Here is a 57,671-nt window from a genome sequence, read left to right on the forward strand (position 1 = left end):
GCATGTCCTCGGCAATCGTCTTGTTCGGCTTGCCCTGCCCCAATTGTTCGAAAATGTTCAGCTCACGGTCGGAGAGCTGATCGATCATCTGCTTTTCGGTGATTTGCACAGAATTCAATGTGCTGGTGCTTTCAGGCAGTGCGGAAAAATAGGTGTAGCCGGACATCACGGCCTGGATGGCCTTGTGCAGCTGTTGCAATTGATTGGTCTTGGTGACATAAGCCATCGCCCCGGCCCGCAGGCAACGCTCCTGATAAAACAACGGATCGTGGGTACTGAACACCAATACCCTGCAATCAAGATCGTTGGCCCTGATCCGCGTCATCACCTCCAGCCCGTCGAGTGCCGGCAAACGCAGGTCCAGCACGACCAGTTGCGGCTGATGCTCGCGGATCAGCGCCACCACCTCGTTGCCATTGGACGCTTCGTGAATCTCCTTGAAACCTTCGGCTTGCAGCACGATCCGGATGGCGGCCCGTACGACCGGATGATCGTCGACGATCAGCGCTGACTTCATGTCCACTCCCGATGACAAACCTGGCGAAAAGACCAACGGCGTCAGTGGATCCGGACGCAGTGGCTGCGCAAGGACTGTTACACGAATCAGCGAGTGAATCACCTGTCAGGTCTGACAGTTGCCGCCAGCGACATTCTATGCATAAGCCCGACGCCGAGCGCCCGACTCCAGCTGCCAGACCGGCGCATCCCGCGACCTGTCGGGGGCATCGACCAGCGCCATCAACTGTTTGATCGCCGAGGCGCCGGGCGACGCCGCATGACTGATCTGTACGTTGTCCTGGGCAAAACCCAGGGCCGTCTGCAACGGCGCCGATGCCTCGTTGTAGATCAACGCATGACGAACTTGCGGGTTGTTCAGGAAAAACCCCGGCAGGTCCAGCGCTCCGGTCGCCAGGTCGGCGTTGATCACTACGGCGTCGAAGGGTTCGCAGCCGTAATCGACCAGGGTCAGCAACTCCGCGAGGGTCTGCACCGGCGCAACCCGGTAGTAACCGAGGTTATTGAAAAGTCGCTCGGTGTTCATCCGGTAAAAATGCTGCGGGTCGGCGATGAGGATGCGCAGGGCTTTGTTGATCATGGTCAATCTCCCGGTGAAGTCGGTTTCTGGGTCGGGCAAGGCTACGTAGGCCTTCCGCCTGGATCTGTAGGAACTTTCCTAAAAACCCGGTCATTCATCCTTGGCCTGATGCTCGTTGCGCTGCTGCAGCCAGCCCAGCAAGTCGACCCCGGACATCGGGCGCGCATACCAGTAGCCCTGCCCCTGCGTACAACCCAGCGCCAACAGTTCCCGGCGCTGCGCATCGGTCTCGATCCCTTCGATCACGACGCTCATGCCGAGGGTTTCGCCCAGTGCCAGGGTGCTGCTGATCGCCGCCCGGCAACGGGGCTCATGCTCAAGGTTGCGAATGAAATCAGCGTCCAGCTTGATTTCGTTGAACGGCAACTGACACAGGCGCTGCAACGAGGAAAAACCTGCGCCGAAGTCATCAATCGACAGGCGACATCCCATCATGCGCAGGCGTACTAGGGTTTCGAGGCTGGTGGCCGGCGCTTCGAGCAGGCCGCTTTCGGTCAGCTCGAAGGTCAGGCTTGCACCCGAACTGGCGTGGCGCGCCAGCAGGCTGAGCAGGGTGGACGTCAGCTCACCACTGGCCAACTGCGTCGCTTGCAGATTGAACGCGATGTTCAAGGCAAAACCTTGCTCGCGGGCACTGCTCTGCACCAGCAGCGCTTGCTCCAACTGAGTAAACAACAGCGCGTCGAGCAACCCACAACGCTCCAGCACCGGCATGAACAGCGCCGGCGAAATAATTCCACGGGTCGGGTGCAGCCAGCGGCACAGCACCTCGACACCACAGACCTCACCCGTGTGCAAATTGAATTTGGGCTGATACCAGGCATGCAATTGCTGCTCGGCCAGCGCCTGGCGCACCGCCGCTTCACTGGCCAGCGTGACGGCTGTGGCAGCTGGCAATGGCGTGACAGGACGGTTGATCGCCTTGTCGAGCAAATCCGCCAGCACTTGCGCATGCAAGGGTTTGCCGACATCGCCGAGCAAATCCATGCCCAGCAGCGCCACCATTTGATGCACCGCCCGACGCAAGTCTGCCGACAGCGAACTACTGATGATCACTGACTTGACCTGCCCTGACGGGCCCACACGCTGCAGAAACTCCAACCCGTCCATGCCGTCCATTTGCAGATCACACAGGGCCACGTCGACCGTACCAACAGACTCCAGCAGCGCCAGCGCCTCGGCGCCGTCACTGGCTTCAAGCACCTCGCGGCAACCGAGCGCACGCAGCATGTTGACCGCCACCGAGCGTTGGAAAGCATGGTCTTCCAGTACCAGCACACGCAGTGGCCGTTCGCAAAAACGCTCAAACATCGAATTGCTCCAGCAGAGGACCCAGGGTTTGTCGATCCGGCGTACGGATCAGGCTCAGTTGCCGCCGTTGACTGGCGTAGATCATCGCTGCCCGGGCCTGGCCGCGTTGTCCGTCGTAGATCACACCGTGGCGAATCTGCGCGTTGCTCTGGAAAAATCGCAGCGCATCAATTCCGGTGGCGGCCAGCACGTTCGCGTTGATCAGCATCAGGTCAAAACGCTCGAAAGGCTCGTGGGAGTATTGGGTCACGCTCAGCAGTTCGCGGAACGAACGTACCGGCGTGAGCGCCCGACAGCCCAGTTCATTGAGCGTTCTGCTGATTCGCGAATGCAGTGAGCACTGCTCTTCGACAATAAGGATGCGCCAGCACTTGTAGGACATTGATTTCGACAGGGTTAGGAAAAGGAATTGTTGCTGGTAGTACCAGTGCCGACACGCTAATCAAAAAAAACTGTGCGGCATGTAGGACAAGTCTGAAAAAAACACCGGAATGTTCTGGCCGTCGCAAGAGAAAAAGCCACGGCGGAATAACCCGACGTGGCTTCTGTTTGCTTACCAGAGGTAGCGATAACCCAGGCTCACACCGAAGGGTTGCTCGATGCCATTGCCTTTGGCGTATTCGGCATCCAGCGAGATCTTGCTCTTTTCACTGACCTGCAACACGCCGCCAAACCCGAGTTCGACCCGGTTACCCGGCAGCTCGGCGTCGAACTTGTGGCCATTGACGTTGACCTTGCTGCTGCCGGCATGCTCGGTGATGTACGACGCTTTGACATACGGTTGGGCCTTCATGCCGTTGCTCAGCTCCAGGCTGCGACCGAACAGTGAACCCACACGGCTCTGCAAGGAGTCGAGGTCATCGGACTTGACACGCAATCCGTTACTGGCGGTGTAACTGGCGCCCTGGGTACGCGTCGCGGTGATTTCCAGTTGTGGCTCCACGAACCAGCCATCTTTCAAATTGATGCGCTTGCCGACCTCGATATCCGCACCGATGCCGTTGGTGCTGTAGGAACCTTTGACCGACTCGCCCAGATTGCTCGGGGTCTTGATCTCGTTATCGAAACGGCTGTACTTCAACACGCTGTCGACGTACACACCGTTGTCGTTGAGGTACGTGGCGTAGACGCCGAACATACGGCTGTCGATTTCACCGGAAGCGCCCTCGCCGAAATCCAGGTCCGATCGGGCGGTACCGACCATCGCACCGACATAGACTTTGCCGCTGTCCACCGCGAAGGCTTTGTCGGCACCGATTTCCAGCCCCGTGACGTCTTGGGTGTAGGCGCGACTGGAGTGTTCGCTGACGTCGAATCGCTTACCGATCGCGCGGGTCCAGAGACCACCGTCATCCTCGCCCATGCGCAATTCGCCAAGGCGTTTGACCAAGGCGTTCATCTGCGCATTCCACAGGCCCGCTCCGGCGGTGCGGGCAGCGATGGCGGCGTTGGCACCTTTGGACAGGTTTTGCGGCGCCGGGTCGACCGGGCGCGGCGGTGGTGTTACAGGGGACACCGGCTTGACAGGATCAACCGGCGCCACGGGGTCTACTGGATTGACGGGGACTACTGGCTTTCCCGGGTCGACCGGATTGACCGGGTCCACTGGCTTCACCGGGTCGACCGGAATCGCTCCCCCGCTTGCCAGTCCCCAGTCATCGCCCTGTTGCTGCAAGGTGTAACGAAATGCACCGGCATCGACATGGCCTCCATACAAGGCGAATTTCGCATCGCCCCCGTGGGTGTCCACCAACAACAGTCGGCCGTCAGAAGCGCTCGGTTCATGCCCGGAATCGCCGACGATCAACGTGTGATCTCCGCTCGCCAGTCCGGCGCCCTGCACCACCAGCAAATCATGCTGCTGGCTGGCGATGTCGGTGTTCATCAGGATGTTGCCGCTGCCGGACAGGGCGTTGACCGTGAAGGTTTTGAAGCTGCCATCGGTGCTCGGGACGAACGCCAGGCGGCCACCGTTGAGTGTCAGCGAATCGACGGTTTTCACGCCATTCTCCATGACATTGACGGTACCGCCCGCCTCTGCGACCACCCCATTGGCCTGAGCGCCGCGGTACAGATTGACCTGACCACCGTTGCTGACTGTGCTGTTATTGGCGGTGCCGGTGTTGTACACACTTTGCGTGCCGCCTTGAATGTTCGTGTCATTGGCCACTGCGCCACCCAGCATGCCTTGGCGAATCGTCTGCTCGCCTCCGGCCTCAATGACGCTGCCATTGGCCACCGCCCGATTGATCAGGTTTTGCGTACCGCCATTACCGACCCGGGTATCGTTGGCGATGGCCAGAATATCCAGGGTCTGTACGCTGCCTGCGTTGATCAGGGTGCGATTGACCGTGGCGCGCGTGACGGTCTGCTGACTGGCGTTGAGCACGGTGTCATTGGCAATGCCGCTGGTGCCGACCAATTGCGTGCCGCCATTGTTGACCACCGTGCCATGGCTGATGCCACTGGCCACGTTCTGCATCGCGCCGTCTACCACCGTGTCGTAGGTCACGCCATTACTGAACACGCTTTGCGAACCACTGCCACTGACAGTGGTGCGATGCGCTGTGCCTTGGGTGCCAATCGACTGCACGCCACTGGTCACGCTCTCGTCATAGACCACCGCACCGCTGTCGACCGAAGCGGTATAGGCGTTGGCGTACATCGGCAGCAGCAATGCAACGGCCATGGCAACGGGCGTGCGCTGGAACAAAGGGAAACGGTTTTTCATCAACTGATCCTCACGTGCACCCCTTCGGGCGACGGCGTAAATCGGGTTGAGTTCGAACCTTTGATGGAGCCGGCTCGCACTCGGGAAGCCGGTAATTTAGAGAAGCAGCGGGATTTTCTGAGTAGGACTTTTCTTTTAGCGTGTAGGAAATTTCCTAAGCACGCCCGCCGGTCTCATCCGGGTCTTTGACGAAAAAAAGCGAGCCCGTTGCAGGCTCGCTTCGTTGATCGTCAGTTTCGAGCGCCGACCATGGTCGATCCGTAGGAGATGATCACCTCCACCCGGCGATTGAGCTGACGGGAGCGCGCATCAGCGTTACCGGCCACCGGAAATTGCTTGCCGTAGCCCTTGGTGATCAGACGATCGGCGCTGATGCCCATTTGCTGGAGGGCGAAAGCCACCGCATCCGCACGACGCTCTGACAGACGCTGGTTGAAATCCTCGCTGCCCACATCGTCGGTAAAACCCTCGATGCGCACTTTGCGTTCCGGATTGGCCGTCAGGTACTGCGCCAGTTGTTCGAAGTTGCGCTGGCTGCCGTGCTTGAGATCGGCCTTGCCGGTGTCGAACAGCACGTCACCGAAGGTGACGACTTCCCCGCGCTGGGTTTTCTGCGCCTTCATCGCTTGCAGCGCCTTGAGCTGCTGGGTGCGCACGTCTAGCTGCACCTGAGTGCGCTCGGCGTCGATTTTCTTCAGCCCGGCTTCGGCCTGACGCCCGACGATGGTCTGCTCGGCAAGTGCGATTTTCTGCCTGGCAAGGTACGCCAACTGATCGACGTCCGCCGCCTGGCGATCCTTGATCGAAGCCTGATCAGCCTTGTACAGCGCACTGAACGCATCCTTGGTTTCGATCGCCGCCAGGGTGCTGGACTCGGGCTTTTGCTGCAACGCGGCAAACTGTGCGCGAGCCTGTAGCAATTGCGGGTTTTCCGGTGGTGTGGCGCAACCGGCGAGTATCAAAGCAGATAGCGATACAGCTGGCAGTAATTTGAAAGTCGGCATGTATCGCTCCTTATTGGGCACTGGCGGGCGGATTGAAACCGGTAACCGGGTCTTGCAACATTTCCTGCTTGAGCACCTGAATGCCACTGCGGGCGTCGGTCAGCTGTTTTTGCCATTTCACCGCGCGCGATTTGCGTTCGGCGAGGTTGGCATCGGCTTCGATCTGTTCAGCCAGCAGCCTGGCTTGCGGATAGTCTTTTTCGCCCAAGGCGCGTTCCATCAGGAACATTTTGTCCTGCGCGGCCTTCATTTCCAGCGGCGCATATTGCGTCGCTTCTGCCGAGACCGCTCGATTGACCGCGTCACGTGACAGCGAGACCTGCTGCTCGGGAATGGGCGCACTGGCGCAGCCACTCAACACCGCAGCGACGGCCAGTCCACAGGTGACCAGTCGTGCCCGGGAAGACATAGAGGAAAGGGTCATCAACAACTCCAAACGTTAGCCAGTGAAGTGAGCTCGGCGGTACGCCGAGAACACCGCACGTTAGCGACGTAAGGTCAGTGACGAATGTAGGAAAATTCTCAAGGACAGCAGGGAAAATGGAATATTTTGTCAGGCGAGACGCTCGTCCAACTGCGCAGCCAACTGCTCCATCGACTGCTGCAAGGCATCCACCGCGGCGGTCAGGACTTGCGTGTCGAGCCCTTCACTGGCGACCTCCAGCGCTTCACACGCCTGAATCAGCGAGTGCGCCTTGATAATGCGCGCACCGCCCTTGACCCGGTGAGCCAGATTAGCGAGCCCGACCATGTCGTGCTGGGTAAACAGGCGCATCAGTTTGGCCATGTCCTGCGCGTTGCTCGTGGCCAGATCGCTCAACAGACTGTTGATCGACGCACGATCACCACGAGTCAGTTGTTCGAGGCTGCCGAGATCAATGTCACCTGGCCTGCAATCACCGGGCAATTCATCAGTCGCTGAACGCGGCCGTGGGACGACAGCGGCCAGGCGCAGATTGAGGTCCTTGAGGCTGATCGGCTTGAACAGACAATCGTCCATGCCGGCCTCGGCGCAACGATCCTTCTCTTCGGCCAGCGCATTGGCGGTGAACCCCAATACCAGACTGCGCGGCAACTCCCGTGCAGTTTCCTCATCACGGATCGCCCGGGCCAGTTCGTAGCCATTCATGATCGGCATGTTGCAGTCGGTAATGACCACGTCGAAGGTCTGGTTGCGCCAGGCACGCAGGCCATGGGCGCCGTCCTCTGCATCCGTCACCCGATGCCCCAGATAACTCAACTGTTGCGACAACAGCAGACGGTTGGCCGGGTAATCGTCGATCACCAGAATATTCAGGCTGTGGCTGGCCCGCAGTGTCTCGACGTCGTCGACGGGCGCCGCGTCCAGCGGTTCAAGGGTCGACAGATTCAACAGCACCTCGATCTGCGTGCCCCGCCCCAGCTCACTGGTCAGCGTGAGGCTGCCGCCCATCATTTCGCACAGCGTACGACTGATCACCAGCCCAAGCCCGGAGCCACCCTGCGCCGACTGACCATGATTACCGGCCTGGGCAAACGGACTGAACAATTGGGCCTGATCCGCAGGCGAGATCCCGCGGCCAGTGTCCTTGACGCGCAGGCAAAGACTCAGCCGCTCATCGCTGCCGCTCTCGACTTGCACACTCAACACCACCTGCCCCGCCTCCGTGAACTTGATGGCATTGCTCAACAGATTCGACAGCACTTGTTTGAAACGTAGTGGATCGATCAACACATCGACATTACTCAGGGCGTCCAGATCCAGTTGCAGACGCAACTGTTTCTGCCGCGCCAGGCCCTCGAAAATGCGCGCGACCGACTCAACCAGCTCTCGCAGATTGGCGCGTTCCGGCGCCAGCGACAGACGGCCGGATTCGATCCGTGCAATGTCGAGAATGTCGCCAATCAGATCCAGCAACCCACGCGCCGCGCCCGAAGCCACCTCGACCGCGAAACGGTCCAGTACACCCTGATCGGCCTTTTTCAGCGCCAGTTCGAGCATGCCGATGATTGCGTTCATCGGCGTGCGGATTTCGTGGCTCATGGTCGCCAGGAACGTGGTCTTGGCGCGGTTAGCGTCATCGGCGACATCCTTGGCGATTTGCAGCTCCTGCAACAGATGCTGGCGCTCGCTGACATCGATCCAGCCCGCGATCATGCCGGTGACGGCACCGTCGCTGCCACGGTAAGGCAACATCCAGTGGTAGATCGTCAGCGCGCGGCCGTCCGCCAGATTCAGGCTACGGTCCTGAATGCTCGGCAAGCCCTCCTCCATCACCCGTAGATAGTCATCCTGAAAAACCTGTGCCTGCTGCACATCACTGAGCACGCCATCCGTCACCAACTTGCCGATTACCGCTTCGCGCTCGGTGCCGAATACCTGCAGGTAACCGCTGTTGCAGATCACCAGGCGGCCTTCGCGATCGCGCACGTAGATCGGATGCGGCGTGCCATCAATGAGCACGCGCATGAACTCCATTTGATCGTTAAGAGCGATTTCCGCCTGGCGCCGCTTGCGCATCAACAGACGCAGATAAGCAATCCAGCCAAACGCCACGAGCAGCAACGCGCCGGCGATCACGAAGCCCTGGAGGATGATGTCGCGATTGCGCAGCCAATAACTGTCATCCACCACCACTTCGCTGCGCCAGCGGTTGGTCAGCTCGTCCATTTCTTCCGGGCTGATGCTCAACAGGGCCTTGTCGAGAATCGAGTACAGTTCCAGCGCACCGCGATTGGTCGCCAGTGCAATGCGGGCAGGCTGGGTGCCGACGGTACTGCTGACCTGCAATGTGTCGCGGTACTGACGCGAGATCATATAGCGGGCACTGACCAGCGAATTGATCGCGCCCTCGACCTTGCCCTGGGCGACCATCTCCATGGCTTCGGCGGCATTGTCTGCGGCGACCAGTTGCACAGAGGGATATTGCTCGACAAGGTATTCGCGCAAGACGTTGCCGCGGATCAGCGCCAGACGCTTGCCGGCCAACTGATCGAGGGTCTTCGGCTCACCGCCACGGCGCATGACCAGCACGAACGGATTGATCAGGTACGGACGGGTAAAACGCAATTCGCCTTCGCGCTCGGTGCTTGGCGTAAACGCCGCCAGCATGTCGGCCCTGCCACTGGTCACTTCACCGATCAGGTCATCGACCGAATCCACGCGCTGCATATCGAATTGCAGCCCCGTGCGCAGACTGATCTTGGCCAGCACGTCAGCACTGATCCCGCGAAAGTTGCCGGCGTCGTCGACAAAGGTCAGCGGCAGGAAGTTCTCGTTGATCGCGACTTTGATGCGCGGATGACGATCCAGCCAGCGTTGCTCTTTGACACTGAAATGCAGCCGGTGCTGGCCGGGAATGGCCACTCCGCCGACACTCCAGCGCCGCCGGATACTCATGCGTTCATCAACAGGAATGACCTTCAATGCAGCATCGAGAATCTGCAACAACCGAGTGTTGTCCCGGGTCACGGCAAAACTGAAGGGCTGGGTTTCCATGCGCGAAAAATCGCTGAGCTGAACGTTGTTAAGGTAGTTCTTCTTGATCAGGTAATTGGAGCTGAGCAAGTCGCCCAGATAAACGTCAGCCTGACCAAACGCCACGGCACCGATCGCCGTCAGTGTCGAGGGATACAGCTGCACATTGGCGTTGGGGTAAAACGCCTGGACCGTTTCCGGAGGCAGGTAGTGATAGAGCATCGCCACACGTTTGCCTGCCAGGTCTTCCGGCAGGTTGTGACTCTCATCGATGCGCGTCACCAGGGTCGGATTATCGTCAGCGTAAGGCAAGGAGATCGCCAATTGCGGATCCGCCGCTTCAAAGCCGTTGGCGGTGCCGATCATATCGATCTGGCCGCTTTTCAGCGCGGCCAGCAGATCGCCGCGCGAGGCGTAACGCCGGACCTCGACGTTGACGTGCAGGAGTTGTTCGATCAGTTGCGCGTAATCGGCCGTCAGACCTTCGTAGTCATTGCCGTTGCCGGTAATCGCAAAAGGCGCGTAATCGGGGCTGCTGTCGCCGAGCAACAGGCGCCCCTTGCTCCGCAACCAGCTCCAGTCCGGTTCATCCAGTGGCACGGCGTACCCCTGGACATCCGAGCGACCGAGCAGCTGCAACGTATCGGGCTGCGCAACGGCCATTGCCTGCTGCAGCGACAGGGAGCCGAACAGCGCAAGACCGGCAAGGCAATTTCTGACGAAAATAATCATTTAGAGCAGGTTGTTGCGCTTGGCGAAATCAGCGAGATACACCACCGACTTGACGTTGAGCTTCTCGATCAGACGCGTCTTGTAGGTACTGACCGTTTTGTTGCTCAACAACATCGCGTCGCCGATCTCCTTGTTGCTCAGCCCCTTGGCCAACTGCTGCAGAATGGTCAGCTCGCGGTCTGACAGGCTCTGGATGAGTTCCAGATCCGTGGCCTGGGCATCGCTGCGACGGACCGAGCTACTGGCCAGATTGGGGAAAAAGGTATAGCCGTCCATCACTACTTTGATGGCTTTGACCAATTCGTCCAGATCGTTGGTTTTGGAGATATAGCCCGCCGCGCCGGCCTTCATGGAGCGCATGGAATAGAACTGCGCTGATTGCGAGGTCAGCACCAGAATCTTGCAGTGCAGGTTCAGCGCACTGATACGCGAGATCACCTCCAGGCCGTCGAGCTTGGGCATGGCGATATCCAGAATGATCAGATCGGGAGTGTGTTCGCGGGCCTGTTGCACAGCGTCGGCGCCATTATCCGCTTCGGCCACAACGTCGAAATTTTCCTGTTTCAACAGCATCTTGACCGCAGAGCGAATGAACGGATGATCGTCCACGATGATCGCTTTGAGCATAAAAACCCCTGTAGGACACGTCGATCAACAACATCGGCAACATCACGAATAATGATGGGACAGCAGACCAGGCGATCCTCATGTCGAAAAATACACGAGCATCACTGGAGTGTAGGAAAAATCTTGAAAATAACTGCACAAAGTCACGCAAGGGTCAGCGCCCGCCTTCAGGCTTTTCCAGCCACTGCAGCAGGTCATGCCCGGTCATGGGCCGGGCCAGGTAATAACCTTGACCCAATTCACATTCGAGCTCGCGCAAACGCTCGAGCACCTTTGGACCGCTGACGCCTTCGATCACCAGATCCATCCCCAGCGAACGGGCCAGTGCCCGCGTGCTGGAGACCATCGCCCGATTGCGCTGACGATCGAGGTGCTGGACAAAGCGGCCATCGAGCTTGATCTGAGTGAACGGTAACTGACACATCAACTTCAGCGACGAAAAGCCTACGCCAAAGTCGTCGATCGACAGCCCGCAACCGAGCAGGCGCAAACGCAGCAGGTTCTCCTGCGTGCCCGGCGGGCAATCGAGCAAGCCGTTTTCCGCCAGTTCGAGCATCAGCACCGCCCCTTTGAACCCATGACGCTCCAATGCCAGTTTGATGTGTTCGACCAGTGCACTGTCCATCAACTGTGAGGCATGCAGGTTGAACGCCAACTGCAAGGTCACGCCGCGATGGCGCAAAATGCCCAGCAGGCTCAGACCCTGTTCGAGCAGTTGCTTGAACATCTGGTCGGTCAGGTCATAAGCCAGTACGGCGGCGAGAAAGTCACAGGGCAACAGGGTGCCGCGCGCCGGATGCTGCCAACGGGCCAGCGCTTCGACACCGATCACCGCGCCGCCCTGCAGCTGAAATTGCGGCTGGAACCACGCCCGGAATTCGCCCAGTGCCAGCCCGCGACGCACTTCATCCTCGCCCGGCAGCTCCTTGCTCAACGGCGCCAACACGGGAGATACCCGCACGCGTTTGTAGCGATACAACAGGCGATTCAACGAACGCAGTTGAACCGGCCGGTTCAGTACCCCGAGCAATTGCAAACCTGCCAGCGAGGCCATTTGCCCCAGGGTGCGGCTCAATTCCGGCGGCAGCTCACTGCACAGCAACACCGCGCGTACCATGCCGCTCTGGCTGGCAACCCGCAAAAATTCAAGGCAATCGAGGCCACGATCGGTCAAGTCACAGATCACGATATCGACCCCGCCTCGCAGGTGCATCTGCACCATGGCCTGTTCGGCATCCGCTGCTTGCAGCACGTCACGCACGCTCAGGCGATGCAACATCCTGACCAGCACGTTGCAGGCAAACTCATGATTTTCCAGCACCAGAATACGTGGGGAGGTCATCGTCCTTTAATCACTCAATAGACCCGGGAGAGGGAATAGTGGTCTGCGGAAGCCGCGCTGAACGCAGGATTTATCCCGCGATCGTGTAGGAATTTTCCCAAGAGCTTCCAATCATCAGTAGTAAACAATCTGCACCACCATAATGGCCTCGAACGGCCCGACTTCGGGGTCACCCAACGACACCACCGTGGCACTGAACGGCACGTCGATATGGCTCACCTGCGCCGGGAAATTCGCCAACGGAAAAGGTTCGTTGACCTGCACCAGATTGTTGTGTGCATCACGCACCTGAATGCCCAACTGGCTGCCGGCGGCCGGCAGGATGTTGTACAGACCCTGTTGGTTGCTGGTAACGAACGTCGCCCCGACGTTGATTGCGCTGCTGCATTTTTTCTCCAGGGCCAGGCTGAAGGGGCGGGTCGGATTGGGCGGTGAAAAACCGGTGGTGGTTTTCTGGATCACACCAAAGTCGACAATTCCCGGCTCCGGCGTCACCTTGACATCGACCGTACACGCAGTACCGACAATGTTCTGTAAGCCGGAGAGTTGAAAACGGAAGTTGCCCGCCGGGTTGCTCGGCCCGCCATTGAGTCCATAGAGACCGTCGAACTGGAACACGTCGTAGGTATCTTGCGAGGGGCGCTGCAACGGCAATAGCCCGCGCTTGCGGATCACCACCTGAAACGCAATGCTCGGGGTCACCCGCGAACAGGCAAGCATGTCGGCGCCGCTGGTTGCATCCGGGCAACCACGGGAAATGAAGCCGCTGTTGACGCCCTGGGTCGGGTTGGAACTCCAGTCGCCGTCCCAGGACGTCACGCCGCGATACACCAGACCGAATTCAATGCCCCACGGGGTGGCATTGAGCCCGGCCGGATTGCCGTAAAAATAGATCGGGTCATCTTCTTTGTAATGGATGTCGAACAGCTTCCAGCAGTCGGCCGGGACCACATGGGTTTTCGAGCGCCAGATAATCGTGCCGTCCGGCACTGTGTCCGGGACCGACACCGGACCGATGTACTCGCTCAGGTAGCTCCCGCCGTTCAGCGACTTGCAGACCATCGCCGACGCGAACTGCGACGCCCCCATCAATACCGCCGCCAGGACCAGCCGCGTCAGCGCAGTGAACAGGCTCACGGTTTCACACCCTTGCACACATTCGTCACGCAATTGAACAGTGTGTCGGACTGACCGCCGAAGTCATTCATGTTCGACACCCGCAAGGTGGTGAACGCGGTATTCGTCAGGGCAAACCGCGCTTGGCCGCGTGGCGCGATCATCACGGTTTCGATCGGCATTCTGGTTTTTTCCGGGCCGGCCAGCAGACCGACAACCGTGATGTGAAACGGCGTCGGGTTATCGACCAGCAACTGTCGGGTGGCCGGGTCGATTTTCAGCTCAAGACCCAGAGCCAGGTCCTCGCCCCGCTCGCGCTTTACGGCGGCCGGCCGGTAGAACAACTTGATCTTCGACTGCAAGGCAATCTGCATCGAGTTGACCGCCTGGGTTTTCGGCGGAATCTCGCGAATGTTCAAATAGAACACCGACTCCCGGTCAGCAGGGAGTGCCAGCTGCGGCAACTTCACAATGCGCAGGACACTGCTTTCGTTCGGCTCGATGCGCTGCAACGGTGGCAGGACCATGAACGGTGACGTGACTTTCTGGCCACTCTCGTTCTCGATCCACGACTGCACGATAAACGGCAATTGCGGGTTCTTGTTGCTGACCGTGACGCTGACTGACGGCGCACTTTCCTCGAACACCAGACGGGTGCGATCCGGCACCACAGCGGCGCTGGCCAGCACGGGAACACAGAGCCCGATTGCCAGGCTCAGACGGTTGAAAAAACGACCCACAGAAAACAAAACATAACGTGACATGGTGACTCCGGATTAATGAACAGGCGCGATTACAGACACTGGGCAGGCTTGGCGACGTTGGTCACCACGTCTTCCTCAGGGAGTTCGGCCAGACTGCATTGGCCGGCGTCATCCCAACGCGCTACCAGTTCAGCCCCGGCCTTGATGCCCAACAGATAAGTGACGCCGGCCTCGCCGACGATGCCCACTTCCTTATTGGTGTTTTTGTCTTGCACCGATGCGCCGAAAGGCACCGGTTTACCGCCGAGACGGGTCAACACGACAAACGCGTTGCGGCCCTGCCCCGTAGCGAAATTGACGTAGCCGATGGCCCCCTCAGTCAGCGCCAATCGCTGGATCGGGTTGGATACTTCGGTGTTGAGTGGCAACTTTTCCACGTTGACCCGCGCTTCGTACGCCTGAAAGGAAGGCAAGCCGTCCATCACCGCATAACCGTTACGGTTGGTGCGGGTCTGGCCGGTGAATGCCACGTCCGCAACGCCGTCGGTGGACACCAGCAGACGTGTATCGCCATTGGTGCCATTGCCATGGGCCGATACGCCATAACGGGTCGCGACCAGTGAACTGTCGAGCTCGCCGGTGAGCGAGCGATAGGTGCTGCCATCGGTGGAGACAGACGCATTGGCGCGGTAACTCGACGCCCGTTGACCGACATACGCGTTGACATAGCGGTTGTCGCCAACGCCGCCATACACCTGATAATTCACCCCTTCACCGTCATCATGGCTGTACCCGACACTGGCCGACGAACCTGCGGTGCCCGAGCGCTGCAGGTTGCTCGACATCATCGAGTTGCCACCCAGTGGCACGGTCACGCCGAGATAGATTTGCGCGTCGTTCTGCCGGCTATTCTGGGTCTGGTACGCCGATACGTTGACGTTGATGTTCTTGACGTTGCCAAGGGAAAAACTGCGTGCCACCGTCAGCCCGAAACGATCGGCGGCGGGGGCATCCCAGTAGGTCGAATGGTCGTAGGAGAAACTCGTCGACAACCAGGGAAAATGCTTGGCCACGGTCACCGAATAACGTTGTTTGCCCGAGTTCAGCGAATAGGCATCCGCATCGCCGACAAACTGCGAGAAGTTGGTGAACGTCTTGTCAGAAAAGCGATAACCCAAAAAACGCAGGTCGGTACCAATGGCGTCAAATCGCTTGGAATAGTTGATCCGGTAAGAGTTGCCGACCACGGTTTCACCGTTCCAGCGCAGCGTGGCCCGGGAGGTGGTGACATCCCCCGACACGGCACCGAGTACGCCGAGATCCTTGCCGATGCCCACAGCGCTGGACTGATACCCGGAGGCGGCAAGCCAGCCGCCATAGACGGTCCAGTCCTTGGCCAGGCCGTAGGCCGCCTCCGTGGCCACGAACCCGGGCTCGCTGCCGCCCTGGCCGGTCAGGCGCGGCTGGCCGGCGGAAACCTTGTAACGCAACTCGCCCTCACGGGACAGAAACGGCACAGCGGCAGTGGCGACGGTGAACGTCTGTTCGGTACCGTCTTCTTCCCGCACGGTCACGTCCAGCGTGCCTTGCACGCTGCTGTTGAGATCCTGAATGCTGAACGCGCCCGGCGTCACCGTGGTCGAGTACAACACGCGCCCCTGCTGGGACACCGTGACCGTTGCGTTGGTGCGCGCCAGGCCACTGATCAGCGGCGCATAACCGCGCAGGTTCGGCGGCAGCATGCGGTCATCACTGCTCAGAGTCGCACCGCGCAAAGCAAAGGTGTCGAACACGTCAGAGTTCAGATAGTCCTCACCGAGCGACAGCTTCGAACGAATTGTTGGCAACGCACGATAGGCATACAAACGGTTCAACTGAGCCGCTTCGCCGTGGGGATTATCACCTTGGCCGGCGGATTCCAGCCGCGCCTGATAATCGGCGCGCACGCGCCAAGCATCCAGGTTAATCCCGGCAGTGCCGTAGCTCTGCAACGAGCGCGAATCCCCGGACGAACCCTGGGTCTGGCGACTGTTGGCGATCACTCGATAATCGAGCAACGCACCGTTGAGCCCGTCGCTCCAGGCGGCGGGCGGAATGTAATCGGGGTCGTCGTACTCGAAGGTCGCCTGCGGCAAACTGATCGACAGACGCCCAAGATTCTTCATGTACTTGATCGAGGCATTTTCGATGCCACGTAAATCCACGCATTGACCGTCAGCCAGACGCGGCAGGCTTTTCAGCAAAGATGGTTTGAGACCAAAGGTCAGTACCAGGTCTTCGGGCAGACAAGCGTAACTTTCATCCGGGTTGGCGCCGCTCTTGAACTCGATCGAACGCGAACCGAAATAACGCTGGTTGACAGTAATATCCAACAAGTAGCGACCGGGCACAGTGTATTGCGCATGAGCAAACTGTCCGAGACTGATATCGTCGTTTTTATCGATATTCAGAAACTCCGAATTAAACTCCACGGCACTTGAATAACGCGCACAGGAGATCAACACGCAAGACACGAAAAGTTTTCGGCCGTACACGGGAAATAGCCTTTATCAGAACTTTGACGGAAAAGAAAAAAGGGGTTTTCACCCCTTTTTCTTACACCTGGCGATACGCGGGTATCAGTTGTAGGCCACGGTGAAGTTAGCCACGCTGTCGGCTTCACCAGTGGTGACGGTCGCTGCAGTGGCTTCATACATGGCGGCGAAGGTCACGGTGTTGTTGCCGTTTTGCAGCACAACCGGAGCGACCTGCTCAGTGCCGTTGTCGAGCATTTCGCCGGCACTGGCCTGCAGACGGATACCGACGTTCTGTGCCAGACCGGTGGTGGCGAACAAGCCTGGAACGGCTGGATCCTGGACACCGCTGAAGGTGAAGCGTGCGTTCTTCTGAGTGGTGGTGTCGCAGTCGGTCAGGATGATGTCGAACTTGGTCGGGGTCGAACGATCACCGATCGCTTTGAACTGGTTAGATGGCACTTGCCCCAGGGAAACGGTCTGGTCCAGGGAGCTGGCGTCGATACCGCAGGCGCCGGAAACGATTTCACCGATGAAACGCACGGTGCCAGGGTTGCCGGAAGCCGGCGTCGCAGCGTTAGCGAAGGAAGCGAGACCCATAACAACGGTAGCGGCGGTAACAGCGACGATTTTTTTCATTTTTTACATCTCTTGGGATAGTTATTTATTTGGCCCAGCGGCCTGGCTCTCCCAATTACTCATCAGCGACAACAGGCTTGCTCGATGTAGCGAACAACCTTCATCACGGAATCTGCAACGAATGGTTCCCCCCCTCTTTCCGGCCATTCCCTGCCGAACTTTCCAGGTATTCATTGCACTTCCGTAATAACGCATAGAGTCATCAGGACGCCGGGCATCTCTGCTCCGGAACAAATAGTGATCGAGACCCAAGGGTGAAAATGTAGGTTCTTTCTTGCCGCCTTGTAGGACAATTCTCAGCAACCGAAAACGATCATTCCGTGGTACTCGGACTCCAGAACGCCTGCACCACCAGCGCCGATGTGGAAATCCGCGCCACCAGCGCATCCAGTTCATCACCATCGACCGAGGTGGTCGCCAGCGTCGCTTCAATTTCTATTTCATCGGCACCGAAGGCATGCACATCGACATCGCTGGCGGGATAGTTGCTGCGCTCCAGTTCCGCCTCGAGCAAGGCGAATACGGCTTTCTGCTGTGACCGCCGGGCGATGACGTAGACGATGTTGGTGACTTCCGCCGAGACCACGTCCAGTGGCTGACGGTTGATGTTGTTGACGATCGGCCGCAACAAGGTGTTGGCGGCGAGGATGAACAGGGTGCCGAGCACCGCTTCGGCGAGCAGGTCGGCACCGGCGCAGGCGCCGACGGCAGCGGATGTCCACAGGGTGGCGGCGGTATTGAGGCCCCGCACGTTGCCCTCTTCGCGCATGATCACCCCGGCACCGAGAAAGCCGATGCCGGAGACCACGTAGGCAACCACGCGCACCGCGCCTTCGGCGCCGGCGAGACGATTGGCCATGTCGACGAAAATCGCCGCACCGACCGCCACCAGCACATTGGTGCGCAGGCCGGCGGTGCGTTGCCGGTACTGGCGTTCGAAACCGATCAGGCCACCGAGGATGAAGGCGGCGCTGAGGCTGACGAGGGTGTCGAGCAGCGAATCGAGGTTGAGGTTGTTGATGGCTTGCATAGTCTTGTCCTTGAAACACATAACCTTTGCAGGAGTGAGCCTGCTCGCGATAGCGGTGTGTCAGTCACTGCAATGTTGACTGACACACCGCTATCGCGCGCAGGCTCACTCCTACAGGGGAACAGCGTTGTTCTGCGGTTATTGCCAGCCGAACCGACGGATGTAGAAGCCTTTCACCGCCTGGGTCAGCGCCATATACGCCAGCAGGATCATCGGCAGGAACACGAAGTACATCGACGGCAGCGCCTGCAGTTTGAAGTAGTGCGCCAGCGGCCCCATCGGCAGGAAGATACCGACCGCCATGATGATCCCGGTCATCGCCAGCAGCGGCATGGCTGCACGGCTTTGCAGGAACGGAATCTTCGGCGTACGGATCATGTGCACGATCAGTGTCTGGGTCAGCAACCCCACCACGAACCAGCCGGACTGGAACAGGGTCTGGTGGTCCGGGGTGTTGGCATCGAATACGTACCACATCAAGGCGAACGTGGTGATGTCAAAGATCGAACTGATCGGCCCGAAGAACAGCATGAACCGACCGACATCTCCCGGCTGCCAGCGCTGCGGTTTTTTCAGCATGTCCTCATCGACGTTGTCGAACGGAATCGCAATCTGCGAAATGTCGTAGAGCAGGTTCTGCACCAGCAGATGCATCGGCAGCATCGGCAGGAACGGAATGAACGCACTGGCCACCAGCACCGAGAACACGTTGCCGAAGTTCGAACTGGCAGTCATCTTGATGTACTTGAGCATGTTGGCGAAGGTGCGGCGTCCTTCGAGCACGCCCTCCTCCAGCACCATCAGGCTCTTCTCCAGCAGGATGATGTCGGCGGCTTCCTTGGCGATGTCCACCGCGCTGTCCACGGAAATACCGATGTCAGCGGTGCGCAGCGCCGGCGCGTCGTTGATCCCGTCGCCCATGAAACCGACCACATGGCCGTTACCTTTGAGGATGCGCACGATGCGCTCCTTGTGTGTCGGCGTCAGCTTGGCGAAGACGTTGGTGTTCTCCACTGCCACGGCCAGTTGGGCATCGCTCATGCGCTCGATGTCATTGCCCATCAGCAAGCCCTGCTGCGCCAGACCGACTTCGCGGCAGATCTTCGCGGTGACCAGCTCGTTGTCGCCGGTCAGCACTTTCACCGCCACACCATGCTCGGCCAAGGCCTTGAGTGCCGGCGCGGTGCTTTCCTTCGGTGGATCGAGGAATGCCACGTATCCGATCAGCGTCAGTTGCTGTTCATCGGCCAGGCTATAAGTGTCGCGCCCCTCGGGCAGCGACCGGGCAGCGACTGCCACCACGCGCAAGCCTTCAGCGTTGAATGCTGCGGTGACCTGACGAATCCGGGTCAGCAATTCATCGCTCAAGGCTTCATCGACCTCGCCATGCCGCACCCGGCTGCACACTGCCAGCACCTCTTCCACCGCGCCCTTGCAGATCAGCAGATGTGGCTCGCCACGCCCTTCGACCACCACCGACATGCGCCGACGATTGAAGTCGAACGGGATCTCGTCGACCTTGCGAAACGCTGTGCCGACTTTCAATTCACGGTGGACTTCCACGTGTTCCAGCACTGCCACGTCGAGCAGGTTTTTCAGCCCGGTCTGGTAGTAGCTGTTGAGGTAAGCCATTTCCAGTACGTCGTCGGAGTCATCACCCCAGACATTGACATTGCGTGCCAGAAAGATCTTGTCCTGGGTCAGGGTGCCGGTCTTGTCGGTGCACAGCACGTCCATCGCACCGAAGTTCTGGATCGCGTCCAGACGCTTGACGATGACTTTCTTGCGCGACAGGAACACCGCACCTTTGGCCAGCGTCGAGGTGACGATCATCGGCAGCATTTCCGGGGTCAGACCCACAGCGATCGACAATGCGAACAGCAGCGCTTCGGTCCAGTCGCCCTTGGTGAAACCGTTGATGAACAACACCAGCGGCGCCATGACGAACATGAAGCGGATCAGCAGCCAGCTGACTTTGTTGACGCCCGTCTGGAACGACGTCACGGCCCGGTCAGTCGCCCCGACCCGTTGTGCCAGCGCCCCGAAATAGGTGCTGTTGCCGGTGGTGAGAATCACCGCAACCGCCGTGCCGGACACCACATTGGTGCCCATGAACAGGATGTTTTCCAGCTCCAACGGATTGCGCGTGTCGCGGTCGGCCTGACGCGGGAATTTCTCCACCGGCATAGACTCGCCAGTCATCGCCGCCTGGCTGACGAACAAGTCCTTGGCGCTCAGCACCCGGCAGTCGGCGGGAATCATGTCGCCGGCCGACAGTACGATCAGATCGCCCGGCACCAGTTGCTTGATCGGCAGTTCGCTGCGCGGCGCGTCACGGCGCATCACCGTGGCGGTGTTGCTGACCATCGCTTTGAGCGCATCGGCGGCCTGGTTGGATTTGCTTTCCTGCCAGAAGCGCAGCAGCGTCGACAACACCACCATCGAGAAAATCACGGTGGCGGCCTTGAGGTCTTCGGTCAGCCAGGAAATCACCGCCAACAAGGTCAGCAGCAGGTTGAACGGGTTTTTGTAGCAGTGCCAAAGGTGCGTCCACCACGGCAGCGGCTGCTCGTGTTCGACCTCGTTGAGACCGTACTGCGCGCGCAGTGCGTCGACTTCAAAATCGGTCAGGCCATCGGTGTGGGTACCCAGCGACGTCAGCAGTTCGCCGCTGTCGCGATGGGCTGCATCGACCAGCGTGTTGGCCAGGGTGGGCGGCACTTCACGGCTGACCGTGGTGTCTTTGATTGATTCCAGCAGCGCCAGGCGACGGAAGTGCCGGGCGATGTGGCGTGTACGCAGGAAGCCTGCGAAAAATTCCTTGAGCGTAAGTTTCATGGCTGTTGCCCCTATGGTCAGCCGGGAAACCGTCAAGCAGGTACGACCGCGCCTCGTGCGCCGGAAAAACCGGCACGGCAAGGCTTGGCGCGCCGGTCAGAAAAGACAGGCGTGTCGATAAAGTTGCGATGACGACCGTGCAGGTCGAAAGCACACTTTTTCAGTGTCGATGAGAAGGACGTCGGGACATGGTCTCAACAGACCATGATCGGGATGCCGCTGCTCGCTTTACGGCGAGACAACGGCAGAGAAAGGCTGCGCGTTATCTTGCCGAGAATCTGCCGGTTACCGAGACCGGCCGACAACTGTCACTCGAACAAGTACCCACTGTGGGTCTCCGCTATTGATGAAAACGCGCGAAGCTTACGCCCCGATGATTGGAGAGTAAACCCGTGTAAGGAAGTGTGTCGGGAAATGTTGGGGATGTTCAGGAAGGGTTCAGAAATCAGATTTTTCTTAGCCATAAGGGGCCCCATCGCTGGCAAGCCAGCTCCCACAGGGATCTCCAGTGAACACAAATTTTGTGTCCAGCACAGATCCTGTGGGAGCTGGCTTGCCAGCGATGGCGGTGTATCAGGAAATACTGAGTCAGCTGGCAGTCGCCAACAACAGATCCGCCATCGACCGATGCCCTCGGTGCTTGCCATGCTCATACAACGAGCCGGCGATCTCCCACAGGGATCTCCAGTGAACACAAAATTTGTGTCCAACACAGATCCTGTGGGAGCTGGCTTGCCAGCGATGGCGGTGTATCAGGAAATACTGAGTCAGCTGGCAGTCGCCAACAACAGATCCGCCATCGACCGATGCCCTCGGTGTTTGCCATGCTCATACAACGAGCCGGCGATCTCGTCGGCGCGAATCGGCAACACCGACAGCAATGTGTCGCTCAGACCATGGCTGGCCTGGCAGAAGCCCTGCATGTACAGACCGGCCTTGCAGCGCTCGTCGGTGATCAGTTTGTAGTTGCGATCGACCTCGAAGTCACCCAGGTATTCTTCCAGCGGTGCCAGCAGTTTGCGGTGCATCTGCCGTTCGTAACCGGTGGCCAACACCACGGCATCGTAGATCCGCACAGTGACTTCGCCGGTGGCGTTGTTGCGCACCGCCAGTTCGATACCGTTTTCGCTGGCGATGGCGCTCTCGACGGTGGTCAGGGTGCGGAACGCATGACGGGCGATCCCGGAGACCTTCTGGCGATAGAAGATGCCGTAGATGCGCTCGATCAGATCAATGTCCACCACCGAATAGTTGGTGTTGTGGTACTCGTTGACCAGACGCTCGCGCTCGGCGCTGCTCTGCTGGAACACCAGGTCGGTGAATTCCGGCGAGAACACTTCGTTGACAAACGGGCTGTCGTCCGCCGGTTTGAGCGCCGAGCCGCGCAGGATCATATCGACCTGCACCGACGGGAACGAATCGTTCAGGTCGATAAAGGCTTCCGCCGCGCTCTGCCCGCCGCCGATGATGGCGATGCTCATCGGCTGATTGTTCACGCACGGCTGGTTGGCCATTTGCGCCAGGTACTGCGAGTGATGGAACACGCGGCTGTCACCCTTGAGTGCCTTGAACGCCTCCGGAATCCGCGGCGTGCCGCCGGCGCTGACCACCACCGAGCGGGTGGTGCGCACATGTTGCAGGCCCTGGCTGTCGCGGGAAATCACCCGCAGCGCTTCAACCTGATGGTTGTGCAAAACCGGTTCGATGGTCAGCACCTCTTCGCCGTACCGGCTTTGCTCGGTGAACTGCCCGGCCACCCAGCGCAGGTAATCGTTGTATTCCATGCGGCACGGATAAAAGGTGCCGAGGTTGATGAAGTCCACCAGACGCCCGTGTTGCTTGAGGTAGTTGACGAAGGAGTACGGGCTGGTCGGATTGCGCAGGGTCACCAGATCCTTGAGGAAGGAAATCTGCAGTTCGCTCTGGGTCGACAGGGTATTGCCGTGCCAGCTGTAGTTGGCCTGCTTGTCGAGAAACAGCACATCCAGTTCGCCCTGGGTCGGGCCGCGCTCTTGCAGAGCGATGGCCAGCGCCAGGTTCGAAGGGCCGAAACCGACGCCGATCAGGTCGTGAACGATGGGCGATGCAATTGCCTGTGTCATTTCCAGTGTCCTCTGGATGAACCCCTCAACACGGGGATAAAGCCTGGGTGGCCTGACCGGCCTGAAACAGGTCAGCAGGTCGTCTGTTGAGTAGGAACGAGGACGATGAAAAGAAATTTAACGAGGACGGCTCAATGGGCGTCCCATTGCTTGATGCGCAACCGGCAGTGCTTCATGGCGTTGACGATATGTTTCTCCACCAGTGCCTTGGAAATGCCGAGGGTCTCGGCGATTTCCGGATGGGACAGGCCTTCGATCTTGCGCAGCAAAAAGCTGTCGCGGCACAGCGGCGGCAATTCTGCCAATGCGCGCTGAAGCATTTCCAGGCGCTGGCCGTGATCGAGGGTGCCGTGGGGCGACGGGGTGAAATAGCGTTCTTCGCTGTCGAGTACGTCGAGCGATTCGACCTGACGCAGGGCATTGCGCCGATGGTCGTCGATGACCAGGTTCAGCGCCGTGCGATAGAGAAACGCCCGGGGTTGCTCGATCGGTGTATCACTGGAACGCTCCAGCACCCGCACATAAGCGTCATGCACCACATCTTCGGCAACCTGACGGTTGCCCAGCCTGGCGTTCAGGAAACACACCAGCTCGCGATAGTAGTTTTCCAACATGACTCCCGACCGTATCAATGCAATTCCTGTCCTTGAGCACACGGTTCCAGCCGCGGGCGATCCGCAGTAGCAAGAGGGTGGCAACTTGAGGTGCGTAATTTATAGTAATTCTCATATAGATTTAAAGCGCTGTTTCCACATCCTGCCCAAATAGTCCGCTGCAGCTAGCGGTTACTTGATGTATGCGGGCTTAAATTCCCTCGTGCATGCATCGTTTACAGGACAGCTCCCCGTATCTGTCGCGCCTTGCGACAGCGTTCAGCCTCCGCGCACCGCGCTGCCTGCGCTGAATGACGGGCCGAATTCACTGGCCGGAACCCTGCATGAAACGTCCCCGCCCCGCCCGACGCGCCCTGTTCGCCGCCCTTTGTCTGATTCCCGTGATTGCCGTTGCCGCGTGGCAGGTGCTGCCGCCCGGACGAGACGCTCTCGCCACCGTGCAGGTGACCCGCAGCAGTATCGAAAACAGCGTGACCGCACTCGGCACCTTGCAGCCGCGTCGTTATGTCGATGTCGGTGCGCAGGCGTCCGGGCAAATCCAGAAGATCCATGTCGAGGCAGGCGATACGGTCAAGGAGGGCCAGTTGCTGGTGGAGATCGACCCGTCCACGCAAAAAGCCAAACTCGACGCCGGGCGCTTCTCCATTGAAAACCTCAAGGCGCAACTGCAGGAACAGCGTGCACAGCACGACCTCGCACGGCAGAAATACCAGCGCCAGCAGCAACTCGCCGCCGGCGGCGCCACCCGAGAAGAAGATGTGCAGACCGCCCGCGCCGAAGTGCGCGCGACCCAGGCGCGCATCGACATGTTCCAGGCACAGATCCGTCAGGCCCAGGCGAGCCTGCGCAGCGACGAAGCGGAGCTCGGCTACACACGCATTTTTGCGCCAATGAGCGGCACCGTGGTCGCGGTAGGTGCCCGGGAAGGCCAGACGCTCAATGCGCAACAGCAAACCCCGCTGATCCTGCGCATCGCCCGGCTCTCGCCCATGACCGTGTGGGCCGAGGTTTCCGAAGCGGACATCGGCCACGTCAAACCCGGCATGACCGCCTACTTCACCACCCTCAGCGGTGGCAGCCGACGCTGGAGCAGCACCGTACGGCAGATTCTGCCGGTGCCGCCGCGCCCGCTCGAGCAGAACCAGGGGGGTAGCCCCACCAGCGGGCGCAGTGGCAGCGAACGTGTGGTGCTCTATACCGTGCTGCTCGACGTCGACAACGCCGACAACAGTCTGATGACCGACATGACCGCGCAAGTGTTCTTCGTCGCCCAGCAGGCACAGAACACCCTGACTGTGCCGAGCGCCGCCCTGCAACCGGGCACGCGTGCGCAGTGGCAACGCGTACAGATCGTCGCCGCCAACGGCGACATCCAGTCCCGCGACGTGCGCACCGGCATCAGCGACCGCCTGCGCACACAAGTGCTCGAAGGCCTGGCCGAGGGCGATCACATCCTCAGCACGCCAGCCACCGGCAGCGGAGGCTGAATGCAAACGCCCCTGATTGACCTGCGGCAGATCCGCAAATCCTACGGCGGCGACGACAGTCCGCAGGTGCAGGTGTTGCGCGGCATCGACCTGTCGATTCATGCCGGCGAGTTTGTCGCCATTGTCGGCGCGTCCGGCTCCGGCAAATCGACGCTGATGAACATCCTCGGCTGCCTCGATCGCCCCACCAGCGGCGAATATCGCTTCGCCGGTGAGGACGTCGCGCAACTGGACAGCGACGAACTGGCCTGGCTGCGCCGCGAGGCGTTCGGTTTTGTGTTCCAGGGCTATCACCTGATTCCGTCCGGCTCCGCTCAGGAAAACGTCGAGATGCCGGCCATCTACGCCGGTACCCCGGCGGCGGAACGCCATGCGCGAGCCCGTGCGTTACTGGAACGTCTCGGTCTGGGCACGCGCACCGGCAACCGTCCGCATCAGCTTTCCGGTGGTCAGCAACAACGGGTGTCGATTGCCCGGGCGCTGATGAACGGCGGCCACATCATTCTCGCCGATGAACCCACCGGCGCCCTCGACAGCCACAGCGGCGCCGAAGTCATGGCCCTGCTCGACGAACTCGCCGGCCAGGGTCACGTGGTGATTCTGATCACCCACGACCGCGAAGTGGCGCAACGGGCCCAACGCATCATCGAAATCCGCGATGGCCTGATCATCAGCGATACCGCCAAACATCCGTCAGCCGCCGTCCGCCGTGCCAACCCCGGCGCCCTGCAAGCGGTCGATCTGCGCCAGCGCCTGAGCACCGGCAGCAGCCAGACCAGCGCCTGGAAAGGTGAACTGGTGGACGCCGTGCAAGCCGCGTGGCGGGTCATGTGGATCAATCGTTTTCGCACCGCGCTGACCCTGCTCGGCATCGTCATCGGCGTGGCCTCGGTGGTGGTGATGCTGGCCGTGGGCGAAGGCAGCAAGCGTCAGGTGATGGCGCAGATGGGCGCCTTCGGGTCCAACATCATTTACCTCAGCGGCGCCGCTCCCAACCCGCGCACGCCGCCGGGCATCATCACCCTCGACGACGTCGCCGAGCTGGCTGCCCTACCCCAGGTCGAACGCATCATGCCGGTCAACGGCTCGACCGCCGGCGTGCGTTTCGGCAATGCCGACCACAGCAGCTACGTCGGCGGCAATGACACCAACTTCCCAAGCATCTTCAACTGGCCGGTGGTTCAGGGCAGTTACTTCACCCAGGCCGACGAAGACAGCGCCGCCGCCGTGGCGGTGATCGGCACCAAGGTGCGTGACAAGTTGCTCAAGGATGTCGCCGACCCGATCGGCCAGTACATCCTGATCGAAAACGTGCCGTTTCAGGTGCTCGGGGTTCTGGCTGAAAAAGGCTCAAGCTCCGGCGACTCCGACAGCGACAACCGCATCGCCGTGCCCTATTCCGCCGCCAGCATGCGCCTGTTCGGCAGCCGCAATCCGGAATACGTGGTGATCGCCGCCAAGGACGCACGCAAAGTCAAGGACGCCGAACAGGCCATCGAACAGGCGATGCTGCGTCGGCACCACGGCAAAAAGGACTTCGAACTGACCAACAACGCCGCGATGATCCAGGCCGAGGCGCGCACCCAGGGCACGCTGTCGCTGATGCTCGGCGCGATTGCCGCCATCTCCTTGCTGGTGGGCGGTATCGGCGTGATGAACATCATGCTCATGACCGTGCGCGAACGGACCCGCGAAATCGGCATTCGCATGGCCACCGGCGCCCGCCAGCGCGACATCCTGCGCCAGTTCCTCACCGAAGCGGTGATGCTCTCGGTGGTCGGCGGCATTGCCGGCATCAGCCTGGCGATGCTGGTCGGTGGCGTGCTCGTGTTCAGTGGTGTGGCGATCGCGTTTCAATGGCTGGCGGTGCTCGGGGCCTTCACCTGCGCGCTGATCACCGGCGTCCTCTTCGGCTTCATGCCTGCCCGCAAGGCTGCCCGGCTCGACCCGGTCACGGCCCTTACCAGTGAATGATCGTTCTATGAAAGCGCCACTGACACTCCTTGCCGCCAGCCTGATGCTGGCGGCCTGCAACAGCCCTGCGCCGCGCCTCGACAGCGGCGTGCAGCCACCGCCCGCCTGGCAATCGCCTGACCATCCCGACGCGGTGCAGAGCAATCGCCAGTGGTGGACGCAGTTCGGCAGCCGCGAACTCGATCGACTGATCGAACAGGCGCGCCTGGGCAGCCATGACCTCGGCGCCGCCGTTGCCCGGGTCCGGCAGGCACAGGCCAGCGCGACGATTGCCGGCGCCCCGCTGCTCCCGGAAATCAAGGCCGGACTGAATGCCAACCGGCAGAAACTGTTGCACGGCAAGGGCTACAGCCAGCTCGACGTCAACCCGGACAATCGCTCGCTGGATTACTACGACGCCGAGTTGAGCGCCAGTTACGAAATCGACTTCTGGGGCGGTAAACGCGCGGCGCGCGACAGTGCCGTGTTCGGCATACAGGCCAGCGAATTCGACCGCGCCACCGTGGAGCTGACCTTGCAAAGCGGCGTCGCTAACAGTTACACCCAGGCCCTGGCGTTGCGCGAACAGGCGCGGATTGCCGCGCTCAATCTGGCCAACGCGCAAAGCGTCCTGCACCTGGTGCAAACCCGGTTTGATGCCGGCAGCGCCACCGCGCTGGAACTGGCCCAGCAGAAAAGCCTGGTCGCCGAGCAACAGCGCAAATTGCCGCTGGTGCAGCAACAGGCCCGCGAAGCCTTGATCACCCTCGCCGCCCTGCTCGGCCAACCGGTGCAGGCGCTGTCGGCACCGCAACAGTCATTCGAACAATTGCAGTGGCCGAACATCGCCAGTGGCGTGCCCAGCGATCTGCTGAGCCGGCGCCCGGACATCGCCAGCGCCGAAGCCAAACTGGCGGCCGCTCAGGCTGACGTCACGGTGGCCCGCGCCGCCATGCTGCCGAAAATCACCCTCACCGCCAGTCTCGGCACCGGCGCCGATCTGGCCGCAGACCTGCTGCGCACGACGTTCTATAACCTGTCATCCGGGCTGACTGCGCCGATCTTCAACAACGGGCGCCTGAGCGCCGAACGCGACAAGGCCAAGGCCCGTCAGGACGAACTGCTGGAGAGCTATCGCGGGGCGATCATCAATGGCTTCGCCGACGTGGAAAAAGCCCTCAGCAGCATTCGCGGCCTCGATGAACAACGGCAATGGCAAAGCGAAGAACTGAGCCAGGCGCAAACCGCGTTTGACATTGCCCAGAGCCGCTATCAGGCCGGCGCCGAAGACCTGCTGACGGTGCTGCAAACCCAGCGCACCTTGTATGCGGCGCAGGATATGAATGTGCAACTGCGCTTGTCGCGACTGCAAGCGAGCATTGCCTTGTACAAAGCGTTGGGCGGTGACTGGCAAGTGATCTGAGCGCAAATTAGCGACTGGTCCGACGCCTTCGCGAGCAAGCTCGCTCCCACATTGGTTCTGCGTCGTTTACAAAGTCCCCTGCGGGAGCGAGCCCGCTCGCGAAAGCGCCGGATCAGGCGAACCAACATCCCCAGGCAAAAAAAATCGCAGCACCAGGCTGCGATTTTTTTTGCGCTTAGAGTTGCCGCCCTTTGACTTTCAGATGCCGCGCATACCACGGCCGCTGCGGCACTTTGCGAAACAGGTCGGCCATGTGGTCTTCGTCGCCGAAGGTGATGCGCAGCGCCAGCTTCATGGTTTCCGGGTCCATCTCCACCGAGCGTCCGACTTGCAGACCGGGCACCGTGCTGCAGCCGTGGGTGTCCGGGCCCAGCCAGGGATCGTCGACCTCAACCCAGCGTCCGGGCGCAAACCACGGTACGCCGTTGACCTCGAGACGACTGACTTCTCCCGGATGAAAGCGCTCGTGGGCCCGGAACCAGTCCTCGATGCGATCGTCGATCCAGCCGTGAAAACGCCAGAACACCGGGTTCACATGGGAGGAAAACGGGTCACCGAGAAAGTCGTTTTCCGGGACGTACCAGCGCGCGGCAAAATCGGCCTGATCGCGTGCCATCGGCACCGGAATGTCATTGGACGGATCACGCGCCACTGACGCCCAGCGCATGTGCAACCAGTCGTGCAGGCCCAGTTCGACTTCCGAACCGAACTGGCCGAGGGTGAGTTTCGACAAGTACCGCGGGTCGCGATACTGCGACTCCCAGACCTGGAAATTGCTGTGATAGGTCTCGGCGGCTTTGATGTCGCTGACCCATTTTGTGTATTCATCGTCGCCTTCGGTCAGCCAGGTCGGCGGCAAGGCATTGCCGTCATGGTTGTCGAAGTAGCGGGCGAAACCCTGGCGGTCGCGTTCCAGTTCCGGTTGCGGCAGGGGAAACGCCGGCCAGGACGGCAAATCCTGCATCGAACGGGCCTTGCCGAGCATGTGCCGGTGCATGAAGAAAAAGTCGATGCCCGAGCCGTTGCGATCCTTGCGTGGCCCACGGGCGTCGCGCTCCTTGTCACGCGGGCCGGGCTGCCAGCCAATGCCGCGCAAGGCTTCGCGCTTTTTCTCCGACAGTTTGTGCCACTTGTCCCGCGTGGCGTGCCAGAGCTGGTGGAACAAACGATGTTCCGGCGCCACCAGCCAGGCCAATAGCGTCGGGTTCAATCCGGCACGTTCACGGGCCTCGGGGAAACGTCGCTTGATCGCGATGAAATGATTGTCGAGTTCGGGCAAACCCAACGGCCGGTCCAGATGCAAGACCTGCCCGGTGAAGGTGCCGCTGCCAGCATTGCCGAACGCCGCCCAGACTTCGTCCAGTTTGACTTTGAACTCGTACACCGGTGGTGCTTGCGGCGCATCGGTGCGCAGCAACCGCCAGTACATCTCGGCGCCATTGCCCGGTGCCAGATCGCCGATCACCTGATAACGCGCCGGTGCATCAGCGCGCAGGTTGGCACCGGTATCGAGATAGCCACGCAAGCCGCGGCCACGCTGGGCAATGTCGAGAAACAATTCCAGCCCTTCGTCGGGCAGGCCGTCCAGCCCCGCAGCAGACCCGGTAAAGCGGATATCCCAGACGCCGCGCAGGCTGTCCGCCAGTTGTTGACCGGCCGTGTCGGCCAGATCGACCGTGGCCTCTCCCGGGGTGACCGGAAATTCCTCACGGGTCAGCTCACGATGTGCATAAAAAGCGGCAGGCAGCGCGGCGCCCGTGAGTGCCATGCCCGCCATGAACCAGCGTCGAGAGATCGTCATTGCCCTACCTGTGTCAGCCATGAAGCAGGCTTTATCCAAGCTAGAACGTTTGCTCGCCGAACAAATTTATGGCCTCGGTAAAAGATCACCACGCGCCGGCAGCGCTTTTCTCGCGCCTCACTAAATTACCCGCCCGACCACTCGTTCCTCCCAGATAGCGAAGGCCCCTGCGCCTGCACCTCGACGGCGAACCTGAATGAGATGGCAATGACAAAACCGCGTTCGAAAAAGGCTCTATTTATCGGCCTGCCGCTGGCCTTGGCGATCAGCGCCGGCGCAGGGTTTCTGGCTTGGGATTACTGGTTTCGGGACAACCCCGGCTACCCGGTGAAAGTGATGAAGCAGGCGACCGAATTGCAGGATCGGCTCCTCTCGTTCGACAGCCACATTACCGTGCCGCTGAGTTTTGGCGCCCACGGCAACGAAGCCGACAAGGACGGTTCCGGGCAGTTCGACCTGATCAAGGCCAATCGCGGGCGCCTGTCCGGCGCGGCGCTGACCGTGTTCGGCTGGCCGGAGATGTGGAACGGCCCGAATGCCCCGCATCGCCCGACCGAAGGCTTTGTCGAGGAAGCACGCAATCAGCAGGAAGTGCGCTACAAAATCATTTCCGGGATGGTCCGCGACTTTCCCAATCAGGTCGGTATCGCCTACACCCCCGACGATTTCCGCCGTCTGCATGGCGAAGGCAAGTTTGCGATTTTCATCAGCATGCTCAACGCCTACCCGCTGGGCAACGACCTGAGCAAGCTCGACCTGTGGGCCGGGCGCGGCATGCGCATGTTCGGCTTCAGCTACATCGGCAACAACAGCTGGGCTGACTCGTCGCGACCGCTGCCGTTTTTCAATGATTCGCCGGACGCCCTCGACGGCCTCTCCGACATCGGCAAGCAAGCGGTGCAGCGCCTGAATGATCTGGGCGTGATCATCGACGTCTCGCAGATGTCGACCAAGGCGCTGGAGCAAGTCGCGCAACTGAGCCGCACGCCGATCGTGGCCTCGCACTCGGCGCCACGGGCCGCGGTGGATATTCCGCGCAACCTCAGCGACAAGGAATTGCAACTGATCAAGAACAGCGGCGGCGTGGTCCAGGTGGTCGGGTTCTCGCAGTACCTCAAACCGCTGACCCAGGGTACCCAGGACAAACTCAACGCCCTGCGCGCACGCTTCGACTTGCCGCCACTGCCCAACCTGGCCATGGCCCTGATGCCGGGCGACCCGATCATCACCGCCTGGTCCGAGCAGAAACTCGGCCAGTACGCCAGCGGCCTCTACGCGATTCTTGAAGAAGAGCCGAAAGCGACCCTCAAGGACCTCGGCGACGCCATCGACTACACCGTGCGCAAGATCGGCATCGACCATGTCGGCATCGCCTCGGACTTCAACGATGGCGGCGGCATCAAAGGCTGGGAAAACGTCGGCGAGATCCGCAACGTCACCGCCGAGCTGATCCAGCGCGGCTACTCCGAAGCGGACATCGCCAAGCTGTGGGGCGGCAACTTCATGCGCGTCTGGGAGCAAGTACAGAACGCCGCCAAACCGGCACTGGCCTCCCGTCAGGACGCAGCCAGACCATGACTGATCGCCGTACTTTTCTGAAACAGGCGGGCGTGATCGCAGCAGCCCTGCCAATGGGCGCAAGCCTGACATCGCCGGCGATGGCGTCCACTGCGCCGGCGGGTGACAAATGGGCCCGGCTGCGTCAGTTGTTTGATCAGGACCCGCAGGCGATTCACTTCGCCAATTTTCTGATCACCTCCCATCCCAGGCCCGTGCGCGAGGCCATCGAGCGTCATCGTGCAGCACTGGACCAGAACCCCGGCCTGGCCATGGACTGGGACTTCGGTGTCACCGAAAAGCGCGAAGCAAACGTGCGGGTCTGGGCCGGCAAATACCTGCAGGCCCAGCCCGGCCAGATCGCCCTCACCGGCAGCACCACCGAAGGCCTGGCGATGATTTACGGCAGCGTGCAGGTGCGCCCGGATCAGGAAATCCTCACCACCGAACACGAGCACTATTCGACCCGCAACATTCTCGCGTTCCGCAGCCGCCGCGATGGCACACGGGTGCGCAAACTCAACCTGTTCGAAACGCCGCAAAGCATTTCACTGGATCAGGTGCTCGACACAATCAACCGCAACATCCGTCCCGAAACCCGCGTGCTGGGCATGACGTGGGTGCACTCGGGCAGTGGCGTGAAGTTGCCGATCGCCGAAATATCGCGACTGGTCGATGCACACAACCGGCAACGCGACGACAAGGACCGGCTGATCTACGTGGTCGACGGCGTGCACGGCTTCGGTGTCGATGACCTGAGTTTCCCGCAGATGAACTGCGACTTTTTCATTGCCGGCACCCACAAATGGATGTTCGGCCCGCGCGGCACCGGCATCGTGTGCAGCCGCAGCGAAGAGGTGAAGTACGTCAGCCCCAGCGTGCCGACGTTCTCTGAAGCCACAACGTTTGGCACCACCATGACCCCGGGCGGTTACCACGCTTTCGAACATCGCTGGGCGGTGGACGAAGCCTTCAAGTTGCACCTGCAATTGGGCAAGGCCGATGTTCAGGCGCGCATCCATCAGCTCAACAGCTACCTGAAGCAGCGCCTGCGCGAACACGCCAACATCGAGCTGGTGACCCCGCTCGATCCACAGTTCTCTGCCGGTTTTACCTTCTTCCGGGTCAAGGGGCAGGACAGCGATGAAGTCGCCGCCTACCTGATGAACAACCGGGTGATCTGCGATGCCGTCAGCCGCGACGTCGGCCCGGTGATCCGCACCGCGCCCGGCCTGCTCAACGACGAAACCGAAGTGGACCGGTTCATGGCCATCCTCGGTAAAAGACTGCGCGCCTGATCCTTCGACTCCAGTTTTCCTTTCACAGAGACGACTCATGAAAAAGCCTCACGCCTCATTCCCCTTCAAGGCCCTGCCCGCCCTGGCCCTGACCGCGCTGTGCGCCGGTCTGTTGCCCGCTGCCGCACAAGCGGCGACACCGCCGGCGCCGGGCAAAGTGTTCAAGGACTGCAAGGACTGCCCGGAAATGGTCGTGCTGCCGACCGGCACCTTCACCATGGGCACCCCGGAGGACGAAGTCGGGCGCGAGCCGGACGAGGGTCCGCGCCACGAAGTGACCTTCAGCAAACCGTTCGCCATCAGCCGCTTCCAGGTGCTGGTGGGTGAATGGGACGCGTACGTGCGCGAAACCGGCAACAAACCGTACGACTTCGACGACCGCCCCGGCCGCCGCTGCACCGCCGGCAAACCGCAATTCAAACAGACCGCGCGCGACCCGGCGGTGTGCATGAACGTCGCCGAAGCCCAGGGCTACATCGACTGGCTGTCGAAAAAGACCGGCCAGGCCTATCGCCTGCAAAGCGAATCGATCCGCGAGTACGCCGCCCGTGGCGGCAGCACCGGGCCTTTCCCGTTCCCGTTCGATGAAGGCAACAACTACCAGATTTCCAAACACGCCAACACCTATGGCGCTGCCGACGGCTACAACTTCACCTCGCCGGCCGGCACCTTCCCGGCCAACGCCTTCGGCGTTTACGACGCCCACGGCAACGTCTACGAATGGACTGCCGACTGTTATCACAAGGACTACGCCGGGGTGCCCAACGACGGTCGTCCCTGGACGCAGGAAAACTGCGAACGCCAGGTCATGCGCGGCAACGACTGGGGCGAAGCGCCGGTGTTTTCGCGCTCCGGCAACCGCAACAGCAGCTGGCCGACCAGCAAGGGCGACTGGCTCGGCTTCCGGGTCGTGCGCGACCTCTGAGCCTGCCCGCCACGACCGCAGCCCGTCTGCGGTCGTTTAAAGAAACTGCGTGACCATTCGTTTTCCTTAAGTACCGGCACTCCCTCCGCACCGAAGCAGGAATCCTCCATGACCAAGCCTACGCGTGGGGCGATCAACGAATTGTTCGCCCTGCTCAAGCCCTTCCGCCTGATCGTCTCTGCGTCCATCGTGCTCGGCATGATCGGCGGCCTGAGCGTCACCGTGCTGCTGGCCACCATCAACAATGCCCTGCACTCCGATGACGGCCTGACCCGTACCGTGGTGATGATCTTTGCCGGACTCTGTGCACTGGCGCTGCTGACGACGATTCTGTCGGACATCGGCACCAACTACGTCGGCCAGCACATCATCGCCAAATTGCGCAAAGAACTGGGGGAAAAGGTCCTGTCGGCGCCGATCGACCAGATCGAGCGCTATCGCAGCCACCGGCTGATCCCGGTGCTGACCCATGACGTCGACACCATCAGCGACTTCGCCTTCGCCTTTGCGCCACTGGCGATCTCCATGACCGTCACCCTCGGCTGCCTCGGTTACCTGGCGATGCTGTCGTGGCCGATGTTCCTGATGATGCTGGTGGCGATTGCGATCGGCACCACGATTCAAGCGATTGCCCGGGCCAGGGGCATGCGCGGTTTCTACGCCGCACGCGACTGCGAAGATGAACTGCAAAAGCACTACAACGCGATTGCCGAAGGCGCCAAGGAACTGCGCATTCACCGTCCGCGTCGCCAGCGCATGTTCGTCGCCGGCATTCAGAAAACTGCCGAGAAGATCTGCGACACTCAGATCAAATCCATCAACACGTTCGTCATCGCCAAATCCTTTGGCTCCATGTTGTTCTTCGTGGTCATCGGCATGGCGCTGGCCCTGCAATCCTTCTGGCCCAGCGGCGACAAAGCGGTGATGAGCGGGTTCGTGCTGGTGCTGCTGTACATGAAGGGGCCGCTGGAGCATCTGGTCAGCACCTTGCCGATCATCAGCCGCGCGCAGATCGCCTTCCGCCGGATCGCCGAGCTGAGCGAGCAATTCTCCTCGCCCGAACCGCACCTGTTGCTGGAGGACCAGGGCCAGAAGCCCGGGGCCGTCAACAGCCTGGAACTGAACAATGTGCGCTACGCCTTCCCGCCGGTGGCTGGCAGCGAGCCGTTCCGTCTGGGGCCAGTCAACCTGCGCATCGAACAAGGCGAGATCGTGTTTATCGTCGGCGAAAACGGTTGCGGCAAAACCACGCTGATCAAATTGCTGCTCGGCCTGTACGCCCCGACCGAAGGCGAAATCCGCGTCAACGATCAGCCGATCACCGCGCTCAACCGCGATGACTACCGGCAGAACTTCACGACGATCTTTGCCGACTACTACCTGTTCGATGATCTGATTCAAGGCGACCGCCAGGTCCCACAGGACGCCACCCGCTACCTCGAACGTCTGGAGATTGCGCACAAGGTCAGCGTGCGCGACGGCGCCTTCAGCACCACCGATTTGTCCACCGGCCAGCGCAAGCGCCTGGCGCTGGTCAACGCCTGGCTCGAAGAGCGTCCGGTGCTGGTGTTCGATGAATGGGCGGCGGATCAGGACCCGACCTTCCGGCGGATTTTCTACACCGAGTTGCTGCCCGACCTTAAGCGCCTGGGCAAAACCATCATTGTGATTTCCCACGATGATCGTTACTTCGACGTCGCCGACCAACTGGTGCGCATGGAGGCCGGCAAGGTCAAAAGCGAACTGCAGACTGCTTGAAACACGAGGCCGCAGCCAGGCCGGAAAAATAGTTTTCCGGTTTGCCGCGGCTTCCTCGTCTTAATGAGATGAATAAGAACCATTAACAACTATACCTGCCAAGGTCTTAACCTCATGTCCGCATCCCGTTTCATGCTTCGCCCTCTGACTCGAGCCCTGCTGATGCAGGGCGCCACACGTTCCCGCCTGGCCGGCACCGGCCTGGGTCTGGCCCTGTCCGTCGCTGTCACGCCATATGTGCAGGCGCAGGAATGGACCCTGAACATTCCGGCCCAGCCACTGGCGCAGGCGCTGCAGACGCTTGGTCAACAGACCAGTCTGCAAATCATCTACAGCCCGGAAAGCCTGCAAGGCCTGCGCTCCAGTGCGCTCAATGGGCGCTATCAGGGCGATGATTCGCTGAACGCGATGCTCAAGGGCACCGGCATTCGCTATCAGCGTGACGGCAACACCGTGACGGTGCTCGGCCCGGCCACCGGCGACACGATGGAACTGGCTCCGACCAACGTCAACGCGCAACGCATGGGCGCCACCACCGAAGGCAGCAACTCCTACACCACCGGTGGCGTGACCATTGGCAAAGGCGTGCACTCGCTGAAAGACACACCGCAGTCGGTCACGGTCATGACGCGCAAAATGCTTGATGACCAGAACCTCAACACCATCGAACAGGTGATGGAAAAGACCCCGGGCATCACCGTGTACGACTCGCCCATGGGCGGCAAGTATTTCTACTCGCGCGGCTTTCGCATGACCGGTCAATACCAGTACGACGGCGTGCCACTGGACATCGGCAGCAGCTACGTACAGGCCGACAGCTTCAACAGCGACATGGCCATCTATGACCGCGTGGAAGTGCTGCGCGGCGCCGCCGGCATGATGAAAGGCGCTGGCGGCACCGCCGGTGGCGTCAACTTCGTGCGCAAGCGCGGCGGCGATACTGCCCACACGCAACTGTCGCTGTCGGCAGGCACCTGGGACAACTACCGTGGCCAGGTCGATACCGGCGGCCCGCTGAACGACGCCGGCACCATCCGTGGCCGTGCCGTGGTCACCGAGCAGACCCGTCAGTACTTCTACGACGTGGCCAGCCGCAAGGACCAGATCTACTACGGCGCCCTGGACTTCGACCTCAGCCCCGACACCACGCTGGGCGTGGGTTTCGCCTGGGAAGACGTTGACGCCACGCCGTGCTGGGGCGGTCTGCCGCGTTATGCCGACGGCTCCGACCTGCACCTCAAGCGCTCCACCTGCCTGAACACCGCGTGGAACAACCAGCGCAGCAAGCGCGCCACCTACTTCGCCGACCTGAAACACCAGTTCAACGACGACTGGTCGCTGAAGGTCGCGGGCGTCTATTCGCGCAACACCCAGGACATGGAATACGCCTTCCCGAGTGGCGCAGTGCCGGTCGGTGCCACCGCTTCGAACACACTGATGCTGGGCAGCATCTACGACTACGATCAACGCGACTACGGCTTCGATGCCTATGTGGACGGTAAATTCGACGCCTTCGGCCAGCAACACGAACTGACCGTCGGCGCCAACGCGAGCCGGTCGCACAAGGATGACTTCTACGCCGTCGCCGCCCTGCCCCAACGGCAGAACGTGCTCGACCCGAATCATCACATCCCGCAACCGGACGAAAGCTATTACCTGGCCAACGCCTCCCGTGGCGGCCCGGTGGACATGCACATCAAGCAATACGGCGCTTACTCCATCGCCCGCCTGAAACTGGCCGATCCGCTGACCCTCGTCCTGGGCAGCCGTGTCAGCTGGTACAAGTCCGACACCGACTCGGTGCAGTACTTCCGTGGCGAAGGCACCCAGGTCGACACCAAGTCTACCGAAACCGGGCAAGTCACGCCGTTCGCCGGTGTGCTGTTCGACCTCAACGAAAACCTGACCGCCTACGCCAGCTACACCGACATCTTCACCCCGCAAGGCGCGTACAAGACCATTGATGGCAGCACGCTCAAGCCATTGGTCGGGCAGAGTTACGAGTTGGGGATCAAGGGTGAGTGGTTCGACGGTCGTCTGAACAGCTCCTTCAACCTGTTCCGCACCATCCAGAAAGATGCCGCTCAGGATGACCCGCGCTGCGAAGACAGTTCGTGCTCGATCAACTCCGGCAAGGTGCGCGCCCAGGGCTTCGAAGCTGAAGTCAGCGGTGAGGTGATTGATCGTCTGCAATTGTTGGCTGGCTATACCTATACCCAGACCAAAGTGCTGGAAGATGCCGACGCCACGCAGGATGGCGTGGTCTACAACTCCTACGTGCCGCGTCACTTGTTGCGCGTCTGGGGTGACTACAGCCTGAGCGGGCCGCTGGATCGTGTGACGATCGGTGCCGGGGTTAATGCCCAGACGGGCAACTACCGCACTTCGCCTTTGGGCGGTGACAACATTGACGGTGCCGGTTATGCGGTGTGGAACGGTCGCATCGGTTATCGCATTGACGATACCTGGTCGGTGGCGTTGAACGGGAACAACCTGTTTGACAAGCGTTACTACTCGACCATTGGTACCGAAGGGTTCGGTAACTTCTATGGTGATCCGCGTAACTTCGTGATGTCGGTCAAGGCTGATTTCTGATTGGGTGTGATGTGAGAGAGCCCCGCTTTGGCGGGGCTTTTTTTGGCCTGTTGGTCTTGGCGGCCTTCGGGCCGACCATGCTCATTGGGTTTTGGGAGCATATCCGTTGCTGCGGGTGTTGCCGCTGGCGGTTTCGCTCTTACAGCGAGTCACCTTTTCCAAACGCCGAAAAGGTAACCCAAAAGGCTTTGCCCCGGCGTACGGCACTTCGCTGAGGCTCAGTGTTCCCTCGCTACGGTGTCCATCCGGGGGCATCGCCTACGGTTTGCTTCGCTGCACCTCCTCTCGATGTATGCGGCTACGCCGCACGGCGCTGCGCGCCTAACCCCCGGATGAACACCTCCGCTCGGCCTGCCGAAGGGGCAAAAGATCAAAAGCCGAAGCCAAAGCCAAAGCCAAAGCCAAAGCCAAAGCCAAAGCCAAAGCAAGATTACAAGCCAGATCAATAGCCCCTCACCCTAGCCCTCTCCCAGAGGGAGAGGGGACTGGCGGTGGTGTTTGGAAGAGTTACGCCGACGTGCGATACCGCTGTGAACTCAGGCTTTGAAAAGCCCACAGATCGGCTCCCTCTCCCTCGGGAGAGGGCTGGGGTGAGGGGCAGCCCCATCACAAAACCAAAGCCGAACACCCGCTCCTCACCACTCAATAGGCCGAGTGTCAGCTCGCCTGCTCTTGATTTTGATCTGTAAGGCGACATCGGAAGGCTGAGTGGAGGGATTGATCCGGGGGTGGGAGCGCAGCGACCGTTTGGCGAAGCCAAACACAGCGAGAGGAGGTGCAGCGAAGCAAACCGGAGGCGCTGCGCCCGGATCAATCCCGGAGCGAAGGAACCCCGAGCCCCAGCGAGCGGGCCGCACGTAGGAGCAAGCCTTTTTGGTTACTTTTTCGGCGTCTGGAAAAAGTGACCCGCCGTAAGGGCGGAACCCTAATCAGCCGTTACCGCAGCAACGGATATTCACCCAAAAGCCAACCAATACCCAATCACCCCAACATCAACGCCAACGCCCGGCTGAGGCGTTCATGCACCCGCAAAACATCTGGCATCACCGAAGCCATCCGCAGCAAATCATGCGTCAGCCCCGGACAATGCTCAACCTCGACACTCACCCCCTGCCCCCGCAACTTATCAGCGTAAGCCTGCCCCTCATCAAGCAACGGATCAAAACCCGCCAACAACACAATCGCCGGCGCCACCCCGCGCAGATCCTCCGCCAACAACGGCGAAAAGCGCCAATCCAGATAGTCTTGCGGACTGCGAGCGTAATGCTGATAAAACCAGTCAAGCGTATCGTTCTCCAACAGATACCCCTCGCTGAACAACAACCGCGAATCGTGCGTACGCGAAGCATCAGTAACCGGATAGCACAACAACTGCGCCTTCGGCGCGATAGCCACAGTATGCGGTTGCACCACCGCTTGAATCGCCAGCACCGTGGCCAGGGTCGCACCGGCACTATCACCGCCAAACGCCACGCGCGAGGTATCAAGGCCAAAGCTGACGGCATTTTCCGCCAGCCATGACAAAGCATCTTCGCCATCCTCCAGCGCCGTCGGAAAACGATGCTCCGGGGCCAGTCGATAACCCACCGACAACACCGCACACGGCGTGCGCTGGCAAAACTCGCGGCACACACCGTCGTGGGAATCGAGGCTGCCGACGACAAATCCGCCACCGTGGAAATACACCAGCACCGGCATCGACGTGCCGGCGCCGTTCGGCCGATACAGGCGCAACGCCAAAGGCGCGCCGTCCCGGGCCGCCGTGTCGATCGGCGTCACCGACAGATCTTCAGGCGCAGCCCAGCGCAGTTGCGCGGTGGTCTGTTCGAAGGTGGCGCGGGCCTCGTTCGGAGTCATCTGGTGCATGGCCGGCAGGCCGGCGTCCTGGCTGTCTTGGGCCAGGTCGAGAAAGGCTTCCAGATCAGGGTGTAACGACATCGCTAGGATCCTTGTATCAGCAAAATAGGGGCGCGCCCTGGCAACGCCCCTTGGAAATGACTCACCGTTGGACGATCAGCCCACACGTACCATGCAGTGCTCGACCAACGCCTCCAGCTCACGCTGGTAATCGCTCATCAAGGCATCCAGGGTGCCGGCGCGATAACGCTGGCTGCTGTAGATGCAGCGCATGGCCAACTGACCGTCATAGACCTGGCCGACAATTTCCAGCCAGTTACCCAGATTGGCCTTGAGGCTGTAGTTGTCACCGGTTTCTTCCAGCGCCGGCACCAGCAGGGCTTGCTCGTCGAAGCTCTGGTCGAACTGCCCCAGGTAGTTGAAGGTGACCCGCGCTTGCGGCAGCTCGGCCAATTGTCGCGACACCTCGGCGCCGGCCAGATGCCGCAGCACGCCATAGCCGATGCCCTTCTGCGGCACCGCTGCCAACTGTGCCTGCACATTGACGATCGACTGGCCGATGTCGTCGCTGTCCGGACGCAAGCGCACCGGGAACATGCTGGTGAACCAGCCGAGGCTGCGGCTCAGGTCGATGGACTCGAACAGGTCTTCGCGACCATGCCCTTCGAGCAGAATCAGTGCCGACGGCTGTTGGCTCCAGCAGCACAGCGCACGGCTGAGCGCCGACAACAGCAAGTCGTTGATCTGCGTGCCGTACACCGCCGGGGCCTGTTTGAGCAGTTGTTCGGTGTGTTCGCGGGACAGTTTGAGCCGCGCCTGCGCCTGCTGACGCACGAGGTTTTTGCCGCGCGGGTTGTCGCACGGCAAGTCGACGCCCGGCTGATCCAGTTGCTCCAGCCAATACCCCAGTTCCTGCTCGGCAATCACTGGCGCCTGCGCCTGCAAGGCCTCGGCGAACGATCGGTAACTGCTGGTGCGAATCGGCAATTTCGGCTGCAGCCCCTGCACACACGCTTCGTACGCCACTTTCAAATCGTCGAGCAGAATCCGCCACGACACGGTGTCGACCACCAAGTGGTGAATCACCACCAGCAGGCGCGCCTGGCCATCCGGCAAGGCAACGTGCATCACCCGCCAGACCGGCCCGTCGTCGAGTTTCAAGCTGCGCTGGGCAAGGTTGGCCAAGGCTTCGACCTGCTCGCTGTTGTCCGCCTCGCGGCGCCAGAGCAACGCTTCACCCTGTTCACTGAGGTCGCAGTAACGCTGCAACCAGCGCCCGCCTTCGTGGGAGAAACGCAGGCGCAGCGAGTCGTGATGTTGCTCGATCCAGCCCAGTGCCTGCTCCAGTGCATCGAGGTCCAGCGGCTGACGCGCGCTCAGCAACAGCGACTGGTTGTAGTGATGCGCTTCGGCCATGCCTTCGGCAAAAAACCACTCCTGAATCGGCAAGAGATTGAACAAGCCCTCGGCGGCCACGTGCGTGACGTCCGCCTGCGGTGGTGCGGTGCCCTCCTTCGCCACGTCCTGCTCGACAATGCCGGCGATGGTCTGATAACGCATCAGGTCGCGCAGCTTGAGGTCCATGTTCAGCGTCGGGTGGTTGCGCACCCGGGAAATCACTTGCAGGCTCAGGATCGAGTCGCCGCCCAGTTCGAAGAAGTTGTCGCTGATGCCCACTTGTTCGACCTGCAGCACCTGCGCCCAGATGTCCGCGAGCAGGCTTTCCTGCTCGTTGCGCGGGGCGACGTATTCTTCGGTTTTGAACTCGGGTTCCGGCAGCGCCTTGCGATCGAGTTTGCCGTTCGGCGTCACCGGGAAAGCCTCGAGGCAGACGATCTGCGCCGGCACCATGTATTCCGGCAACGAGGTGCGCAGGCCCGCCTTGAGTTCATCGCCGATGTCCTCGCCGCTCGCAGTGACCACGTAACCGATCAGTTGCTTGCCCGACGCATTGTCGCGAGCAATCACCAGCGCATCACTGACCCCAGGCAATTGGCGCAGACGGGCCTCGACTTCACCGAGTTCGATGCGGAAGCCGCGCACCTTGACCTGGTGGTCGATGCGGCCGACGTAATCGACTACCCCGTCGCCACGCAAACGCACCAGATCGCCGCTGCGATACAGGCGCTCGCCCGCCGCGAACGGGTTCGGCACGAAACGCTCGCCCGTCAGCTCGGGACGCCCGTGGTAACCCCGGGCCACGCCATAACCACCGATGTACAACTCACCGGCAAGGCCTGGCGGCAACGGGTTCAGATCCTCGTCCAGCACGTACAGCGAACGCGCGCCCACGGCACGGCCGATCGGCGCATAGGCCGCTTCGCAGTGCTGGCTGACCGGGACTTTCCAGAGCATTGGCGTGACCACGGTTTCGGTCGGGCCATAGCCGTTGGTGAAGTACTCGGGACGCAGCGCTGCCTTGACCTGCTCAAAGGTCTGATCCGGCACCGCGTCACCGCCAAAGCAATAGATGCGCACCGGTGGCGGCGCGATGCCGCTGGCCGCCGCGTATTCGGCCAGTTGTTTGAGGTAGGCCGGCGGGAAGCAGGCAATGGTGATGCCGTACTCGTGCAGCGCCTGATAAGTCTGCTCTGGCGTCCACAGGCAACCGTCGCGAATCACCAGACGACCACCGCTGTACAGGGTGCTCAGCCAGCGTTCATGGGCACCGTCGAAGGCGAACGACATAAAGTGCAGCTCGCAACTGCGGGCGTCCATTTCGTACAGCTCGGCAATCGCCTGACAGTGCATGCTCAGCGGGCCTTGGGTCACCGCGACGCCTTTTGGTCGCCCGGTCGAACCGGAGGTGTAGACCAGATACGCCAGGCTTTGCTCGTGAACGCGGCAGTCAGGGGCATAATCGGCATAGCGGCTTTCGTCGAGGTGATCGACTTCCAGGCGCAGCAGGCCTTGCGGCGCCGGCAACGTGGCACGCAGGCTGCTTTGGGTCAGCAACAGCGCCATGCCCGAATCTTCGATCATGTACGCCAGACGCTCCGGCGGATACTCAATGTCCAGCGGCACGTAGGCGGCACCGCTCTTGAGCACGGCGAGGAAGCTCACCACCATCTCCAGCGACCGCGGCAAGGCCACGCCGATCACCACCTCCGGCCCCGCGCCGTGTTCGATCAGGCAATGCGCCAGACGGTTGGCACGCAGTTCGAGTTCGGCGTAGCTCAGGCTCATCCCCGCGCACTGCAGAGCAATAGCCTGTGGCTGTTGTTGCGCGTGGCGGCTGATCAGTTCCGGCAACAGCGCCGCTTGATGGCTGTGCACCGGCTCGGCGCTCCAGGCCTGCGCGGCGTGCCATTGTTCGCTGCTCAGACGCTGCAGATTGCCGAGGCGTTCGTAAGGCGCCGCCAGCATCGCGGCGAGGGTGTTTTCCATGGTCTGGCGAATACCGACCACCGCCTCGGCGCTGAAGTGGCTGCGCAGGTACAGGTATTCGATCGACAACTCGTCGCCAAGCATCACCGCCAGGTCCATCGGCACGTTGGTCACGCCGTGGCCGATGGATTTGCCGAAGGTCAGGTCGGTGTCGTTTTCTTCCTGCAAGCGATCGTCGATCGGGAAGTTTTCGAACACCACGATGCTGTCGAACAGCGCCTGTCCACCGAGGTTGGACCAGCGCTGCACATCGGCCAGTGGCGCCTGGGAATAATCACGAATGTCGAGGTTGTAGGCCTGCACTTCGCCGAGCCAGTCGGCCAGGCGCTGATCCGCACGCGGCGTTTGAATGATCGGCAGGGTATTGATGAACAGGCCGAGCATGTTGCCGACATTCGCCAGACCTTCCGGACGGCCCGACACCGTGGCGCCAAAAGTCACCGTCTGCTGTCCGGTGTAACGCTGCAACAGCAGCAACCATGCACCTTGAATCAAGGTGTTGGGGGTGATGCGCAGGTCGCGGCAGAACTGCAACAGATCCGCGGTTTGCGTTTTGTCCCAGTTGGAGTAGATCGCATCGTGACCAGCGACATCGGCGCTGTGGCGCGGATGCATCGCCTGGCTAAGCGCCGTCGGCTCGTTGACCTCCGCCAGACGCGCCTTCCAGAACAGCTCCTGAGCGTCCTGATCCTGCGCCTGCAGCCAGGCGATGAAGTCGCGGTAACGACCGTTCTCGCCGATGATTTCGCCCTTGGCGTAATACTGCAGAACTTCGCCGAACAGCCGCGAACTGCTCCAGCCGTCCATCAGAATGTGGTGGCTGGTCCAGATCATCTGGTACTGATCGTCGCTCAGGCGCAACAGGGTCACACGTTGCAAACGGGCGTCGGCCAGATTGAAACCGAGCGCACGGTCAGCGCTGGCAAACTCGGCAATCAGTTCTTCACTGGTTTCGCGCTCACGCCAGTCGAGCACCTGCATCTGCAACGGCGCATGACGATGCACCACCTGCAACGGTTTGCTCAGGCCATCCTGCCAATGGAAACTGGTGCGCAGAATCGCCTGACGGACGATGACGAACTCCCACGCCTGGCGGAAGCGCTCTACGTCCAGGCCCGTGATCGGCAGGCTGACCTGTTGCACGTAAAGGCTGCTGCCGTTATCCGACAGCGTGTGGAAGAGCATGCCTTCCTGCATCGGCGACAGCGGGTAAACGTCTTCGATCATGTCCGCCGGCACCGGCAGCGCATCGAGTTGCGCCTGATCCAGTTGAGCCAGCGGATAATCCGCCGGCGCCTCGTCGGTCGACGAATCGAGCGTAACCACAGCGGCGAGTTTCTGCACGGTCTGCTGCTGGAACAGGTCTTTGGGGGTGAAACGAATGCCCTGCTGACGCGCACGGCTGACCAGTTGAATCGAGATGATCGAGTCGCCGCCCAGGGCGAAGAAGTTGTCGGTCACGCCGACGCGCTCAATCTTCAGAATGTCCTGCCAGACCTCGGCCAGTTGTTGCTCCAGCGGCGTCGACGGCGCCACGTATTCGCGTTGCGACTGACTGGCATCCGGTGCCGGCAGGGCCTTGCGATCGAGTTTGCCGTTGGGGGTCAGCGGCAACTGTTCAAGAAACAGCCACTGCGCCGGCACCATGTAATCCGGCAGTTGCGTCTTCAGCGCAGTCTGTAGGGTTTCGCTCAGCGCGTCCTGCTCCTCAAGGCTCAGGCTGCTGTCGCTCGGCACCACATACGCCACCAGTTGCTGACCGCTCTGGCCATCCACCGCCAGCACCACGCCTTCGCGCACGCTGTCCTGCGCCAGCAGACGCGCTTCGATTTCACCCAGCTCGATGCGGAAACCGCGCACCTTGACCTGATGGTCGATACGCCCGACGTATTCGATGCGGCCGTCATCGCCGAAGCGGGTCAGGTCGCCGGTGCGGTACATGCGTTCGCCGGTGTTCGACAGCGGGTTGGGCACGAAGCGTTCGGCGGTCAGGCCCGGACGGAACAGGTAACCACGGGTGATGCCATCCCCGGCCAGATACAGCTCGGCCGCCACGCCAATCGGCGCCTCCTGCAACTGGCCGTCGAGCATATACGCCGTGGTGTTGACCAGCGGCCGGCCGATGTTCGCCTGACCACCGGGTTCGCGGCGGGTCCAGGTCGAATAGGTGGTGTCTTCCGATGGCCCATACAGGTCGTAGACGTGAGCCACCGACGTTTCACGGTAGAGGGTATCGACCAGGCTCTGCTTCAACGGCTCGCCAGCGAGGTTGATGATGCGCACGCCTTGGGGAATCTGCCCGATGCGTTGCAGCGCAGCGATGGCTGACGGCACGGTGTTGATCAGGCGCACCTGATCGCGCTCCGGCAAGTCCGGCAGCTCCAGGGCGTTGCGCGCCATGACGAGCGAACCGCCGCGCGCGAGGGTGACGAAAATCTCCCACACCGACAGGTCGAAGCACACCGACGTCGAGGCCAGCACGCCTTGCAGGTCTTCTTCGCTGTAGACCTCGGCGGACCAGTGAATCAGCGCCTGCACGTTGCGATGGGCAATGGCCACGCCTTTCGGTTTGCCGGTGGAGCCGGAGGTGTAGATCACGTAGGCCAGATTCGCCGAATCGCCCTGCGCCGGCAGATTGTCCGCAGGCTGCGCGGCAAACGCCTGTCCGCCCGCCTCGACCAGCACCACTTCGGCATCGGTCTGCGGCAATTGCGCCAGCAGCGACTGCTGCGTCAGCAAGACTTTTGCCTGACTGTCGTCGAGCATGTAGGCCACGCGGTCGGCCGGGTAGTCCGGATCCAGCGGCACATAGGTGCCACCAGCCTTGAGCACCGCCATCAACGCGATCACCAGTTCCGCCGAACGCGGCATCGCCACGCCCACGCGGATTTCCGGGCCGACCCCAAGCGCCAGCAGATGACGGGCCAACTGATTGGCACGTCGGTTGAGTTCGGCATAGCTCAGGGCGACGCCAGCATGACTCAGGGCCTGCGCTTGCGGATGCGCTGCGACCCGCGCTTCGAAGCTCTGCGCAATCAGGCGTTCAGCCGGATAGGCCGCGTGGTGGTCGTTCCACTGCGCCAGGGTCTGACGCTCGGCCAGCGGCAACAGGCCAATCTCACCCAGGCACCGCTGCGGCGCCTCAAGGAACTGGCGCAGCACTTCCTGCAGATGCGCAGCCAGGCCCAGCACGCTGCGCTCGGCGAAGTGTTCGGTGAGGTAGTTGAAGTCCAGATTCAACACGTCACTGGCCCCGGCGATCAGGGTCAGGCCGTAGTTGGTTTGCTCGCGGTGTTCCAGGCCGGCGAAACGCAGCCCGCCCGGATTGGCTTCCAGTGCTTCGGACACCGGATAGTTCTCGAACACCAGCAAGGTGTCGAACAGTGCTTCGCCGCTCAGTTCGGCCAGACGCTGAATGTCCTGCAACGGGGTCTGCTCGTAGTCCCGCAGCAGCAGGTTCTTGTCCTGCACGCTGCGCACCCAGTCGCCGACGCTGATCGTCGCCTGCGGGCTGGCGATCACCGGCAAGGTGTTGATGAACAGCCCCAATTGCTGCTCGATGCCCGGCAAATCCACCGGCCGCCCCGACACGGTTGCACCGAAGGCCACCGTGGCCTGCCCGGTGTAACGCTGCAACACCAGCAGCCACGCAGCTTGCACCAGACTGTTCAGGGTCACTTGTTGCTGACGGGAGAAGGCATTCAGGCGCTGGGTGAACGCTGCATCGAAATGCAGGCGATGCATCTGTTTGCCGGGGCCCGGCACCGTCGCCCCGTGGCAGGCCGAAGCCAGTCGCGTCGGCTCGTGCAAAGCGGCCAGTTGTCCGCGCCAGAAAGCCTGGGCGGCGGCTTTGTCCTGACCTTGCAGCCAGACCAGGAAATCGCGGTAACGACCCTGCGCGCCCGGCACCGGGTGGCCGGCGTAATCCTGCAACACCTCGCCGAACATCCGCGAGTTGCTCCAGCCATCCATGAGAATGTGGTGGCAGGTAAAAATCAGCCGATGGCGATCATCCGCCGTGCGCAACAGGCACAGACGCAGCAACGGCGGATTCTGCAGATCGAAGCCGCGTTCGCGGTCGGCCTGCGCCCGCGCTTCGAGCACGGCGGGCAGATCAGCCACCCCGCGCACATCGACTTCCGGCATTTCCAGGGTCAACTGGCGGTTGATCACTTGCAGCGGCGCATCGAGGCCATCGCGGCCCCAAATAAAACCGGCGCGCAGCACTTCATGGCGATCCACCACCCGCTGCCAGGCTTGCTGGAAGCGCGCCACGTCGAGGCCGTCGATGTCCAGCAGCATTTGATAGACATAGGCGCTGGCATCGGCGTCGTACAGGCTGTGGAACAGAATGCCCTGCTGCATCGGCGCCAGCGGATAGATGTCCTCGATGCGCTGGGCGGCGATCGGCAAGCTGTCCAGATGCGCCTGGGACAACCCGGCCAACGGCACATCGGACGGCGTCAAGGCACCGCTCGGATGGCTCAGGCAATGGTCGATCAACTCGCCCAGCGCCACTTCATAGGCGCGGGCCAAGGCATTGATGGTCGCCTCTTCGAAAACATCGCCGCTGTAGGTCCAGGTCAGACTCAACTGGCCCTGATAGACCCGGCCGTCGATGGTCAGCCAGTTGGCCATCGGCGCGTTTTCGTCCTGGCCGGCGCCCTTGTCTTCAGTGGCCGGCACCCACAGGGCGTCGGCGTCGAAGTTGTTGTCGAACTGACCGAGGTAGTTGAACGTCACCTTCGGTTGCGCCAGGTCGCTCAGTGCAGCTTGCGCCTCGGCGCTGCCCAGATGCCGCAGCAAGCCGTAGCCGAGGCCTTTGTTCGGGATCGCGCGCAGTTGCTCCTTGATGCCTTTGATCGACGCTTCGAGACTGGCGCCGGGCATCAGACGTACCGGGAACATGCTGGTGAACCAGCCGACCGTGCGGCTCAGGTCAACGTCGTCGAACAGGTCTTCACGACCGTGACCTTCGAGCTGGACCAGCGCGCTGTCAGTGTTCGTCCACTGACACAACACCCGGGCCAGCGCCGTGAGCAGCAGATCGTTGACCTGGGTGCGATAGACCGCCGGCGCCTGCTGCAACAGCTGGCGGGTGCGTTCGGCGTCCAGACGCGTATCGACGCTGCGCTCGAACCGGTTGCTCAACTGGCCCTGCGGATTATCCAGCGGCAGTTCGACCGACACGTCGCGCAACTGTCCGCGCCAGTAATCCAGCTCGCTTTCCAGCTCGCCGCTGCGGGCATGCTCCTGCAGACGCTGGCCCCACGCCTTGAACGCACTGGTCTTGGCCGGCAGGCTCACGGCTTGCCCGCGGCTCAGCTGTTGATAGGCACTTTGCAGATCTTCCAGCAGGATCCGCCACGACACGCCATCGACCACCAGGTGATGGATCACCAGCAGCAGGCGCTGACTGGCGTCCGGCAACTCGACCAGCGCTGCGCGCATCAGCGGGCCGTCGTGCAGATCGAGGCTGCGTTGCAAGTCCAGGCACAGCGCCGGCAATGCCGCACTGTCGTCCAGCACAAAGGTGCGCAGCAAGGCGTGCGCCTGTTCCGCCGGCGCATGCGTTTGCTGCCAGCCATTGTCTGTCTGGCGATAACGCAGACGCAAAGCGTCATGGTGCCGCTGCAGATGCTGCAACGCCTGCTCCAGCGCTACCGCTTGCAGCGCGTGGGCCGGGGTCAGCAGGATCGACTGGTTCCAGTGATGCCGCGCCGGGATATCACTGTTGAAAAAGTAATGCTGGATCGGTGTCAGCAGCGCCTCACCGAGCACATCGCCCTGCTGCATCTGCACCGCGTCGCTCTGTTGCGCGACGGTGGCCAGACGCTGCACGGTCTGGTGCTGGAAGATGTCTTTGGGGGTGAAGCGAATACCCGCCTGACGGGCGCGGCTGACCACCTGAATGGAAATGATCGAATCACCACCGAGCTCGAAGAAGTTGTCGTTGAGACCAACCCGCTCGACCTTCAACACGTCCTGCCAGATCTCGGCCAGACGCTGTTCCAGTTCGTTGCGTGGTGCCGCGTAGGCTTCCTGCACCTGAGCAACGTCTGGCTGCGGCAGTTGCTTGCGATCCAGCTTGCCGTTAGCGGTCAGCGGCAGGCGCTCAAGGAACGCCCAGCTGACCGGCACCATGTAATCCGGCAGGGATTCCCGCAGATGCGCCTTGATCGAATCGCGCAGCGCAGCCTGGCCTTCAGCGTCCAGCACTTCGTTGGCGACGATCCAGGTCGCCAGTTGCTGGCCGCTGAGGCCATCGACCGCGAGCACCACCGCTTCGCGCACGTCGGGGTGCTGGAGCAGTTGCGCTTCGATTTCCCCCAGTTCGATACGGAAGCCACGGATTTTCACTTGATGGTCGATACGGCCGATGTATTCGATCACACCGTCACCGCGCAGACGCGCCAGGTCGCCCGTGCGATAGAGACGCTCGCCCGCCTGCGGATTGAATGGATCGGGAACGAATCGCGTCGCGGTCATGCCGGCCTGATTCAGGTAACCCCGGGCCAGACCGGCACCGGCGATGTACAACTCACCGATGCAGCCTTGCGGCACCAGGTTCAGCGCGTTGTCGAGCAAGTACCACGACAGGTCGACAATCGGCTCGCCGATGGGGCTGCTGTGGTTCTGCTGCAAGTCGGCCAGCGACAACGGCCGGTAGGTCACGTGCACGGTGGTTTCGGTGATGCCGTACATGTTGATCAGCGTTGGCGCGCGGTCGCCGAAGCGTTCGAACCACGGGCGCAGGCTCTGCACTTCCAGGGCCTCGCCGCCGAACACCACGTAGCGCAAGGCGTTGTTGCGCGGCGACTCGCTGGCCACCTGCATCAATGGCTTGAACGCCGACGGTGTCTGGTTCAGCACGGTGACGTTTTCATCGCACAGCAGGGTGTAGAAATCCTCCGGGGAACGGCTGACATCGTGGGGCACCACCACCAGTTTGCCGCCGTAAAGCAGCGCACCGAAAATTTCCCACACCGAGAAGTCGAAGGCGTAAGAATGGAACAGCGTCCAGCTGTCCTGCGGACCAAAATCGAACCACTGTTCGGTGGCGCTGAACAAGCGCATGACGTTGCTGTGCGGCAGCAACGCGCCCTTCGGTTTGCCGGTGGAGCCGGAGGTGTAAATCACGTAGGCCAGATTGTCCGGCGTGGTCAGGCACCGCGGGTTGACGTCGTTGCCAGAGGCTGGCGCTTGATGCAGATCGAGGCACGCCAAGCCCGGCGGCACCGGCAATTGCGCCAGCAGGTGACCCTGGGTCAGCAGCAACTCGATGCCGCTGTCTTCGATCATGTAGGTCAGACGGTCGTCGGGATAGCCCGGGTCGAGCGGCACATACGCGCCACCGGCCTTCAAAACCGCAAGGATGGCCACGATCATGTCCAGCGAACGCTCGACGGCGACCCCCACGCGCACGTCCGGGCCTACGCCACGGGCGAGCAACGCATGCGCCCACTGGTTGGCGCGGCGATTGAGTTCGGCGTAGGTCAGGCATTGCCCGGCGAAGGTCACGGCGATCGCGTCAGGATGACGCTCGGCCTGCGCTTCGATGGCTTGATGGATGCACTGTTCGGACGTTTGCGCGACCCGCACCGGGTTCCACTGCGTGAGCAACTGTTGCTGCTGGCCGGCATCGAGCATCGGTAGCTGGCCAATGCGCTGGTTCGGTTCGGCGACAATGGCCTGCAACAGCGCAGTCCAGTGTTGCGCCAGACGCTCGATGGTCGCCGCGTCGAACAGATCGGTGGCGTACTTGAGCACCGCTTCGATGCCGTGCGCCTGTTCGGTGGTGTTCAGGGTCAGGTCGAACTGCGCGGTCTGGCTCTGCCATTCCAGCGGCTCGATGTTCAAGCCGTTGAGGCGGGTTTCGACGCTCGCGCGGCGTTCGGCCTGATGGTTGAACATCACCTGGAACAACGGGCTGTGACTGAGGCTGCGACCCGGCTCCAGCGCTTCGACCAATTGCTCGAACGGCAAGTCCTGATGGGCCTGCGCTTCCTGCGCGGTCTGTTTGACCTGACGCAGCAATTCGACAAAGGGCATCTGCCCGTCAATGTCGGCCTTGAGCACCTGAGTGTTGACGAAGAAGCCGATCAGCCGCTCGATCTCGACCCGGCCTCGGTTGGCATTCGGCACGCCGACCCGGATGTCGGCCTGACCGCTGTAACGGTGCAACAAGGCCTGGAACGAAGCCAGCAAGACCACGAACAGGGTGACGTTCTCTTGTCGGGCGAAGGCTTTGAGCGCGTTGCTCAGCGCCGGGTCGAGAATCAGGTTGTGGCTGGCGCCGGCAAAGCTTTGCTCGATCGAGCGCGGACGATCCATCGGCAGTTCCAGCACCGGTTGCTCGCCGCCGAGCTTGTCTTGCCAGTAGGCCAGTTGCCGCGCCTGCTCACCGGCTTCCATCCACTGCCGTTGCCACAGAGCGTAGTCGGCATATTGAATCGGCAAGGCCGGCAGGCCGGCGTCGTGACCGAGGTTGAAACCGGCATAGAGCTGCACCAGTTCCTCGATCATCACTTGCAGCGACCAGCCATCGGAGACGATGTGGTGCAGGGTCAGTACCAGCACATGCTCATTCGGGGTGACTTGCAGCAAGGCTGCGCGCAACAGCGGGCCGTGCTCCAGGTCGAAGGTTTGCTGGCTCTGGGTCTGCACGAACGCCTGGATCGAGGCATCCGGGTCGTTGGCCAGCTCAGCGCCCGGCTGATGGATCTCCAGTGCAAAGGGTCCTGCCGGCAGGACCACTTGCAACGGTTGCCCGGTTTCCTGAGTGAACACCGTGCGCAAGGTTTCGTGTCGTTCGATCAGCGCCTGGACGCTGCGCTCCAGCGCGTTGACATCCAGCGGGCCCTGCAAACGCAGGGCCGTCGGAATGTTGTAGGCGGCGCTGTGCGGCGCCCACTGCCAGAGGAACCACTGGCGCTGCTGAGCGTAGGACAGCAGCAACGGCTCTTCAGCCGTGCGCTTGAAAACCGGGGCAATGTCAAAGAGGTTGACGCCTTTCTGCTTGAGCAGAACCGCCAGAGCCTTTCTTTGCTTAGCCGAAAGTTGTCCTACCGACTCGATTAACTCTTGCACGCGTTTTTCCCTCTCAAGAAATCAGTTTTTCCAGATCATCGAGGGATAGACGTTTGAGGGCCTCCAGGGATTTAGCCAATTCATCCTGAACGGGCGACATTTCGACGCGCAAGGCCTCGATCCGCGCACAGAACGCCTTGAGGGTGTCGGTTTCGAACAGTTCCTTGAGCGGCACCTTGTCGCCCAGACGTTCCTTGATCCGGGTGACCACCAGTGTGGCCAGCAACGAGTGCCCGCCGAGCTGGAAGAAGTTGTCCGCGAGGCCCACGCGCTCGACCTCCAGCACCTCCTGCCAGACCGCCGCCACGTCCCACTGCAGATCGCTCTGCGGCGCCTGATAGTGCTGCTGTGTCGGGCTGTCACCCAGCGCCATCAGCGCCTTGCGATCGAGCTTGCCGTTGGGGGTCAGCGGGATGGCGTCGATCAGGTGCAAGTGCCCCGGCACCATGTGCGCCGGCAAGCACGCGGCGAGTGCGCTGCGCAGGCGTTCGGCCAAGGCCGGTTGCCCGGCCACCGGCTGCGCCGCGACGACGTAGGCATGCAGGTGTTTACCGGCGGCACCGTCCTGAGCGAGCACCACGGCTTCACGGACTTCGCTCTGCTCCAGCAAGCGCGCTTCGATTTCGCTGAGTTCGATACGGAAGCCGCGAATCTTCACCTGATGGTCGGCGCGGCCGATGTACTCGATGTTGTCGTCACTGCCCTGGCGCACCAGATCGCCGGTGCGGTACAGCCGTTCGCCGTTGCTGGCATACGGGTTCGGCACAAAGCGTTCGGCGGTCAGCGCGGCGCGCATCAGGTAGCCACGGGTCACCCCGGCACCGCCCAGGTACAGCTCGGCCGGCACACCTTCCGGCAGTACTTGCAGCTGAGTGTCGAGCAGATAGGCCACGGTGTTTTGCAGCGGCCGGCCGATGTTCGCCTGCCCGTGCGGCGTGCGCAGGGTGAAGGTCGAATAGGTGGTGTCTTCCGAAGGCCCGTAGAGGTCATAGACCTGTTGCACCGACGTGCTCGCGTACAAACTGTCCACCAGACTTTGCTTGAGCGGTTCGCCCGCCAGATTGATGGTCGCCACCGACCGCGGAATCTGCCCGGCCCGTTGCAGCGCGGCAATCGCCGACGGCACGGTGTTGATCAGCGTGACCTGTTCGCGCGCCGGCAGCTCGGCCAGCGCCAGCGCGTTGTCCGCCAGCACCAGGCAACCCCCGCAGGCCAGGGTGACGAAGATTTCCCAGACCGACAAGTCGAAGCAGATCGACGTCGACGCCAGCACGCCACGCAGTTGCTCTTCGCGATAGACCCCGGCCGACCACTGAATCAACGCTGACAGGTTGCCGTGGGTAATGGCCACGCCTTTCGGTTTGCCGGTGGAGCCGGAGGTGTAGATGACGTACGCCAGATTCTGCGCGGTGACATTCGCCAACGGCGCGGTAGCCGGGAGCGCATCCAGTGCGCCCTCTTCCACCAACAGCACCTGCGCGCTCAAGGTTTCAGGCAGCAGCGCCAGTGCGGCCGGCTCGGTAAGCAGCACGGCGGCGCGGCTGTCGTCGAGCATGTGCAGCAAACGCTCCTGCGGGTAATCCGGGTCGAGTGGTACATAGGCGCCACCGGCCTTGAGGATTGCCAACAGGCCGACGAGCATGTCCGGTGTACGACGCATGCACACGCCCACGCGCACTTCCGGCCCCACGCCCAACGCTTGCAGCTTGTGCGCCAGTCGATTGGCCCGGGCATCGAGACTCTGGTAGTCGATGTGTTGCTCGGCAAACACCACAGCCTGCGCGTGTGGCTGACGCTGCACCTGCGCGGCAATGTGTTCCAGCACCGTGCGCGCATCTGGCGCCGTGGCGGCGGCCTTGCCCCACTCGATCGCTGCTTCGCGTTGCGGCGCTGCCAGCAGGTGCAGCGCACCCAGCGGCTGGGTGGCATCGGCGAGGAACTGCCTCAGCAGGCTTTCCAGTTGCGCGCTCAACGCGTTGATCGTCGTCGCAGCGAAACCGGCCCGGTCGTAACTGATGCCCAGGCTCAGCTCACGCCCGGTGACCGCCACCAGCGTCAACGGGTAGTTGGTCTGTTCCTGACGACGGATCGCCGAGAACGTCAAACCGGTAGCCGGGCCCTGTTGCAGGGCTTCGGCCATCGGGTAGTTTTCGAACACCAGGATGCTGTCGAACAGCGCCCCGTTACCCGCACCGGCCCAACGCTGAATGTCGTAAAGCGGGGTGTGCTCATGCTCGCGCAGCGCCAGATTGAGGCCCTGCACCTGTTGCAGCCACTGGCTGACGACGATCTCTGCGGACGGCGCCGCCACCACCGGCAAGGTGTTGATGAACAGACCGATCTGTTGTTCGACGCCCGGCAAGTCGGTCGGACGTCCGGCCACCGTGGCGCCGAAGGCGACGTTGTCCTGCCCGGTGTAACGCTGCAACAGCACCAGCCACGCCGCTTGCACCAGGGTGTTGAGGGTGACTTTCTGCTCGCGGGCGAAACGGTTGAGGTCCGCCGTCAACGCCTCGCTGAAGACGTGCTCGTGATCGGCATAACCTGCGGCAAGCGCTTGCCCGCCCGCCACGGCACTGGCCAGACGTGTCGGCTCGTCGAGATCGGCCAGTGCCGCCGTCCAGAATTCGCGACTGGCCTGCTGATCGCGCTGGCCGAGCCATTCGATGTAATCGCGATAGCGTCCCTGTGACACGGCCGGGGTCATACCGGCGTAGCGTTGCAACACTTCGCCGAACAACTGCGAAGTGCTCCAGCCGTCCATGAGGATGTGATGGCAGGTGTAGATCAGGTGATGCGTGGCCTCGTCCGTGCGCACCAGCGTCACCCGCAACAGCGGCGCCCCGGTCAGGTCGAACCCGCTGGCGAGGTCGTCGCCGGCCAGTTGATCCAGCGCTGTGCCAAGGTCAGCACGACCGCGCCAGTCCTGTGTGCTCCATGGCATCTGCGCAGTTTGACGCACCACTTGCACCGCAGCGGCGGCATCCTGTGGCCAGACAAAAGCCGTACGCAGGATTTCATGGGCATCAACGGTGTGCTGCCAGGCCTGACGGAAGCGCTCGGCGTCGAGATGCTGCACATCGACGCGCAATTGGTTGGTGTACGCCGGACTGTCCGGATCGTTGACGCTGTGGAACAGAATGCCCTGCTGCATCGGCGACAACGGATACAGATCGACGATGTCGCGGGCCGGGATCGGCAGTGCCGACAGTTGTGCCTGAGTCAGCGTTGCCAGGCTGAAGTCCGACGGCGTGACAGCGGCCTCGCCACTGTCGCAGCAATGTTCGATCAAACGTTCCAGCTCGCGACGATAGGCCTCGGCCAGCGCCTCAATGGTTTCTGCGCGATACATGCCGGTGCCGAAGGTCCAGGTCAATTCCAGCTCACCGCCGTAGACCTGACCGTCAACGCTCAGCCAGTTACCCAACGGTGCCGCCGCGTCCTGATTGGCGCCGGTGCTTTCACCACTCGGCACGAACAATGCGCCTTCTTCGGGGTTGAACGCGCCGTCGAACTGGCCAAGATAGTTGAAGGTCACACGCGGCTCAGGCAATGCCTGCAACTCGGCGCAACGGCTCAGGTAACGCAGCACGCCATATCCGATGCCTTTACCCGGCACCGCACGCAGTTGTTCCTTGATTGCGCACAGGGACGCACCTGGCGTCGCCTCAGGTGTCAGGCGCACCGGGAACAGGCTGCTGAACCAGCCGACCGTGCGGCTCAGATCAACATCGTCGAACAGGTCTTCGCGACCGTGTCCTTCAAGCTGCACCAATACCGAAGGCTGCTCGCTCCAGTCGCACAATACCCGCGCCAGTGCGGTCAGCAGCAGGTCGTTGATCTGCGTGCGATACGCCGCCGGCGCCACTTTCAGCAGCTTGTGGGTCAGTGCCTGACTCAAGCGCGAGCTGGCCCGGGCCGCTTGCGCACGCGTCTGGTGCTCTTGCGGGAAGTCTCGCGGCAGCGTTGCGTCGCCCGCCTCCAGGGTCTGGCGCCACCAGGCACCTTCAGCGGCCAACGCCTCGCTCTGCCCGTAACGGTGCAGATGCTCGGCCCAGTTGTGCAGCGAGCTGCTTTTACCCGGCAAGACCAGCGGCGTGCCCGCCGCCAACGCGGCGTAAGCGTGCTGCAGATCTTCCAGCAGAATGCGCCACGACACGCCATCCACCACCAGGTGATGGATGACCAGCAACAGACGTTGTTCAGCGTTCGGCAGGTTCACCAGGACCGCGCGCAGCAAGCGCCCCAGTTGCAGATCCAGGCTGCGCTGGGCTTCATCGGCGAGTGCCGGCAACGACGCCAGACTGTCCAGCTCGCGCACCCACAGCAATTCAGGATCGCGCTGGCTCTGCGGTAATGCCTGCCAGGTATCGCCCGACAGCTGGAAATTCAGCGCCAACGCATCGTGCTGTTCGACCAGTGCCGCCAGTGCTGTGCGCAGATGCGTGGCGTCGAGCGGCGTGGTCGGCTGCAACATCACCGACTGGTTCCAGTGCTGACGCCGGGCAATCTCCATCTCGAAGAACCGCGCCTGAATCGGCAACAACGGCAATGGCCCGCGCGCTGCCGGCGCCGCAGTCGTAGCGGGTTTCGCTTCAATCAGTCTGGCCACCGCGGCCAATTGGCCAATGGTCTGTTTTTCGAACAGTTGCTTGGGGCTCAGCTTGATACCCTGGCGTTTGGC

30 protein-coding genes (2 of these 30 only partly in view) are annotated in these 57,671 nt (G+C 61.5%); 8 read left to right on the top strand and 22 right to left on the bottom strand.

Annotated elements, in window-relative coordinates:
* The 18 genes from K5Y35_RS25720 to K5Y35_RS25805 all read right to left on the bottom strand — a co-directional run.
* Positions 1-517, bottom strand: the 5' portion of a protein-coding gene (locus tag K5Y35_RS25720) for a response regulator transcription factor (protein ID WP_222833294.1). 110 nt of this gene lie to the left of the window's left edge; 517 of the gene's 627 nt are visible here — the first part of the coding sequence; the start codon lies at positions 515-517; its stop codon lies off the left edge, out of view.
* A gap of 135 nt (positions 518-652) precedes the next feature.
* Positions 653-1,096, bottom strand: a complete 444-nt coding sequence (locus K5Y35_RS25725) for a chemotaxis protein CheY (RefSeq protein WP_128614570.1) — start codon at positions 1,094-1,096, stop codon at positions 653-655.
* Positions 1,097-1,186: 90 nt separating this feature from the next.
* Positions 1,187-2,407 carry an EAL domain-containing protein gene (locus K5Y35_RS25730; protein WP_222833295.1) on the bottom strand — a complete coding sequence of 407 codons (1,221 nt, stop codon included), beginning with the start codon at positions 2,405-2,407 and terminating at the stop codon, positions 1,187-1,189.
* Positions 2,400-2,789, bottom strand: coding sequence for a hypothetical protein (locus K5Y35_RS25735; protein WP_123463473.1), 390 nt, complete (start codon positions 2,787-2,789; stop codon positions 2,400-2,402). Before K5Y35_RS25735 ends, K5Y35_RS25730 begins: the two co-directional genes overlap by 8 nt.
* Before the next feature lie 171 nt (positions 2,790-2,960).
* Positions 2,961-5,138: an autotransporter outer membrane beta-barrel domain-containing protein gene (locus tag K5Y35_RS25740; RefSeq protein ID WP_222833296.1), complete on the bottom strand. Its 2,178-nt coding sequence runs from the start codon at positions 5,136-5,138 to the stop codon at positions 2,961-2,963.
* Positions 5,139-5,368: 230 nt separating this feature from the next.
* On the bottom strand, positions 5,369-6,142 hold the full coding sequence (locus K5Y35_RS25745; RefSeq protein WP_222833297.1) for an OmpA family protein: 774 nt from the start codon (positions 6,140-6,142) through the stop codon (positions 5,369-5,371).
* A 10-nt stretch (positions 6,143-6,152) separates the two neighbouring features.
* The gene (locus K5Y35_RS25750; RefSeq protein ID WP_222833298.1) at positions 6,153-6,566 is read right to left on the bottom strand and encodes a DUF4398 domain-containing protein; all 414 of its coding nucleotides are present in this window, start codon (positions 6,564-6,566) and stop codon (positions 6,153-6,155) included.
* Positions 6,567-6,695: 129 nt separating this feature from the next.
* Complete coding sequence (locus tag K5Y35_RS25755; RefSeq protein ID WP_222833299.1) at positions 6,696-10,331, bottom strand: transporter substrate-binding domain-containing protein; 3,636 nt, start codon at positions 10,329-10,331, stop codon at positions 6,696-6,698.
* On the bottom strand, positions 10,332-10,958 hold the full coding sequence (locus K5Y35_RS25760; RefSeq protein ID WP_123463482.1) for a response regulator transcription factor: 627 nt from the start codon (positions 10,956-10,958) through the stop codon (positions 10,332-10,334).
* Between the two features lie 154 nt (positions 10,959-11,112).
* Entirely contained in the window at positions 11,113-12,300 is a 1,188-nt protein-coding gene (locus tag K5Y35_RS25765) for an EAL domain-containing protein (RefSeq protein WP_261991223.1), read from the bottom strand.
* 114 nt (positions 12,301-12,414) lie between these two features.
* The gene (locus tag K5Y35_RS25770) at positions 12,415-13,437 is read right to left on the bottom strand and encodes a fimbrial protein (protein ID WP_261991224.1); all 1,023 of its coding nucleotides are present in this window, start codon (positions 13,435-13,437) and stop codon (positions 12,415-12,417) included.
* Entirely contained in the window at positions 13,434-14,180 is a 747-nt protein-coding gene (locus K5Y35_RS25775) for a molecular chaperone (RefSeq protein ID WP_261991225.1), read from the bottom strand. Before K5Y35_RS25775 ends, K5Y35_RS25770 begins: the two co-directional genes overlap by 4 nt.
* A 29-nt stretch (positions 14,181-14,209) precedes the next feature.
* The gene (locus K5Y35_RS25780) at positions 14,210-16,654 is read right to left on the bottom strand and encodes a fimbria/pilus outer membrane usher protein (RefSeq protein WP_315985705.1); all 2,445 of its coding nucleotides are present in this window, start codon (positions 16,652-16,654) and stop codon (positions 14,210-14,212) included.
* Positions 16,655-16,738: 84 nt separating this feature from the next.
* Complete coding sequence (locus K5Y35_RS25785) at positions 16,739-17,272, bottom strand: fimbrial protein (RefSeq protein ID WP_095047684.1); 534 nt, start codon at positions 17,270-17,272, stop codon at positions 16,739-16,741.
* A gap of 313 nt (positions 17,273-17,585) precedes the next feature.
* The gene (locus tag K5Y35_RS25790) at positions 17,586-18,302 is read right to left on the bottom strand and encodes an MgtC/SapB family protein (RefSeq protein ID WP_008084043.1); all 717 of its coding nucleotides are present in this window, start codon (positions 18,300-18,302) and stop codon (positions 17,586-17,588) included.
* Positions 18,303-18,440: 138 nt separating this feature from the next.
* Positions 18,441-21,140: a magnesium-translocating P-type ATPase gene (gene mgtA, locus K5Y35_RS25795; RefSeq protein ID WP_222833301.1), complete on the bottom strand. Its 2,700-nt coding sequence runs from the start codon at positions 21,138-21,140 to the stop codon at positions 18,441-18,443.
* A 767-nt stretch (positions 21,141-21,907) separates the two neighbouring features.
* Positions 21,908-23,242 (bottom strand): lysine N(6)-hydroxylase/L-ornithine N(5)-oxygenase family protein, encoded by a 1,335-nt coding sequence (locus K5Y35_RS25800; RefSeq protein ID WP_222833302.1) that lies wholly within the window; start codon positions 23,240-23,242, stop codon positions 21,908-21,910.
* Between the two features lie 131 nt (positions 23,243-23,373).
* Positions 23,374-23,856 (bottom strand): sigma-70 family RNA polymerase sigma factor, encoded by a 483-nt coding sequence (locus tag K5Y35_RS25805; RefSeq protein WP_315985706.1) that lies wholly within the window; start codon positions 23,854-23,856, stop codon positions 23,374-23,376.
* A 323-nt stretch (positions 23,857-24,179) separates the two neighbouring features.
* On the opposite strand from K5Y35_RS25805, the gene K5Y35_RS25810 reads away from it, so the two are divergent.
* Genes K5Y35_RS25810 through K5Y35_RS25820 form a run of 3 tightly spaced genes read left to right on the top strand, consistent with a single transcriptional unit; the run spans position 24,180 to position 28,719 of the window.
* Positions 24,180-25,343, top strand: coding sequence for an efflux RND transporter periplasmic adaptor subunit (locus K5Y35_RS25810; protein WP_128615574.1), 1,164 nt, complete (start codon positions 24,180-24,182; stop codon positions 25,341-25,343).
* A complete protein-coding gene (locus tag K5Y35_RS25815) occupies positions 25,344-27,317 on the top strand; it encodes a MacB family efflux pump subunit (protein WP_186744726.1) in 1,974 nt (657 codons plus the stop codon).
* 7 nt (positions 27,318-27,324) lie between these two features.
* Positions 27,325-28,719, top strand: coding sequence for an efflux transporter outer membrane subunit (locus K5Y35_RS25820; RefSeq protein ID WP_222833303.1), 1,395 nt, complete (start codon positions 27,325-27,327; stop codon positions 28,717-28,719).
* A gap of 175 nt (positions 28,720-28,894) precedes the next feature.
* Here the strand turns inward: K5Y35_RS25820 and K5Y35_RS25825 are convergent, their stop codons facing one another.
* Entirely contained in the window at positions 28,895-30,520 is a 1,626-nt protein-coding gene (locus K5Y35_RS25825) for a PvdJ/PvdD/PvdP-like protein (protein ID WP_222833304.1), read from the bottom strand.
* A 207-nt stretch (positions 30,521-30,727) separates the two neighbouring features.
* Between K5Y35_RS25825 and pvdM the strand changes: the two genes are divergently transcribed.
* The 5 genes from pvdM (at position 30,728) to K5Y35_RS25850 (ending at position 38,653) form a co-directional block, all read left to right on the top strand.
* Positions 30,728-32,098 carry a pyoverdine-tailoring dipeptidase-like protein PvdM gene (pvdM, locus tag K5Y35_RS25830; RefSeq protein ID WP_123463504.1) on the top strand — a complete coding sequence of 457 codons (1,371 nt, stop codon included), beginning with the start codon at positions 30,728-30,730 and terminating at the stop codon, positions 32,096-32,098.
* The gene (locus K5Y35_RS25835) at positions 32,095-33,375 is read left to right on the top strand and encodes an aminotransferase class V-fold PLP-dependent enzyme (protein ID WP_186744733.1); all 1,281 of its coding nucleotides are present in this window, start codon (positions 32,095-32,097) and stop codon (positions 33,373-33,375) included. Before pvdM ends, K5Y35_RS25835 begins: the two co-directional genes overlap by 4 nt.
* Positions 33,376-33,412: 37 nt before the next feature.
* Positions 33,413-34,300, top strand: coding sequence for a formylglycine-generating enzyme family protein (locus tag K5Y35_RS25840; protein ID WP_186744738.1), 888 nt, complete (start codon positions 33,413-33,415; stop codon positions 34,298-34,300).
* A gap of 108 nt (positions 34,301-34,408) precedes the next feature.
* Complete coding sequence (locus K5Y35_RS25845) at positions 34,409-36,058, top strand: cyclic peptide export ABC transporter (protein ID WP_123463510.1); 1,650 nt, start codon at positions 34,409-34,411, stop codon at positions 36,056-36,058.
* Between the two features lie 114 nt (positions 36,059-36,172).
* On the top strand, positions 36,173-38,653 hold the full coding sequence (locus K5Y35_RS25850; RefSeq protein ID WP_222833305.1) for a TonB-dependent siderophore receptor: 2,481 nt from the start codon (positions 36,173-36,175) through the stop codon (positions 38,651-38,653).
* Positions 38,654-39,634: 981 nt separating this feature from the next.
* Here the strand turns inward: K5Y35_RS25850 and K5Y35_RS25855 are convergent.
* From K5Y35_RS25855 to K5Y35_RS25865, 3 genes are all read right to left on the bottom strand, one after another.
* Positions 39,635-40,591, bottom strand: a complete 957-nt coding sequence (locus K5Y35_RS25855; RefSeq protein ID WP_222833306.1) for an alpha/beta hydrolase — start codon at positions 40,589-40,591, stop codon at positions 39,635-39,637.
* A 75-nt stretch (positions 40,592-40,666) separates the two neighbouring features.
* Positions 40,667-52,987, bottom strand: coding sequence for a non-ribosomal peptide synthase/polyketide synthase (locus tag K5Y35_RS25860; RefSeq protein ID WP_222833307.1), 12,321 nt, complete (start codon positions 52,985-52,987; stop codon positions 40,667-40,669).
* Between the two features lie 13 nt (positions 52,988-53,000).
* A protein-coding gene (locus K5Y35_RS25865) for a non-ribosomal peptide synthetase (protein ID WP_222833308.1) crosses the window boundary here: on the bottom strand, positions 53,001-57,671 show its 3' portion. Its footprint extends 3,159 nt past the window's final position; the window shows 4,671 of its 7,830 coding nt (coding positions 3,160-7,830); its start codon lies beyond the right edge, outside the window; it ends in the stop codon at positions 53,001-53,003.

This window comes from Pseudomonas sp. SC3(2021) (genome assembly GCF_019856535.1).
GTDB classification, from domain to species: Bacteria; Pseudomonadota; Gammaproteobacteria; order Pseudomonadales; family Pseudomonadaceae; genus Aquipseudomonas; species Aquipseudomonas monsensis.

What these genes read in the sequence shown, in the direction of transcription:
- mgtA (WP_222833301.1), bottom strand. Translation starts at nt 21,140, where the DNA reads ATGAAACTTACGCTCAAGGAATTTTTCGCAGGCTTCCTGCGTACACGC.
- K5Y35_RS25850 (WP_222833305.1), top strand. Translation starts at nt 36,173, where the DNA reads ATGTCCGCATCCCGTTTCATGCTTCGCCCTCTGACTCGAGCCCTGCTG.
- K5Y35_RS25740 (WP_222833296.1), bottom strand. Translation starts at nt 5,138, where the DNA reads ATGAAAAACCGTTTCCCTTTGTTCCAGCGCACGCCCGTTGCCATGGCC.
- K5Y35_RS25805 (WP_315985706.1), bottom strand. Translation starts at nt 23,856, where the DNA reads ATGTTGGAAAACTACTATCGCGAGCTGGTGTGTTTCCTGAACGCCAGG.
- K5Y35_RS25760 (WP_123463482.1), bottom strand. Translation starts at nt 10,958, where the DNA reads ATGCTCAAAGCGATCATCGTGGACGATCATCCGTTCATTCGCTCTGCG.
- K5Y35_RS25815 (WP_186744726.1), top strand. Translation starts at nt 25,344, where the DNA reads ATGCAAACGCCCCTGATTGACCTGCGGCAGATCCGCAAATCCTACGGC.
- K5Y35_RS25775 (WP_261991225.1), bottom strand. Translation starts at nt 14,180, where the DNA reads ATGTCACGTTATGTTTTGTTTTCTGTGGGTCGTTTTTTCAACCGTCTG.
- K5Y35_RS25845 (WP_123463510.1), top strand. Translation starts at nt 34,409, where the DNA reads ATGACCAAGCCTACGCGTGGGGCGATCAACGAATTGTTCGCCCTGCTC.
- K5Y35_RS25790 (WP_008084043.1), bottom strand. Translation starts at nt 18,302, where the DNA reads ATGCAAGCCATCAACAACCTCAACCTCGATTCGCTGCTCGACACCCTC.
- K5Y35_RS25735 (WP_123463473.1), bottom strand. Translation starts at nt 2,789, where the DNA reads ATGTCCTACAAGTGCTGGCGCATCCTTATTGTCGAAGAGCAGTGCTCA.
- K5Y35_RS25820 (WP_222833303.1), top strand. Translation starts at nt 27,325, where the DNA reads ATGAAAGCGCCACTGACACTCCTTGCCGCCAGCCTGATGCTGGCGGCC.
- K5Y35_RS25785 (WP_095047684.1), bottom strand. Translation starts at nt 17,272, where the DNA reads ATGAAAAAAATCGTCGCTGTTACCGCCGCTACCGTTGTTATGGGTCTC.
- K5Y35_RS25810 (WP_128615574.1), top strand. Translation starts at nt 24,180, where the DNA reads ATGAAACGTCCCCGCCCCGCCCGACGCGCCCTGTTCGCCGCCCTTTGT.
- K5Y35_RS25765 (WP_261991223.1), bottom strand. Translation starts at nt 12,300, where the DNA reads ATGACCTCCCCACGTATTCTGGTGCTGGAAAATCATGAGTTTGCCTGC.
- K5Y35_RS25840 (WP_186744738.1), top strand. Translation starts at nt 33,413, where the DNA reads ATGAAAAAGCCTCACGCCTCATTCCCCTTCAAGGCCCTGCCCGCCCTG.
- K5Y35_RS25825 (WP_222833304.1), bottom strand. Translation starts at nt 30,520, where the DNA reads ATGACGATCTCTCGACGCTGGTTCATGGCGGGCATGGCACTCACGGGC.
- K5Y35_RS25745 (WP_222833297.1), bottom strand. Translation starts at nt 6,142, where the DNA reads ATGCCGACTTTCAAATTACTGCCAGCTGTATCGCTATCTGCTTTGATA.
- K5Y35_RS25730 (WP_222833295.1), bottom strand. Translation starts at nt 2,407, where the DNA reads ATGTTTGAGCGTTTTTGCGAACGGCCACTGCGTGTGCTGGTACTGGAA.
- pvdM (WP_123463504.1), top strand. Translation starts at nt 30,728, where the DNA reads ATGACAAAACCGCGTTCGAAAAAGGCTCTATTTATCGGCCTGCCGCTG.
- K5Y35_RS25750 (WP_222833298.1), bottom strand. Translation starts at nt 6,566, where the DNA reads ATGACCCTTTCCTCTATGTCTTCCCGGGCACGACTGGTCACCTGTGGA.
- K5Y35_RS25725 (WP_128614570.1), bottom strand. Translation starts at nt 1,096, where the DNA reads ATGATCAACAAAGCCCTGCGCATCCTCATCGCCGACCCGCAGCATTTT.
- K5Y35_RS25800 (WP_222833302.1), bottom strand. Translation starts at nt 23,242, where the DNA reads ATGACACAGGCAATTGCATCGCCCATCGTTCACGACCTGATCGGCGTC.
- K5Y35_RS25755 (WP_222833299.1), bottom strand. Translation starts at nt 10,331, where the DNA reads ATGATTATTTTCGTCAGAAATTGCCTTGCCGGTCTTGCGCTGTTCGGC.
- K5Y35_RS25835 (WP_186744733.1), top strand. Translation starts at nt 32,095, where the DNA reads ATGACTGATCGCCGTACTTTTCTGAAACAGGCGGGCGTGATCGCAGCA.
- K5Y35_RS25855 (WP_222833306.1), bottom strand. Translation starts at nt 40,591, where the DNA reads ATGTCGTTACACCCTGATCTGGAAGCCTTTCTCGACCTGGCCCAAGAC.